Origin of the sequence: Pseudolysinimonas kribbensis (assembly GCF_030161895.1) — a bacterium.
GTDB classification, from domain to species: domain Bacteria; phylum Actinomycetota; class Actinomycetes; order Actinomycetales; family Microbacteriaceae; genus Pseudolysinimonas; species Pseudolysinimonas kribbensis.
Genome location: NZ_BSVB01000001.1, coordinates 840992 through 896967, shown reverse-complemented (window position 1 = coordinate 896967; position 55976 = coordinate 840992). Strand labels below are relative to the sequence as shown.

Below are 55976 nucleotides of genomic sequence, written 5' to 3'. Positions count from 1 at the left end.
CGCGTGCCCCGGGACGAGCTGCGGGAGCGCCGGGCGACGGCGCGCGACCGCGAAGCGGCGGCCGCCGGACCCGAGCTCGTGCGCGCCTCCTTCCTCTCCGGCGGCCTCGCCGTGACGGCCGTGACCGCGGTCGTGGGCGTCGTCATCTCCTGGCGGCTGCTCGGGCAGAACGCGCTGACGGGCGGCGCCCTCCGGCCGCTCGCCGACGTCGGCACGATGTGGGCGCGCATCGGCTGGGGTCCGCGCCCGGTGGGTGTCGACCTCACCGGCCCCTCCGATCCCTTCAGCGCCGTGCTCGCCCTGCTCGGCAGCCTGACGCCGTGGAACCCGTCGCTCGTGCTCGTGCTGCTCTGGGTCACGGCGCTGCCCCTCGCCGCCCTCGGCGCCTGGTGGGCCGCGACCCGGCTGAGCGCACGTCGCTGGCCCCCGTGCTCGCCGCGGCCCTGTGGGCGCTCGCGCCGCCGCTGCTGGTCGCGCTCGCCGACGGGCGACCCGCAGCGCTGCTCGCTCACCTGCTCCTGCCGTGGCTGGCGCTCGCCGTGATCGACGGGGCCCGATCGTGGAGCGCATCCGCCACCGCCTCGCTGCTGTTCGCCGCGATCGTCGCGGCGGCACCGGTGCTCGCCCCGGCGCTGGTGCTCGCGATCGTCGCATGGGCCGTCGCGCGCCCCCGGGGGTCGTGCGGCTGCTCGGCATCGTCATCCCCGCCGCGGCGCTCTTCGCCCCGCTCGTCGTCGCCCAGCTGCGTCGGGGCACGCCGCTCGCGTTGCTCGCCGACCCGGGGGCGACCGTCGCCTGGCCGGCGCCGACCGGGTGGGAGCTTCTGCTCGGGCACCCGGCAGCGGGCACCGGCTGGCAGGGCATGGTCGCCGGACTCGGCCTGCCCACCGCGCTCGGGCTGCTGCTGCCGGCCGTGCTGCTCGCCCCGGTCGCGGTGCTCGCCCTGCTGGCGCTGTTCCTGCCGGGGTCGCGCCGTGCCATCCCGGCCCTGGTCATCGCGCTCACCGGTCTCGTGACCGCCGTCGTCGCCGTGCATCTGCCCCTCGCCAGCAGCGCCGGCGATGTCGTGACCCCTGGCCGGGTGCCGGCCTCAGCCTGTACTGGCTCGGCCTCGTGGGGGCCGTGGTCGTCGGCGTCGACGCGCTCGGCCGGGCGAGCGTCGGAGTCGGGATCGCGGGGCTGCTCGCCGCGGCGCTCGCGGTCGCACCGCTGGCCGCGGCGCCGCTCGACGGCAGCGCGCCGGTCGCGGGCAGCGACGGCCGGATGCTGCCCGCGCTGGTCGTCGCCGCGACGGGCCCGCATCCGCAGCTCGGCACCCTCGTGCTGACTGCCCGCGCCGACGGGTCGCTCGTGGCCGAGGTCGAACGCGGCGCGGGCACGACGCTCGACGCCGAATCGACCCTGTGGTCGACCCGCACGGGGCTCGGCCGCACCGGCCGAGAGATCGCCGACCTGGCCGGCAATCTGGCGTCCCAGAGCGGCGCCGACGTGTCCACGCCGCTGCAGCGGCTGCAGCTCGAGTTCGTCGTCCTGGCGCCGCCGCCGGCCGCGCCGACGACCGCGCAGCAGGCGTTGCAGCAGCGCGCCTCGGAGTCGCTGGACGGGAATGCGACGCTCACGGCGGTCGGCAGCACCTCGCTCGGCACGCTCTGGCGGTTCGGTGGCCTGCACCTCGCGCACACGTCCTCGCCGGCCCGGACGCCGCTCGGCGTCGCGGTGCTCGTCGCGCAGGGGGTGATCGTGGCGCTCGCGCTGCTGCTGGCCATCCCCACCGGTCGCCGTCGTCGCGTGGTCAACGAGGCGAGCCTGCCCGGGGAGGACCCGGCCGACACGTTCGACGAGGACGATCATGGCTGACGACGAGCAGACCGACCTGTCGGCGGGCGACGCCGGCCGCGAGGCCGCCGCACTCGACGCGGAGGCGACGGCCCGCGATGCCGAGCGCGCGGCGCCCGAGACCGACCGCGCTCGCGGGCGGGCGAGGCGCGCAGCGGTGGTGGGCCTGCGGGTCGTGACCGGCCTGGCCGGGACGGCCGTCGCGCTCGCGGTGATCGTCGCGACCGGGCTGCTGCCGCTGCCGAGCAGGAGCGACGCCGCGCCGACCACGACGGTGACGCCCGCGGCCGCCCCCAGCTGCGGGTCTGCCCCGGCGCGCTCCTGCACCTCGGCGACACGCAGGGCCGCAACGCCGGATCGCCGTCCTCGCTGGGTGCGCCCCGCCGTCGCGACGGCGCGACCGACGCGCAGGTGAGTGCCAGCGCACTCGGGCGCAGCGACGCCGACACCGGAGGGACCGCGAGCGCGCCCGCCCGGTTGGAGATCGCCGGCGGGGGCGGACTCCTCGCGGGCGCTCAGTCGCAGTCGGCGAGCACCGACGACATCTCGGGCTTCGCGGCGGCCGCGTGCGTGGAGCCGACCGGATCGTCGTGGCTGGTCGGCGGCGCGACGACCACCGGGCGCACCACCCTGCTCACCCTCGCGAATCCCACGGCGGTCGACGCGACGGTCGCGCTCGAGCTCTACGGCGAGAAGGGGCCCGTCACCGCGCCGGGGCTCTCGGGGATCACCGTCGCCGCCGGGTCGCAGCGCGTGCTCTCGCTCGCGGGGTTCGCGCCCGACCTCGCCTCGCCGGTCGTGCACGTGACGGCGCGCGGCGGCCGCGTCGTCGCGTCGTTGCAGCAGAGCACGGTCCGAGGTCTCGACCCGGGCGGCGTGGACCTGATCGGCGCGGCCGCCGACCCGGCGCGGCAACTGCGCATCCCCGGGGTGCGCGTGCTCGGGGCGGATGCGGTGGCCCAGGCACTCGGACGGGAGGACTGGAGCGACGCGATCCCCACGATCCGGGTCGCCAACCCCGGACGGGCCGCCGCGAAGGTGCAGGTCAGCCTGCAGCCGGAGTCGTCGGACGGCACCGGCACCTCGTTCGACCTCGACGTCGCCGCCGGGCACGTGCGGGAGGTCGGACTCGACTCCGGCGTCGACGTCGACACGGGCGCGCTCGCGATCCCGGACGGCGAGTACACGGTCGTCGTCACCTCCGACCAGCCCGTGGTCGCCGCGGCGCGCATCTCGACGGCGGGGAAGGCTCCTGCGGCGGGCGTCGATGCCGCGCCGGCGAGCGACTTCGCGTGGGATGCCGCGGCTCCCGTGCTCCGCGGACCGACCCTCGTGAGCATCGCGCCGGGCGACGACCCGCGCATCGCGTTCGCGGGTGCAACGGGCGGCACCGTCACGCTGCACGGGATCGGGGGCGCCGCCGACATCCGGATCACGGTGCCCGCGGGCGGGCAGGCGTCGGCCGCCGTGACGGCGGGCGCGAGCTACGACATCGAGGGCGCCGACGGGATGACGGCCTCGGTCGGCTACGCGGGAGCCGCCGCGCTCTCCGGCTTCACGATCGCGCCGGCGCGCCCGGTGTCCGGGCCGCTCACGATCCATCCCTGAGCGCCGCAGCGCCGGTGCGCGGTCAGAAGTGCCGGTAGCGCTCCGGCGCGATGTCCCACGGGTCCTTGCCGAGCAGCTCGGCGACCGCCCGGAACACGCAGCTCTCGATGTAGGAGCGCCGATGCCACTCGTCGTCGCGGTGCAGGTGCGCCATCCGCTCGATCGGAAGCCGGTAGAGCACGACGGTGCGCGCCTTGCGGCTGACCCGCCAGCGGTCGACCCCGTCGGCGCCCGGCTCGCCCGTGGGCACGGCTGCGACCTCGAAGCGCACCCGCTCGAGCTCATCGGGCCAGAGGTCGCGCAGGTAGTCGACGGCGCTGGCGATGCAGGCGTCGAAGAAGTCGACCCGCGTGCGCAGCGGGGCGAGATGCGGACCGACGACCGACGAGCGGATGCCGCGCCCGTGCCGATCACGGGCCGCCGCCCGCGGCGGCATCCGACGGGTCGAGCGCGCCATGCGCCCAGTGTAGAAGGGCGCGTGCGCGTCGTGCCGACGATGTCGTCGCCCGGCGGTACGGTGACGACACGGACGAGGAGTCAGGATGAACGGCCGGCTGTGCAGCAAGGTCGCCTGCGGCGATGAGGCCGTGGCGACCCTGACCTACGACTACGCCGACGCGCTCGCCGTGCTCGGCCCCTGAGCATCCGGCACGAGCCGCACAGCTACGACCTGTGCGCGCGGCACGCGGAGCGGCTCTCGGCGCCGCAGGGCTGGCAGGTCGTGCGGCACGTCGTCGTCGACGAGCTGGGTCTGGGCGCCTAGCGCGGCGACGGCCGAGCGCCGTCACACGACGGCGCATACAGGTCGTCGCTGCGACAATGGAGCCGTGAGCACTCTCGAATCCGGCACCGACACGGCCCTCCCCTTCAAGGTCGCCGACCTCTCCTCGCCGAGGCGGGCCGCCATCAGCTCCGGCTCGCCGAGAACGAGATGCCCGGTCTCATGTCGCTGCGCGAGGAGTTCGGGCCGCTCCAGCCGCTGAAGGGCGCCCGGATCGCGGGATCCCTGCACATGACCGTGCAGACCGCCGTGCTCATCGAGACCCTCGTCGCGCTCGGCGCGCAGGTGCGCTGGGCCAGCTGCAACATCTTCTCGACCCAGGACGAGGCGGCCGCCGCCGTCGCCGTCGGGCCGACGGGCAGCGTGCAGGCCCCGGCCGGCGTCCCCGTGTTCGCCTGGAAGGGCGAGTCGCTGCAGGAGTACTGGTGGGCGGCGGAGCGCATCTTCGACTGGTCGGCCGAGGGCTTCGACGGCCCCAACATGATCCTCGACGACGGCGGCGACGCGACCCTGCTCGTGCACATGGGGGTGCGCTACGAGGCGGAGGGCGCGGTGCCCGCTCCGGATGCCGACGCCAACGAGGAGTGGACGATCATCCTCGACGTGCTCCGGCGCTCGCTCGAGCGCGACCCGCAGTACTGGACGCGGATGGCGTCCGGCATCCGGGGCGTGACCGAGGAGACCACGACCGGCGTGCACCGGCTGTACGAGCTCGCGGCCGAGGGGCGGCTGCTCTTCCCGGCGATCAACGTCAACGACTCGGTCACGAAGTCCAAGTTCGACAACAAGTACGGCATCCGGCACTCGCTGCCCGACGGGCTCGACCGGGCGACCGACGTCCTGATCGGCGGCAAGGTCGCGTTCGTGGCCGGCTACGGGGATGTCGGCAAGGGCGCCGCCGAGGCCCTCCGCGGTCAGGGCGCGCGGGTCATCGTGAGCGAGATCGACCCCATCAACGCGTTGCAGGCCGCGATGGACGGATTCCAGGTCGCGAAGCTGTCGAGCGTCGTCGACCAGGTCGACATCCTCATCACGGGCACCGGCAACAAGGGCGTCGTCACGGTCGAGAACCTGCTCGGCCTCAAGCACCTCGCGGTCGTCGGCAACGTCGGGCACTTCGACGACGAGATCGACATGGCGGCGCTCGCCGCGCTGCCGGGCGTCGAGAAGGTCGAGATCAAGCCCCAGGTGCACGAGTGGCGGCTGCCGAACGGGCGCAGCATCCTGGTGATGAGCGAGGGGCGGCTCATGAACCTCGGCAACGCGACCGGGCATCCGTCGTTCGTCATGAGCAACTCGTTCTCGAACCAGGTGCTCGCTCAGCTGGAGCTGTACACGAAGCCCGAGGAGTACCCGGTCGGCGTCTACCGGCTGCCGAAGGTGCTCGACGAGAAGGTGGCCCGGCTGCACCTCGCCGCGCTCGGGGTGGAGCTCACCGAGCTGACGCCCGAGCAGGCGTCGTACATCGGCGTGCCGGTCGAGGGGCCGTACAAGCCCGAGCACTACCGGTACTGACTCCCGAGCGGGTCGAGGAGGGCGCGCATCGAGACCTCACCCCTCGACGCGGCGTCGGCTCCTACCGCGAGGGGAACCCGTGCGGCACCCCCTCGAGCACCGGCCCGAGCCGCCGCAACCGGTCGGCCTCCAGCGCGAGCGCCCGTGCCTCGCGGTCGCGGCGGACGGCGGCGACGGCGGTGAGCAGCACCTCCGGCGGGACGTCGGGCAGCGGCGCCACATAGGGCACCACCTCGCGGGCGAGTTCGTCGGCGATCCCGGCCCGGCGTCCCGGCTCGTACTGGGTCGCCTCGTGCAGGAACTGCGCCACCCGCCGGGCGAGGCCCTCGGGCAGCCGCGCGACGTCGGCGACCCGGGCCCAGCCGTCGAGCCCCCACGGCAGCAAGGGCGGGGACAGCGGTCGACGCGACACACGCTCGTACTGGGAGTAGGTACCGGCCATGAGGTCGCCGAGGCGCTTCGCCCGCGGCGTGAGCAGCCCGAGGAGGATGGCGAGCCCGCCGAGCGTGCCCCAGATCTCGATGACGCCGGAGAGCCCGCGGATGAGCGCGTGGCGCAGGCCGATGGCGCCGCCGTCGTCGCGCACGATGCGCGCGCCGACCGCGACCTTGCCGACGGAGCGGCCGCGGGTGATCGTCTCCACCGTGATCGGCGCGATGACCAGCCCCACGAGGACCGTGACGAGGAACACGGTCGCGTACACGGCGCTCTCGATCTCGGGCGCCCCGATGAGGGCGAACGAGACGGCGATGATCAGAAGGTACGTGGCGGCGAAGTAGACGAGCATGTCGATGGCGGCACCCCGGCGCGCAGCGCGAAGCCCGCGGGTCGCAGGTCGAGCGCGACCGCCTCACCCGTGACGACCTCGTCGTCCGCGGTGTCGTCGGCGTCGGTCTCATGCTGCGGCGGCAGCGGCACGACGTCGGAACGCGAGGTCATGTCGGTATCCTGACAGTCCATGGACCTCGACGCCTACGCCGCCGCGAACGCGGCCGAATGGGAGCGGCTCGACCTGCTGTCGCGCGGCGCCCTGGACGGCGAGCGCGCCGACGAGCTCATCGAGCACTATCAGGCCGGGGCGGCGCAGCTCTCCGCGATCCGCACGAGCGTGGGGGAGTCGGTGCCGGGCGACCGGCTGGGGCTGACCCTGGCCCGGGCCCGACTGCGCTTCACCGGGACGCCCGGCAACCTGCTGCGCGGTCTGTCGGCCTACGCCGTGCTGCAGCTGCCCGCGGCCCTCTACCGGGTGCGCTGGCTCACGCTCGTCGTCGCGGCGCTCACCCTCCTGCTCGCCGGGATCTACGGATTCTGGATGTCGAGCGACCCCCGCCTCGTGGCCTCGCTCGGCTCGCATGCCGCGCTCCGGCGCTACGCGGAGCACGACTTCGTCTCGTACTACTCCGACAACTCGACGGGCGGCTTCTTCGGGCAGGTGTGGACCAACAACGCCTTCGTCGCGGCGAAGTGCGTCGCGCTGGGCATCACGCTGCTCGGGGTGCCCGTGGTGCTCTTCCAGAACGCACAGGATCTCGGCCAGTCCGCAGCGGTCATGAACGAGTTCGGCCGGCTGCCGGACTTCTTCCTCTACATCTCCCCGCACGGCCAGCTCGAGCTGTACTCGATCTTCACGGCGGCGGCCGCCGGGCTCATGATCGGCTGGTCGTGGATCGCGCCGGGCCCGATGACCCGCGCCCGGGCGCTCGCCGCCGCCGGGCGCTCGCTCTTCACGATCGTCGGCGGGGTCGTGGTCTCGCTGCTGGTCTCCGGGCTCATCGAGGGCTTCGTCACCCGGCAGCCCTGGCCGTGGCCCGTGAAGATCGGGATCGGCACCGTGGCCCTCGCGGCCTTCCTCACCTACCAGTGGGTCGTCGGCCGGCGCGCGGCCCGCGCGGGGCAGACGGGCGACGCGGGGGAGTTCGAGTCGGGAGCGCGGCAACTCGTCGCCGCCTGAACGACGGCGGCCCCCGGTTCGCGCCGGGGGCCGCCGTGATCCGCTGTCGTACCGCTACGCCGTGCGGCGTCCGGCGAAGAGGAACTTCCAGGTGACGCCCGCGATGAGGCCGCCGACCAGGGGCGCGACGAAGAACACCCAGAGCTGGATGAGCGGGGTCGACCCCCGAGGATCGCGGTCGCGAGCGAACGCGCCGGGTTCACCGACGAGTTGTCGACCGGGATCATCACGAGGTGCACGAGCGTCAGCGCGAGGCCGATCGCGAGCGGCGCGAATCCGGCGGTCACGTGGGCGCCCGGCGCCGTCACGCCCAGGATGATGTAAACGAACAGCGCGGTCGCGACGATCTCGGCGATGACGACGGAACCGAGGTTGAGCCCCATCGGCGACGCCCCGCCGAAGCCGTTGGAGACGGCGGCGAAGTCGGCGGTCTTGCCGCTGACGACCACGAACAGCCCGAGCGTCAGGGTCGCGAGGATGCCGCCGATGAGCTGGGCGATGATGTACGGCACGAGGTCGCGCCACGGCATCCGGCCGGCGGCGGCGGCGCCGATCGACACGGCCGGGTTGAAGTGCCCGCCCGAGATGTGGCCGACGGCGTAGGCAGCGGTCAGCACCGCGAGGCCGACCGCGAGCGCGATGACCAGCGGTCCGCCGTCCTTGGCGAAGAACAGCGCGGCGCCGATGACGCCGAACACGAGCAGGTACGTGCCGAACAGCTCGGCGAGCAGACGGGAGACGAGGGTGTAAGGCGCCGGAGCGCTGGCTTGGGCCATGACCATCCAATCCTGAGAATTCCGTGGACGGACGCAGGCTATCCCCGCGACGCCTGCTCGCGGCTGCCGACCCGCCGCTGTGCGCCGCCGCCCCCTCGGCCCTCCCGCCCGTGTCCCCGCGTCCCGGTGTGCCGTGTGCCGTGTGCCCGTGCCCCTGCCTCCGTCAAAAGTGGAGGAACACGGCGGCGATCCGGTCCGGTCGTGCACCGCACGCGCGACGTGCGCCTGAAGTTTCGACGGGGGAGCGGCAGGATGCGGACTCCGTACCGCCCCGAGCGGCCCCCGTCACAGGCGACCCGCCGCCCCGCTCTCAGAGGCGGCCGGCGGCTTTGAGGGCGAGGTAGGCGTCGGCGACGGCGGGCGGGAGGTCGGCGGGGAGCCCGTGACGACCTCCGCGCCCAACTGCCGGATGGCGCCGGCGACCCGCGTCGCATCCAGCGCCGCCCGTTCGGCGGCGGCCGCGCGGTACACCTGGGCTCGGTCGCCGCGCTGGCGCGCCGCCTCCAGCACGTCGGGATCGGCGACCGAAGCGACCAGCACCGTGTGGTCGCGGGCGAGCTCCGGCAGCGTCGTGAGCAGCGAGCGCGACGACCCGGGCGTCTGCGCCGAGGTCAGCAGCAGCACGAGCGCGCGTTGCGACGTCGCCTGCCGCACGAGCGCCGGCACGGCCGCCCAGTCGGTCTCGAGCAGCTCCGGCTCGATCGGCGCCATCGCGTCGACCATCTTCGCGAGCAGGTCGGCACCGGTCGCCCCCTGCACCCGGCCGCGCACCCGGCGGTCGTAGACGATGAGGTCGACGCGATCGCCGGCGCGGGTCGCGAGCGCGGCGAGCAGCAGGCTCGCCTCGAACGCCGTGTCGAGCCGGGGCTCGTCGGCGATCCGCGCCGCCGAGGTGCGCCCGGAGTCGACGACGATGACGACCCGGCGGTCGCGCTCCGGCCGCCAGGTGCGCACGACGAGGGTCGCCCCGCCCGTGGCGGGATCCCGGCGCCGCGCCGTGGCGCGCCAGTCGATCGAGCGCACGTCGTCGCCGCGCACGTACTCGCGCAGGCTGTCGAACTCGGTGCCCTGCCCGCGCACCATGACGCTCGTGCGGCCGTCGAGCTCCCGCAGCCGGGCGAGCCGCGACGGCAGGTGGCGGCGCGACGAGAACGGCGGCAGCACGCGCACGGATCCCGGCACCCGGATGCTCGCCTGCCGCGCCGCGAGCCGCAACGGCCCGAAGGCGCGCACCGTCACGTGCGCCGCCGTGCGCTCGCCGCGGCGCACCGGCGTCAGGCTCGCCCGCAGCACGCGGCGCTCGCCGGGAGACAGCGAGATCCGGCGCCGCGACGGCCGGATGCCGGCCGAGGGCTGCCACGCGTCGCGCAGCACGCCGCGCACGGTGCGCTCGCCGGTGTTCTCGATGAGCAGCACGGCCTCCTCGGTCTCGCCCAGCCGCATGCGCGCCGGGGTGCGCCGCGCGAACCGCAGCTTGCGCGGGGATCCGGCCAGAGCCAGATCCCCGGCGGCCAGCAGCACGACGACGCCGAGCCAGGCGATCAGCCCGTACCACCCGTCGAGCACCACGACGGGCACCGCGCCGACCGCGATCAGCGCGACGAACCACCCCGACAGTGCCATCAGTCGACCTGCGCCATGGCTAGATCGGCACCTGCACCTGCTGCACGATCGAGCGCAGCACGGCGTCCGCGCCGACGCCCTCGAGCTCCGCCTCCGGCCGCAGCTGGATGCGGTGCTGCAGCACCGGGATCGCCATCGTCTGCACGTGGTCGGGCGTCACCCCCGTCGAGCCGCTGAGCCACGCCCAGGCCCGCGACGCCGCGAGCAGGGCGGTCGCCCCGCGCGGGCTCACGCCGAGGCGCACCGACGGGCTCTGCCGGGTGCCGCGCGCGAGGTCGACGATGTAGCCGAGCACGTCGGGGCTGACGGTGACCTCCGCGACCGCGTTCTGCGCCTGCGCGAGCGTCGCCGCGTCGAGCACGGGCGCGACGCCGGCGGCCTCGAGATCACGCGGATCGAAGCCACCCGCATGCCGGGTGACGACCTCGACCTCCGCGTCGCGCGCCGGCAGGTCGAGCACCAGCTTCATGAGGAAGCGGTCGAGCTGCGCCTCGGGCAGCGAGTAGGTGCCCTCGTACTCGATCGGATTCTGGGTCGCCGCGACGAGGAACGGCACGGGCAGCTTGCGCGTCACGCCCTCGGCCGAGACCTGCCGTTCCTCCATGGCCTCCAGCAGGGACGACTGGGTCTTCGGCGGCGTGCGGTTGATCTCGTCGGCGAGCAGCAGGTTGGTGAACACGGGTCCCTCCCGGAACACGAGCTCGCCGGCGGTCGGGTCGTAGACGACCGATCCGGTGATGTCGCCCGGCATGAGGTCGGGCGTGAACTGCACGCGCTTGGTCTCGAGCTGCAGGGTGCGCGACAGCGTCCGGATGAGCAGCGTCTTCGCGACGCCGGGCACCCTCCAGCAGCACGTGCCCGCCGGCGAGCAGGGCGATGAGCAGCCCGGTGACGGCGCCGTCCTGGCCGACCACGGCCTTGCCGACCTCCCCGCGCACGCGCAGGAAGGCCTCTCTCAGATCGTCGGTCATCAGGGGAACCTCCTGGGTGGGGACGGCGGGTCGGGTGGCGGTGGGGTCGGTCACGGGCGCACCGCCGCGGCGGTGTCGTCCTCGAGCTTCTGCAGCGCGTCGGAGAGCGCCACGAGCCGCGCGTCGGACTCGGGCAGCGCGTCGACGAGGATCGCGGCGACCTCGGGGCGCGGTCGTCCGGTGACGGCGGCCGCGGCATCCGCGATCTCGTGCACGGTCGCGGTGCGCGGCATCCCGAGCAGGCGGCCCAGCCGGGCCGTGGTGCCGATCCGGATCGCGTCCAGCGCGTGCACGCGGGCGCCGGCGCGCTCGTACAGGCGCGCCCGCCCCTCCATGGTCTCGCTCGCGCGCACCGTCACGGGCAGGTTCTCGACGACGACCCGGCCGAGGCGGCGTCCACGCCAGAGCGCGGCGGCCAGCGCCGTGACGAGCAGCAGCAGCATGAGCGGGGTGACCCACGGCGGCGTGAGGTCGGCCAGGCTCGCGGGCGGCCCGCCGCCGCCCAGGTCGTCGAAGCCGGGCAGGTACCAGATCAGGGCATGGTGCCCGCCGAGCAGGTTGAGGGCGAGGGCGGCGTTGCCGTCGTGGACGACCGTGCCGTTCTGCAGGGCCGCGCCGACACCGAGGACCGTCGTGCGCACGCCGTGCGCCTCCAGCTGCACGATCCCGGCTCCGCCCTTCGCGCGCAGGCACGACGTGGCGCCGTCCGCGTGCCGTGCGTCGTAGAGCCGACCGCCGCCGCTCACCGTGCCGGCCGTGCGCACCGCCGGCAGGTCGCAGTCGGCGTGCAGCGTCGCCGTCGTCCGGCCGGCGGCGTCGACACCGGGCACGAGATCGCCGAGGGTCGCGAAGCCGGGCTCCACGAGCACGAGGTCGCCGGCGGCGGCGCGCAGGCGGCGATGCTGGGCGGCGCTGAGAAGCTCCTGGGGGTCGTAGACGACCACCGTCGTGTCGAGCGGGTCGCGCACGGCGCCCTCGGTGAGGTCGAGGAGCGCGTGATCGTCACGTGCACGCCGTGCTGCTCGAGCACCTGCACGACCGCCTCGGCGCCGTTCGGGCCCGGGTTGTCGGCGGCGAGGTCGTCGGTGCTCGACTGCGGCTGCAACGCGACCGCGAACAGCACGCCGGTGACCACGACGGCCACGAGCACCAGCGCGATCCAGGGCCCGACCCGCCGGCCGGTGCGGCGCAGCGTGGGGGTCTCGATCACCACGGGGCCGGAGGCCGACGCCGTGCTCATCGCACCGTCTCCGCGAGTTCCTGGAGCGACTCGGCGTGCTCGGGCCGCGCGTCGCGCAAATCGGCCTCGAGCATCCGGATGCGCTCCCACTGCTCGACGGTGCCGGCCGCGCCGAGGTAGCGCACGCTCTCGAAATCGCTCGCGCCGACGCCCAGCCGCCCGGCCGCGACCGGGAACGCCTCGCCCGCGCCGCGCGCGAAACCGCGGGCGGTGGTCCCGGGGAAGCTCGAGACGACGGCGCGCTCGTCCAGCCTCCGGGCGAGAGCGCGGAACATGTCGGCGATCGCCGTGGCGTAGTCGCCCGCGGCGGCGGCGCGCGCGGCATCGCGGCGCAGCGCGTCGGCATCCCGATCGTCGTCCTCGCCGAAGAGCTCGCCGCCGGCCCTGCTGCGCCGGTTGAGGCGCGGCGCGCCGTACTTCACGAACACGATGACGAGGATGGCGGCGAGCGCGGCGATCCCGAGGACCGACACCAGCCCGCTGACGTCGGGGAACCCGCGCGGTCCCGACGTCGGGACGATGCTCTGCAGCCAGTCGAGGAACGACCGCAGGATCTGCTCGAACAGCCCGGGCCTGCCGGCCTGGTACTGCGCCTTCGACAGCTCCTGCTCGAGCCAATACTGCGCGACCGGGGCGCTCGGGTCGACCGGCACGTCGATCCGCACCCACGGGGCGATCATGCGCGCTCCGGCCGGCGGAAGGGGTCGGGAAGACCCGCCCGCGAGCCCGGGGGTGCTCGACGTAGCGCGCGAGCTCGAGGTCGAGCCCCTCGCGGCGCATCCGGAGGTCGACGTACAGCAGCGCGGTCGTCGCGGTCGTGAGCACGACGCCGACCGCCGTGATGAAGGCCCCGACCAGCTGGCTCACGAGGGTCGTCACGATGAGCGCCGTGCGCTCGGACTCCTCGGTGAGACCGTTGGGCAGCAGCAGCGGGATCGCGAACTGGATGAGGAGGTTCAGCGGGAGCATCAACAGTCCCTGCGCGAAGCCGACCATGACCGAGACGAGCAACCGGATGCCGAGCACCCGCCAGAAGCCCCCGCGCGTGAGCCGCCAGGCGCGCGTCACGGCCGACCGCATCCGGAGCCGCTCGACGACGAGCGTCGCGGGCACGAAGGCGAGCCGGGTCGTCAGCCAGAACCAGAGCACGAGACCGCCGGGGATCGCGAGCACCGTCAGCAGGACGGCCACGGCCGCGCCGACGCCGCCCCCGCGACGCCGATGCCGATGATGACCCCCGTGACCCCTCCGACCGCGACGACGGTGGCCGCGGCGATCAGGAGCGCCCACCCCAGCACGGCTCCGCGTCGACCCGTCGTGCGGCGCCAGATCGCCCCGCCGCGTCGGCGTTCGCCGACCGTGGCGCCCGCGACGGCGAGCGACACGACGGCGAGCACGAGCTGCGTCGCCGCCAGGTTGAGCACGCTGCCGCCGGCGAAGCCCACGACCGCGCTGCCGAGCCCGTCGAAGAGCGCGCCGGCGGACGCCGTGTCGTCGGACCCGACCGCGAACACGGTGGACAGGAGGAGAGCGTGCCGAGCGCCTGCACGACGGCGACGGCGAGCGAGACGAGCAGCGCGGGACCGTAGACGGCGAGGGCGTTGCGGCGCAGGATGCCGAACGCGCCCCCGATGACGGCGCCGAGCGTCAGCGGTCGCAGCGGCACGAGCCCCGGGCGCGGCGGCGGCGTCCAGCCGAGGGCCGGCGGTCCGGGCGGCGCGAGCAGGGGTGCGGGGGCGGCGGCGGAGCGGGCGGGCTCGCGGAGGCGACCGGGGGCTCCCACTGCCGGTCGTCGGTCACTGCGCTCCTGCCGTTGACTTCCCCTCACGAGGCGGGCATGGCTCACGTTACCCTGGTGCGAAAGATCGGCGAGGTGGATGAACGCACGGATCCTGGTGGTGGACGACGACCCCTCGATCGCGGAGATGATCGGCATCGTGCTCCGCGGTGAGGAGCTCGAGCCCGAGTTCGCCGACGACGGCGCGAGCGCCCTCGTCGCCTTCCGCGAGCGGCGGCCCGATCTCGTGCTGCTCGACGTCATGCTGCCGGGCATGGACGGCATCGAGGTGTGCCGCCAGATCCGCGCCGAGAGCGGCGTGCCGGTCATCATGCTGACCGCGCGCGGCGACACCGCCGACGTCGTCAAGGGGCTCGAATCCGGGGCCGACGACTACGTCGTGAAGCCCTTCAACCCCAAGGAGCTCGTGGCCCGGGTGCGCGCGCGGTTGCGCCCCGCACTGCCCGAGACCCCCGAGTCGATCCGGATCGGCGACCTCTCCATCGACGTCGCCGGCCACGAGGTGCGCCGCGGCGCGACGCGCATCAACCTCACGCCGCTCGAGTTCCAGCTGCTCCTCGCGCTGGCCGCGAAGCCGCAGCAGGTGTTCACCCGCGAGATGCTCCTCGAGCAGGTCTGGGGCTACCACTACAAGGCCGACACCCGGCTCGTGAACGTGCACGTGCAGCGGCTCCGGGCCAAGGTGGAGGCCGACGCCGACGACCCTCAGATCGTCACCACCGTCCGCGGGGTCGGGTACCGCGCCGGCGTCGCGACCTGACGCGCGCCGCCGCCTGCCGGCGTGCTGGCCCGGGGCTCGGCTTGCTGGCCTAAGGTCTGGGCATGCGATTCGACTGGCGGGGATGGCTGGAGCGCCTCGTGCGCGTCTGGCGCCGGTCGCTGCGCGTGCGCGCGGTCGCCGTCACGCTCCTCCTCTCCACGGTCGCGAGTCTCGCGATCGGGGTCTACATCGCCGTGAGCGTGCGCGGCAACCTCTTCGATCAGCGCCGCGAGCAGATCGTGGCCGAGGCCGGTCGCGCGACAACTGCGGCGCAGAGCGTCTTCACCCAGTCCTCCGCGTCCGACGACCCCACCGACATCGACGACGCGGGGGATCGGGCGATCGACGTGATCGTGCAGGGCGTCTCGACGCACCCGCTCATCGCGCTGCAGCGGGCGCCCGGGCTGGGCGGCATCCCGGCGCTCGAGGATCGACAGAGCCCGGCGTTCTCCGACGGCATGGTGAGCGACGCGCTGCGGGCGGCCGTGCGCACGGGCGGCCTCGACAAGGTGTCGTGGCAGTCGATCGGGCTCGTGGACCCGAAGACCGGCGCCACCTCGCCGGGGGTCACCACCGGGTCGCTCGTCGACATCCCGGGCGCCGGACGCTACGAGCTGTTCCTCGTCTACGACCTCGGCGACGTGCAGAACACGCTGAACTTCGTGCAGGGCACCCTCGCCCTCGGCGGGATGGCACTCGTCATCCTGATCGGCGCGGTGGCGTACATCATCGTGCGGCTCATCGTGGGTCCGGTGCGCGAGGCCGCCGACACGAGCGAGAAGCTCGCCGCCGGCCAGCTCGAGGAGCGGTTGCCCGAGCGCGGCGACGACGAGCTCGCGACGCTCGCCCGGTCCTTCAACCGGATGGCTGACAGCCTGCAGCACCAGATCTCGCAGCTGGCCGACCTGTCGCGGCTGCAGCAGCGGTTCGTCTCCGACGTCTCGCACGAGCTGCGCACGCCGCTCACGACCATCCGGCTCGCGGGCGACGTGCTGTACGACCACCGCGAGGAGTTCCCGCCGGCGACCAAGCGCACGGCCGAGCTGCTGCACGCGCAGACCCAGCGCTTCGAGGTGCTCCTCGGCGACCTGCTCGAGATGAGCAGGTACGACGCCGGCGCCGTGCAGCTCGACATCGAGCCGACCAACCTCGTGCGCCTCGTCGAGGACGCGGTCGAGTCGGTGCAGCCGGTCGCCCAGGAACGCGGGACGGCGGTACGCGTCATCGCCCCGGGCGGCTACTTCGAGGCCGAGGTCGACGCGCGTCGCATCCGCCGCATCCTGCAGAACCTGCTCGGCAACGCGATCGACCACGGCGAGGGGCGGCCGATCGACGTGCACGTCGACAGCGACGCGGACGCCGTCGCGATCGCGGTGCGCGATCACGGCATCGGGATGTCGGCCACCGAGACCCAGCGCGTGTTCGACCGGTTCTGGCGGGCCGACCCCTCGCGCCAGCGCACGATGGGCGGCACCGGCCTGGGTCTCGCGATCGCGCAGGAGGATGCGACGGTGCACGGCGGTCTTCTCGAGGTCTGGTCGGCGCCCGAGCAGGGCTCGTGCTTCCGTCTCACCCTGCCGCGGCGTCGCGGCGATGTGGTGCACGGATCGCCCATCGAGCTGCCGCCCGCCGAGCCCGCCGACACGATCGAGGCCGCGTCGTGAGGCGCCGGATCGCGGGGCCGGCGACCGGGCTCGTCGCCGCGCTCGTCGCGCTCGTCGCCCTCGCCGGCTGCGTCACGATTCCCACCGGGGGCGGCGTGAGCACCCAGCGCATCGAGCAGGACCAGGGCGGGGACGGCACCATCCGGGCGGTGAGCGGGCCGGACAAGGGGATGACACCGAGCGAGATCGTCGCCGGCTTCGTGCGCGCCGGTGGCGGACCGCAGGGCGGCTATCAGGTCGCCAAGGAGTACCTCACGAGCTCCCTCCAGTCGACGTGGAAGCCGGGGGCGTGGACCCTCATCAGCGACACCCCAGTAGCGCCGGAGGCCGACCTGTCTCCGACCGCCGCCGCCGCCGACTTCTCGGTCGGGCTCGAGGTGGTCGGTCTGATCGACGCGACCGGGGTGTACACGGCGCAGAGCGCGGCTCAGCGGGAGCTGTCATTCCATCTCGTGAAGCAGAAGGGGCAGTGGCGCATCGACCGGGCGCCCGACGGCACGGTGCTGCGCACCCGCGACCTCGGCTCGATCGCCCGGCCGTACGACCTCTACTTCTTCGACCCGGGCTACGACTACCTCGTGCCCGACCTCCGCTGGTTCGCCGACCTGGGCGGCGACGGCAACCTGCAGCGGATCGTCGGGGCTCTGCTGGCGGGACCGGCCAAGTGGCTCGCCTCGCCCGTCGTCGTGTCGGCGTTCCCCTCCGGCACCCAGCTCGGCGGCCCGCCCATCGCGGACTCGGGTGAGATCACCGTCGACCTCAGCTCGGGAGTGGCCGATGCCGGCGCCCTCCAGCAGGCCCGGATGCTGCAACAGCTCACCTGGAGCCTGCGCGCCCTCGACGTGCACGCGGTCTCGATGACCGCGAACGGGCTCGCCGTGCCCGCGACGGAGGGCTCGTCCGCCAACGGGTCGCCGAGCGTCACCTACGAGGCCATCGGATCCGATGGCAAGGTCTTCGGCGCCGTCGGTGCGACCGGCGTCAACGCGCTGCCCTCGATCGGCGCAGATGTGCAGTCGCTCGCGCCGACGGCGGTGACGCTCGGCCATGACCGCACCACGGCGGCCGTGCTCGGCACAGGCGGGGTGAGCCTGGTGACGCCGGACGCGCATCCGGTCGTCGACGCACGCAGCGGCCTGCTGGCTCCCGCGCTGGATCCCGAAGGGTACGTTTGGAGCGCGCAGGCCGATCCCGGATCGCTCATCGCCGTCCGCGGCGACGGCCGACAGCACGCCGTCCCCCTCACGGTCGACGGGCGCCTGGTCTCGATCGCGGTCTCGCGCGACGGCACCCGCCTGCTGGCCGGTCTCGCCACCGACACCGGGTCGCGGCTCATCGTGCTCGGCATCCAGCGCGACAAGGATGGGGCGCCCACCGGATTCGGCACCCCGCTCGAGGTGGCCGTCGACTCCTCGCGCCCGATCATCGACGCCGCCTGGGTCGACGCCGGCTCCGTCGCCGTGATCTCCGGCGAGCCGTCGGGACTGGACGAGATCACCGAGTACGAGCTCGGCGGGCTGGCCACGCCGCACGGTGTCGTGCGCGCGGCGCGCTCGCTCGCGGCGGGGGCGACCGGATCGGGCTTCGACGCGGTGCGCGTGCTGCTCGCGTCCGGTCAACTCGATCAGCCGAGCCTGGGCGACGACTGGCAGGCGACCGGCGCCAAGCTCACCCTCCTCGGCACGCAGCAGTAGCAGGGCATCCACCGATCTCCGCCGGCGTCCCCGCGGTGCCCGCCGGGTCGGCCAGAGTCCCGCCATGCCCGAGACACCGCTGCGCGCCGCGCTCCTCGACGCCGCCGCGCTGCTCCTGCCGGTCGTATGCGCGGGATGCGGTGCCGACGATCGCGCCCTGTGCGGCGCGTGCATCGCAGCCCTCGCCCCCGTGCCGCGTCGTCGGGTGCTCGCCGACGGCACCGCGGTGCTCGCCGGGCTGGGGTACGAGGGCATCGCGCGCGAGGTGATCGTCGCGATGAAGAGCGACCGTCCCGGTCTCGCCGGGCGCCTGGCACCGGCGCTGATCGCGGCGGTCGCCGCGGCTCGCGCGGAGGCGGTCGAGGGCGGCGCGGCCGACGGCGTGCTGGAGCTCTGCGCCGTGCCCTCGACGCGGCGTGCTCGCCGTCGTCGCGGATACGACCCGGTGCGCCGCACCCTCGCGGCCGCCGGATTCCGGGTCGCGCCGGTCTTCCGCGCGGCACGGCCGCATCCCGCCCAGAAGACGCTGAGCGCGACCGCGCGGGGCAGCCACCTCGCGGGCGTCTTCGTCGCGCGAGGGCCTCTCGACGGCCGCCGGTTCCTGCTCGTGGACGACGTCGTGACGACCGGCGCCACCCTCATGGCCGCGGCCGACGCCCTCCGCGAGGCGGGCGCGCAGGTGCTCGCCTACGCCGCCATCGCGTCGACGCCGCGGCGTGTCGCCGGGTTCGGAGGCGATGCTGCGACGACTCATCGCAACCCCTCAGGCCCCGCCGGGTGACACGGGGGCCCCGCGGACTAGCGTGGCCCGAAAGGCGTGGAACCGCCTGATCGGCAGTCCCCACGCGAGAGCGCGAGAGCGAAGGAGGCTGCGATGGACATCACGATCACCGGTCGTGGAGTGGGGATCCCGGACCGGTTCGAGGACTACGCCACCGAGAAGGCCGACAAGGTCTCCGCCCTCGCGGAACGGGCGCTCGCCCTCGAGATCCGGGTCTGCCGCCACCACGAGAAGTCGAGCGGCGCGAACGGCGACGACCGCGTCGAGCTGACCCTCATCGGCCCCGGACCGATCGTGCGCGCCGAGGCGGGCGCCGCGGACAAGTACGCCGCATTCGATCTCGCCCTCGAGAAGCTGATCGAGCGCATCCGGCAGGCGAAGGACCGCCGCAAGATCCATCGCGGGCAGCACCGCCCCGCCTCGATGCGGGAGGTGACCGGCAACGGGCGGGTCGCCGACGTCGTCCCGGCGAGCATCGACGTGCTCGAACGCGTCTCCACCGGATCGATCGCCGTGCTCGAGGACGAGCACGAGGACGAGCCGTGGAGCCCGGTCGTCATCCGGCAGAAGGTCTTCCCGGCCGAGCGGATGACGCAGGAGGAGGCCGTCGACCGCATGGAGCTGGTCGGCCACGACTTCTTCCTCTTCGTCGACGCCCGCACCGACCGGCCCAGCGTGGTCTACCGGCGGGTCGGCTGGGACTACGGAGTGATCTCGCTTCAGGAGGAGTGACGCCCCGCCTCAGGTTGCGACCGCTCCTCATTGGTAGAGTCACCATCTGGTAACGGCCGCCTCCTCGGCGTGCCCGGATGTCTGGAGATCCCGTTGGCCAATCCCCTCGAGAGGGTCCTGCGCGTCGGCGAGGGCCGCACCCTGCGTCGCCTGAAGAACTACGCGACGGCGGTCAATCACCTGGAGGAGTCGTTCGAGGAGCTGAGCGACGAGGAGCTCACCGCCGAGACGGTGCAGTTCCGCGAGCGCTACGGCAACGGCGAGTCGCTCGAGGAGCTGCTGCCGGAGGCGTTCGCCGCCGTGCGGGAGGCCTCCAAGCGCACGCTGGGCATGCGTCACTTCGACGTGCAGCTCATGGGCGGCGCGGCCCTGCACCTCGGCAACATCGCCGAGATGAAGACCGGTGAGGGCAAGACGCTGGTCGCGACGACCGCCGCCTACCTCAACGCGATCGCGAGCCGCGGCGTGCACGTCATCACGGTCAACGACTATCTCGCGAGCTACCAGTCGGAGCTCATGGGGCGCGTGTACCGGGCGCTCGGCATGACGACGGGCGTCATCCTCAACAACCAGGACCCGGCGGAGCGCCGTGAGCAGTACGCGGCCGACATCACCTACGGCACGAACAACGAGTTCGGCTTCGACTACCTGCGCGACAACATGGCGTGGTCGGCGAGCGACATGGTGCAGCGCGGCCACCAGTTCGCGATCGTCGACGAGGTCGACTCGATCCTCATCGACGAGGCGCGCACCCCGCTCATCATCTCGGGCCCGGCGTCGGGCGACGCGAACCGCTGGTTCACCGAGTTCGCCTCGATCGCCCGGCGCCTCGTCGACGGCGAGGACTACGAGGTCGACGAGAAGAAGCGCACCGTCGGCGTGCTCGAGCCCGGCATCGAGAAGGTCGAGGACTACCTCGGCATCGAGAATCTGTACGAGTCGGCGAACACCCCGCTCATCTCGTTCCTCAACAACTCGATCAAGGCCCGCGCGCTGTTCAAGCGCGACAAGGACTACGTCGTCATGAACGGCGAGGTGCTCATCGTCGACGAGCACACCGGCCGCATCCTGGTCGGGCGCCGCTACAACGAGGGCATCCACCAGGCGATCGAGGCCAAGGAGGGCGTCGAGGTCAAGGCCGAGAACCAGACCCTCGCGACCGTGACCCTGCAGAACTACTTCCGCCTCTACACGAAGCTTTCCGGCATGACCGGGACCGCCGAGACCGAGGCGGCGGAGTTCATGTCGACCTACAAGCTCGGCGTCGTGCCGATCCCGACGAACAAGCCGATGATCCGCAAGGACCAGTCCGACCTCGTCTACAAGAACGAGACCGCCAAGTTCGATCAGGTCGTCGAGGACATCGTCGGGCGCCACCGCGAGGGCCAGCCGGTGCTGGTCGGCACCACGAGCGTGGAGAAGAGCGAGTACCTCGCCCGGCTGCTGGCCAAGCGCGGGGTCAAGCACGAGGTGCTGAACGCGAAGAACCATGCGCGGGAGGCCGCGATCGTCGCGCAGGCCGGCCGCCTGGGCGCCGTGACGGTCGCGACCAACATGGCCGGCCGCGGCACCGACATCATGCTCGGCGGCAATGCGGAGTTCCTCGCCGTGGCGCAGCTGCACGAGAAGGGCCTCAGCCCCGTCGAGACGCCCGAGGAGTACGAGGCCGAGTGGGACAGCGTGTACGCCACGGTCAAGAAGCAGGTGGAGGTCGAGGCGCAGAAGGTCATCGACGTCGGCGGGCTCTACGTGCTCGGCACCGAGCGGCACGAATCGCGCCGCATCGACAACCAGCTGCGCGGCCGATCCGGGCGTCAGGGCGACCCCGGCGAGAGCCGGTTCTACCTGTCCCTCGAGGACGACCTCATGCGCCTGTTCAACGCGGGCGCGGCGCAGGCCCTCATGGGGCGCGGCAACGTGCCCGACGACCTGGCGATCGAGTCGCGGGTGGTGAGCCGTGCCATCCGGTCCGCCCAGTCGCAGGTCGAGGCGCGCAACGCCGAGATCCGCAAGAACGTGCTCAAGTACGACGACGTGCTCAACCGCCAGCGCGAGGCCATCTACGGCGACCGCCGGCACATCCTCGAGGGCGACGACCTGCACGAGCGCGTGCAGCGCTTCCTCACCGACGTCGTCGACGAGGTCATCGAGGAGCACACCGCCGAGGGTCAGAGCGACGAGTGGGACCTCGACGCGCTCTGGACCGAGCTGCGCACCCTGTACCCGGTGTCGATCACGCCGGACGAGGTCGTCAGCGAGGTCGGCACGAAGGGCCGGTTGAGCGCGAAGGCGCTCAAGGACGAGGTGATCTCCGATGCGAAGCTCGCCTACGCCCGCCGTGAGGAGCAGCTCGGCTCCCCGGCCATGCGCGAGCTGGAGCGGCGCGTCGTGCTCTCGGTGATCGACCGTCGCTGGCGCGACCACCTGTACGAGATGGACTACCTCAAGGACGGCATCGGACTGCGCGCGATGGCGCAGCGCGATCCGCTCGTCGAGTACCAGCGCGAGGGTTTCTCGCTCTACCAGTCGATGATGGGCGCGATCCGCGAGGAGTCGATCGGCTTCCTCTTCAACCTGGATGTCGAGGTCACCGGCCCGGACGGCACGGTCGAGGCCCGCGGCCTCAGTGCCGCCGAGCAGCAGGCGCTGTCGTACTCGGCCCCGTCGGACGACGCGTCCGGTGAGGTGGAGGTGCGCGACCAGAGCGGCCGGCTCGAGCGCGGGGCGACCGAGCGCGCGCAGCGCCAGGCGGCCTCGTTCGAGGACGCGGTCGCGCCGCCGACCGAGGAGCAGGCGCCGCAGGGGGTCAGTCCGGCGGCCAGTCCGGTGGCCAGCGCGCGGGCGGTCAGCAGGCCGGCTCGGGGCGCGGTGCGTTCGGGCAGCGTGCCGGCAACGGCGAGGCGGCGCCCATGAACCGCGCCGAGCGCCGCGCGCAGCAGAAGCGCCGCTGACGCGGGGCCCGAATCCCAGCCGTGAAGCTCCGGCCCCTCGTACGACGGGTCGGAGCCACGTCACTTCTCCGGACGGTTCGCTGTGGGCGGCGCCGATCCGCGCCGCCACGACTACAGCACGGCGCCGATCCGCGCCGCCGCGACTACAGCACGCTGATCGCGGTCGCGCGCCAGCGCCGGTCGAGACCCTCGAGCCGGATGGCGACGGCGCGCGAGCGCGCCCGGTTGTGCACGACGACGACCGCCTCGACGACGCCGTCGCGCGGTTCGCACACGCGCACCGATCCGAGACGGAACGCCGGGCGAGCCACCGGCTGGCCGCGCACCTGGCGGGCGCGGGCCGCGAGCACCACGCGCTTCAGCAGGCTCCGGTAGACGTCGTCGTCGACCCAGCGGGCGATCTGCTCGAGGTCGCGCGCGCCGGCGAGGATCTCGATCACGCAGCGGGTGAGGTTCTCGAGCAGCGGCTGCGGATCGGGCAGCGATCGCGTGGAGGCGGGTTGCTGACCGAAGAAGTCGTCGGTGTCGAGCCGGCCCCGGCTCCTCGGTGCTACCTCGACCCGGATGGGCTGAACGGCCGCCGTGCTCATGTCACCCCCGGTGATCCCGTTTGTCCCCCGACCGGGGTGCCCACACCTAAGCACGACTCACGAAGCGCTGTCGATGGGCAGATCTCCCCTGTGGACAGATCCCTCCCGACCGGCGTTCCGGGTGGCACGGTCGCGGGGTGCGCTGGGACGACCTCTTCGCCGACCTCGAGAGTCAGCTGGAACAGGAGCTCGGCGCCGAGGAGCTCGACGTCGCCGCCGAGGAGGAGCGGCTGCGCCTCGGTCGGCTCACCCTGCGCGACCGGATCGTGGCGTTCTCCGGCCAGCAGATCGTCGTCGAGCTGGTCGAGGGCACGCGTGTGGAGCTGCGGGTCGAGGCGATCGGCCGCGACTGGGTCTCCGGTGCGGCGACCGGCGCGCGGGCGGCGTCGTGCCTCGTGCCCCTCGACGCGATCGCGGGACTGCTGGCGGGCGCGACGCCCGTCGCCGGGGCGCTCGAGCCGACGCCCGAGCGCCCCGACGCCCTCTCCCGGCGCCTCGGCCTGTCGTTCGTGCTGCGCGACCTGTGCCGCCGGCGCTGCCCGGTCGACGTCACGACCGCCTCCCGCGCGCTGCACGGCACCATCGACCGGGTCGGGCGCGACCACGTCGACCTGGCCGAGCACGACCCGGGTGAACCGCGCCGGCCGGGCGCGGTGCGTGCGGTACGGATCCTGCCCTTCGCAGGCATCCGGATGCTGCGGTTCTGAACGCGGTGTCTCAGTCGCGCCCGGCGAACAGCTCCGGCACGTCGGCGAACTCCGCCTGGTGCCAGAGCCCGCGGCGGCGGTTCTCCTCGTACTTGTCGGCGATGTAGTCCTCGAGGCGATCGCGCTCGATGCGCCAGTGCCCGCTGGTGCCGACCTTGATCGCCGGCAGCTCTCCGGAGCGCACCAGCGCATACGCCTGGCTCGCCGAGATGTTCAGGATCTCGGCGGTGTCGGCCAGGGTCAGGAACCGTCCCAGCCCGCGGGGATCGCCGTCGGATGCCGTCATGACAGCGATTATGGGCGCCGGGGAGGCCGGTGACCGGAGTGTGGATAACTCCCGGGATGCCCGCGCTGTGCGGGCGAGCATGGTCGCCATGTCCGCTCCCGCTCCCGCCTCCACGACCCGCCGCCGGCGGTTCGCCGACCCGCGGCTGTTCATCGGGCTCCTGCTCGTCGCGGCCTCGGTCGCCGCCACCGTCGGGATCGTCGCGTCCGTCGACCGGCGCACCGAGGTGTACGCGGCGGCCGGTCCGCTCGAGCCGGGGCAGCGCATCGACGCCTCCGACCTCGTGGCGCGCGGCGTGGCGCTCGACGGCTCGGACGCGCTCTACCTCGGCGTCGGCGACATCCCGCACGGCGGCCTGGTGATCACGCGTCCGGTCGCGCAGGGCGAGCTCGTGCCGGCGTCGTCCGTCGGCCGCCACGCGGACGCCGACGACACCTCGCTCGTGCTGCGGCTCGCGACGCGGGTCAGCGGTGCGGTGAAGGCGGGGGCCCGGGTCGACGTGTGGTCGGCCGCTCCCGTGACGGCGCTCGCCGTGACGACGGACGGCGCCGACCCCGACGGCGACGGCATCGCCCCGCCGTCGGTCATCGTCTCCGACGCCACCGTCGTCCGGGTGCTCGACGGCGATCAGACCCTGACCGCGGACCATGAGGGCAGCGTCGTCGAGGTGCGCCTGCCGCGCTCCCGCGTCGCCCGCGTGCTCGCCGCGATCGCCGCCGGCGACGACCTGGCGATCGTGCCCGCCGGCCTCGGCCTCTCGGACGCGCCGTGAGCGACGTCGCCCTCGCGCTGCCGCTCGCCGAGGAGGAGGCGCTCGCCGCCGACGCGGCGCGGCACGGACACCGGGTCGTCGCGCGCTGCTCGGGCGGCGACGAGCTCGCCGGCCGCCTCGCGACGACGGCGCCCGACCTGGTGGTCTGCGGCGCCGGACCGCAGTACCTGGGGCGCCCGCTGCTCGACGCGTGCGACCGGCTCGGCGTGCGGCTCGTGGTGATCGCGTCGGAGCCCTCGGAGCGGCGACATGCCGCGGGACTGGGGGTGCTCGACGTGATCGAGGGCCCGGCGGGCTGGGAGGCGATCCTGCCGCGCGGGGGCGGGGCGGCATCCGGAGCGGACGACGCCGACGAGGTCGACGAGCGCACCACGCTGCGCCCCCGGGACGGCGCGTGGATCGCGGCACCGTCGTCGCGGTGTGGGGCCCGGTCGGCGCGCCGGGGAGGACGTCCATCGCCGTGGCGCTGGCCGCGGAGCTCGCCGCCGGCGGCGGGGCCGTCGCGCTCGCCGACGCCGATACCCATGGCGCGTCCGTGGCGCCTGCGCTCGGGCTCCTGGACGAGGCGCCCGGCTTCGCGGCCGCCTGCCGCCTCGCGCCGACCGGCGGCCTGACCGGCGCGGAGCTCGACCGCATCGCGCAACCGCACGGCGCCGGTGCGCTCCGGGTGCTCACCGGCATCGGCCGCGCGAGCCGCTGGCCCGAGCTCGGCGGCGACCGCGTCGAGGGGGTGCTCACGGCGCTGCGGGCGTGGGCGCCGATGACGATCGTCGACACGGCGGCGAGCCTCGAGCAGGACGAGGAGCTCTCCAGCGACCTCGCCGCGCCGCGACGCAATGCGGCGACGATCGCCGCGCTGCGGGCCGCCGATCGGGTGGTCGCGGTCGCGGCGGCCGACCCGGTCGGCCTCGCCCGCTATCTCCGCGTGCACGCCGACCTGCTCGAGCTGGTCGACCCGGATCGCGTGGTCACCGTGGTCAACAAGGTGCGCGCCGGCGCGATCGGGCTGGGTCCTGGGGCACAGGTGCGGCAGACCCTCGCCCGCTTCGGCGGTGTGCGCGACCCGCTGCTGGTGCCCTGGGATCCGGCCGCGTTCGACGCCGCATTGCTGAGCGGGCGTCCGCTGCCGGATGCCGCACCCCGGTCGCCGGCGACGGCCGCCATCCGCGAGCTGGCGGCGCGCGTCCGGCCCGAGGGCGACGGCGGTGTCCGGCCCTCACCGGGGCGCCGGCGCCGACCGTGGGCCCGGCCGTCGGAGTCGAGACGCACGGCTTAGTCTTTTCAGCATGTCGACCCTGTCCGAACTCGCCGTCGCGCAGGGTCGATCGGAGGCGGACGTCGAGTGGCTGCACCTGCTCGTCGCCGATGCCCAGCTCATCGCCGACCTCGCGTTCGCCGACATCGTGCTGTGGCTGCCGACCTCCGACGGCGGCTTCATCGCCGCGGCGCACTCGCGCCCGTCGTCCGCCGCGACCCTCTTCTACCGCGACTTCGTGGGTCAGCCGATCAAGCCGGAGTGGCGTCAGCAGGTGTCCGATGCGTTCGCGACGGGCGGGATCATCGACACCGCCGCGCCCGACTGGTACGAGGAGACGCCGACGCGGGTGCGGGCCGTGCCGGTCGTCCGCCGGGCGTCCGGCGGCGGCGCTGCCGCGCAGCACACGCCGATCGCCGTGCTCACGCGGCACAGCAACCTCAGCGAGGCGCGCACGCCGAGCCGGCAGGAGCTGACCTTCAACCAGTGCGCCAACGATCTGTTCGCGATGATCGCGTCGGGCGACTTCCCCGACCCGGGCGCGCCATCCGGACCCCGGCGCGGCGCGCCCGCGCCGCGGACGGCCTCATCCGGCTTGACCTCGACGGTGTCGTCACGTTCGCGAGCCCCAACGGACTCTCGGCCTTCAACCGGATGGGCTTCCAGGGCGAGCTCGAGGGCGAGTCCCTCGCCGAGGTGACCACCCAGCTGCTCGAGGGACGGCTCATCGTCGACGAGTCGTTGCCGCTCGTGGTCACCGGCCGCGCGCCGTGGCGCACCGACATCGAGGCGCGCGGCGTGACGGTCACCCTGCGCACCATCCCGATCCGGCACCACGAGGAGCGGATCGGCGCGATCGTGCTCGTGCGCGACGTCACCGAGGTCCGGCATCAGGAGCAGGAGCTGATCACCAAGGACGCGACGATCCGCGAGATCCACCACCGCGTCAAGAACAACCTGCAGACGGTCGCGTCGCTGCTGCGCATCCAGAGCCGGCGCGCGCACAGCGACACCGCGCGGGAGGCGCTCACCCAGGCCATGAGGCGGGTCGCCGCGATCGCGGTGGTGCACGACACCCTGAGCGAGGGGCTCAGCCAGAACGTCGACTTCGACGATGTATTCGACCGCGTGCTGCTGCTCATCGCCGAGGTCGCGTCGACCCACAACACGACCGTGCATCCCACGAAGAAGGGGAGCTTCGGCGTGCTGCCGAGCGAGTACGCGACGCCGCTGGCGCTCGCGCTCACGGAGCTCGTGACCAACGCCGTGGAGCACGGCCTCGCCGGCCGGGATGGCACGGTCGAGATCTCGGCCAAGCGCAAGGATCGCCAGCTCATCGTCAAGGTGCGTGACGACGGCGTCGGCCTGCCCGAGGGTCAGGTCGGCTCGGGGCTCGGCACCCAGATCGTGCGGACGCTCATCCAGGGCGAGCTCGGCGGGACGATCGACTGGCACACCCTCGAGGGGAGGGCACCGAGGTCACGATCGAGGTGCCGACCCTGTGGCTGCAGAAGCCCTGACGCGCCGGGTGCGGCGTCGCGCCTTCCGCCGCGGGGAACCGATCATCCGTTTGCCATCCGATCGCACCCGCGCGGGCGACACCGGATGGCAAAAAGGCGATCGGTTGTGCGAGCGGCGCGCTAGCTGGCGCGGCGCGCGCGAGCGGCGCGACGCTTGAGGGCACGGCGCTCGTCTTCGCTCAGGCCGCCCCAGACGCCCGAGTCCTGGTTGGTCTCGAGCGCGTACTGCAGGCACTGCTCCGTCACGGAGCACCGCGCGCACACCGACTTCGCCTGGTCGATCTGGTCGACCGCCGGCCCCGTGTTGCCGACCGGGAAGAACAGCTCGGGGTCCGCAGTGAGGCACGCGGCCTTGTCACGCCAATCCATGGTGGGGTGCTCCTCTTGTTGCTCTGACGCGAGCGCGAGGCACCGGATTCTGGTTGCTGCCGCGCGCAGCTGATAGGGAATCCGTAGAGGTGGGGGAATGATCTGCGGACTCACCTACCGCGTTGTAGGCGTCACATCAACCGCAGACAGCGTTACATACTTGAAACACCGAATCAATAGTTTCGAATAGGACAACTCTGTGAATGCCCCGCAACGACCGGCGCTGCTCTGGGTGCTGGCGGGACTCCTGACGCTCGAGTTCCTGCTCGTGGCCGTGCTCGCGGTGCTGTCGATCGTGTCCGTCGGCACCGGCGATGCGGGCGGAGTCGGCAGCGGGATCGCGCTGGCCGTCATCGTGGTCATCGCCGCGGTCTGGCTGGGCGCGATGGTGATCGGAACGCTGCGTCGTCAGGCCTGGATCCGCGCCGCCGCCATCGTGTGGCAGATCATCCAGATCGCGGTCGGCATCGGCGTGCTCGTCGGACCGGATGCGCAGCCGCTGCTCGGCTGGCCGCTGGTCGTCGTCGCCATCGTGGCGTTCATCCTGCTGTTCACGCCGACGATCGTGAACGCGACACGACGCCGCGGCGACACCGCGATCTGACCCACCGGCTGCGCGGCGAGCCCGAGCTTCTTGCGCAGGGCCGCGACGTGGCCGGTCGCCTTGACGTTGTACAGCGCCAGCTCGATGCGTCCCTCCTCGTCGATGACGAACGTCGAGCGCAGCACCCCGGTGACCGTCTTGCCGTACATCGACTTCTCGCCCCAGACCGCGTACGCCTCGTGCACGGCGCGGTCCGGGTCGCTCAGCAGCGGGAATGTGAGGTGGTCGTTCTCGGCGAACCTCTTGTTCTTCGCCGGCAGGTCGCGCGAGACGCCGATCACGGCGTAGCCCGCCGCGGCGAGCGGGTTGAGGCTGTCGCGGAAGTCGCACGACTCGGTCGTGCAGCCCGGCGTCATGGCCTCCGGGTAGAAGTAGAGGATCACCTTGCGGCCGCGGAGACCGGCCAGCGCGAGGGGGAGCCGTCCTGGTCGTCGAGGGTGAAATCCGGGGCGGCGTCGCCCGGCTCGAGCCGTGATGCGGCCATGTTCTCCTCCTGTTATTGTGGATCCCTGGCCCAGTCAATCAGGGTCGCGCACCTCTAGCTCAATTGGCAGAGCAACTGACTCTTAATCAGTGGGTTCCGGGTTCAAGTCCCGGGGGTGTACCACTTCTCCTCCGGCGCATGGCTACACTCGCGCCGTGAAGCCGACCGTCGTGCGATTGATCACGCCCGCCGCGGGAGCGGTCCTGATGCTGATCGGGGCCGCGATCCTCCTGGTCCGCCCGGGCGGCGCGCCCGCAGACCACGGCTGGGCCGCGTATGCGCCGCTCAGCCGCACCGTGTTCGTGCCGAGCCTCGTGCCGTATGTTCCGGTCGCGATGGCTCTCGTGCTGATCGGGTTCTGCGCCGTCGCCGGGTGGGTCGGTTTCGAGCTGGGACGTGCGCACCGGGACAACGCGCAGAGCGGGCCCGATTCCGCCCCGTAGGCTCGGAACATGAAGCGAGTTCCCCTGGGTCGAAGCGGCGGGGACGCCGTGAACGTCGTCGCCGGCATGATGCGCATCCCCGACAAGACCGACGACGAGATCCGGACCCTCTACACGGCCGCGCGGGATGCCGGCATCGACTTCTTCGATCACGCCGACGTCTACGGCGGCGAGCTGCACAAGTGCGAGACCCGGTTCGCCCAGGCGCTGAAGCTCAGCCCCGCCGAGCGCGAGCAGATCGTCCTCCAGACCAAGACCGGCATCGTGCCGGAGGGCCCGTACTTCGACTTCTCCTACGAGCGGATCATCGCCGAGGCGGAGGGATCGCTGAAGGCGCTCGGTACCGACTACATCGACGTGCTGCTGCTGCACCGTCCCGACGCCCTGGTCGAGCCCGAGGAGGTCGCGCGTGCGTTCGACGAGCTCGAGAAGGCGGGCAAGGTGCGCGCGTTCGGCGTCTCGAACCACACCCCGCGCCAGATCGACCTGCTGAAGACCGCGGTGACGCAGGACATCGTCGCCAACCAGATCCAGATCTCGATCACCCACGCCCCGTCGATCGCGCAGGGCGTCGCCATGAACATGGACGCGCTCGAGCAGTCCGTGACCCTCGACGGCGGCGGCATCGTCGACTACTGCCGCATCAACGGGATCACCCTGCAGGCGTGGTCGCCGTTCCAGGCGAAGTTCTTCACGGGGGTCTTCCTCGGCAACGACGACTACCCGGAGCTCAACGCCGCCATCGACCGGCTCGCGGCGCACTACGACGTGCCGCCGATCGCCATCGCCGTGGCGTGGCTGACGCGGCATCCCTCGAAGATGCAGGTCGTGCTCGGCACGACGACGCCGCAGCGGGTCTCGGATGCCGCCCTCGGCTCGGACCTGCCGCTCACCCGGGCGGAGTGGTACGAGCTGTTCCGCGCCGCCGGCTACACGGTGCCCTGAGCCGCCCGGCACCCTAGGGCGCGGCGGCATCGTCGCGCCCCACTGTGTCGCCGGATGACGCCCCCGGCGACGCATTTCGCAACGGATCTCAACGTTGCGAAACAGCATTTCGCGTGCGGTGGGCGGCGCGGCCAAGGTGGGGTTCGTCATCCCCCCACCGAGGAGTCAGGCCGCCATGTCCAGTACGTCAGATGCCCCCACCTCCCGCAGCGCTCCACACGCCGCGGTCCCCTGATCGCGATCGTCGCGGTCGCGATCGTCGTCGTCATCGCCGTGGTCGTCGCGATCATCGTGAACATCGCCAAGCCGGCCGACGCCGCCGGCGCCTCGCGCTCGGCGGGCACGCCGACCACGGTGTCGATCGGGGTGAGCGACGCGTCGCAGCCCTACTGGCAGGTCTACTCCGCGCTCGCGAAGAAGAAGCTCGGCGTCACCGTCAAGCTCGTGAACTTCAGCGACTACAGCCAGCCCAACCCGGCGCTGGCGCAGAAGCAGACCGACCTCAACTCCTTCCAGCACGTCGAGTTCCTCGCCGTCTACAACGTCACCAACCACCAGGACCTGCAGCCGATCGGTGCGACGGTCACCGTGCCGTTGCCGCTGTACTCGCTCAGGTACTCGAGCGTGTCCGCCCTGCCCGCGAACGCGAAGATCGCGATCCCCAATGACCAGGTGAACCAGGCGCGCGGCCTGCTCGTGCTGCAGTCCGCCGGTCTGGTGACGCTCAGGGACGGCGGCACGGCGTTCTCGACGATCAACGACGTCGTGTCGAAGAAGGTCGAGATCTCGACCGTCGACGCCGCCCAGACGGCCGGCGCGCTGCAGTCGGGTTCCGTCGACGCGGCCATCATCAACAACAACTTCGCGACGGCGGCCAAGCTGCCCACCGGCGACCGGATCGCCAAGGACGATCCGTCGAGCTCCGCGGCCCGTAACTACGTCAACTTCTTCGCGGCCCGCAAGGCCGACGCGAAGAACCCGCTGTACCTGAAGCTCGCGGCGCTCTACCACGACCCGTCGGTCGAGAAGGCGGTGCAGGAGGCGGACGGCGGTGTCGCCGTGTTCAGCGACGCCACAGCGGCGCAGCTGCAGGCGCAGCTGAAGAAGACCGAGGCCGACGCGCGGGCGGCGGGGGTCGGCAAGTAGTGGGCGACCTCGTTCGGCTGCGCCACGTCAGCAAGACGTACGCGACCCCGAACGGCGTCGTGACCGCCGTCGAGGACCTCTCCCTGGAGGTGCGCCAGGGGAGATCCTCGGCGTGATCGGCTACTCGGGCGCCGGCAAGTCGACGCTCGTGCGGCTCATCAACGCGCTCGAGCGGCCGACCTCGGGCACGGTGCTCGTGGGCGACGACGAGCTCACAGCGCTGCCCGAGCGACGGGTGCGGGCCGTGCGGCGCGAGATCGGGATGATCTTCCAGCAGTTCAACCTGTTCTCCTCGCGCACGGTCGCCGGCAACGTCGCCTATCCGCTCAAGCTCGCCGGGGTCGGGCAGCCGGAACGCGATCGCAAGGTGGCGCAGCTGCTCGACTTCGTGGGCCTGCTCGAGAAGGCCCACGCGCATCCGGAACAGCTCTCGGGCGGGCAGAAGCAGCGCGTCGGGATCGCCCGCGCGCTCGCGACCGATCCGAAGCTGCTGCTCGCCGACGAGGCGACGAGCGCGCTCGACCCGGAGACGACGGCCGACGTGCTCGCGCTGCTCAAGCGGGTGAACCGCGAGCTCGGCGTCACGATCGTGGTCATCACCCACGAGATGGAGGCGATCCGCTCGATCGCCGACCGGGTGGCGGTGATGGATGCCGGCCGCATCGTCGAGCTCGGCGACGTGTACGACGTGTTCGCGCATCCGTCGACCCCGACCGTGGCGCGGTTCGTCGCCACGGTGCTGCACGACCGGCCGTCTCCGGAGACCGTGCAGCGCCTGCGCGCCGCTCACCCCGGCCGGCTGGTCACCATCGCCGTGCTCGACCAGAAGGGCTTCACCGGGCTGCTGTCCCGGGTGTTCGCCGAGCACGGCGTCGAGAACCAGATCGTGTTCGGCGGCATCAGCGAGCTGCAGGAGCGCACGATCGGCGCCCTCACGTACGAGCTGACCGGCGAGCCCGCCCGCATCGACGCCGCGCTCGCCGCGCTCGCGGCGCAGGGCATCGCCCACGACGAGGAGGCGGCGGCGTGAACGACTTCCTGAACGACCTGCCGCTGTTCGTGCAGTCGATCGGCGAGACGCTCCTGACGGTGCTCATCTCGCTGGTCGTGTCGGGTGCCCTCGGCCTGGTGCTGGGCGTCGTGCTCTACGTCACGCGCCGCGACGGCCTGCTGCAGAACCGGGCCGTCAACATCATCGTCAACGTGCTGGTCAACATCGTGCGGCCGATCCCGTTCGTGATCTTCGTCATCGCGATCTTCCCGCTCACCGTCGCCGTGCTCGGCACCTACATCGGCGTGCCCGGCGCGATCTTCGCCATCTCGCTGAGCGCGGCCTTCGCCGTCGCCCGCATCGTCGAGCAGAACCTCGTCGCGGTCGACCCCGGCGTCATCGAGGCAGCGCGCGCCATGGGCGCCTCACCGCTCCGGATCATCGTGACGGTGCTGATCCCGGAAGGTCTCGGCCCGCTCATCCTGGGCTTCACGTTCGTCTATGTCGGCCTCATCGACATGTCCGCCCAGGCGGGCGTGATCGGCGGCGGCGGACTCGGCTCGTTCGCGCTGAGCTACGGCCTGCAGCGCTACAACTACACGATCATCTACATCACCGTCGCCGTGATCATCGTGATCGTGCAGCTGGGGCAGTTCTTCGGCAACTGGCTCGCGCGCAAGGCGCTGCGCCGTTAGCGCGCGGCGCGGCGCTCGAGGAGCTCCTGACCCACCCGGCCATCGGCACCACGCCGTTGAGTTCGTAGTCGCCGAGCTGCTGCGCCCTGTGGATCGCCGGGTTGTGGCTCGCCAAGGTGCGCGCGTTGCGCCAGTGCCGGTCGAGCGCCGCGTCGACGCCGGTCGCGGATGCGCCGCCGACCTCGAACAGCTCGGTCGCCGCGGCGAGCACGAGCGGTAGCACGACCTGCTGCGCACGGAACGCCGCGAGCTGAGCCGCCGTGTGCAGCTCCGGATCGTCGTCGCCCGCCGCGAGCGCGTTGTCGAGCGCGTCGAACCGTTCCGCGACCGCGAGCACGATGCTCTCGACGGCGAACGCGGTCGAGGTCAGCCGGCCCACGAGCGCCTGGACGAGCGGGTCCTCGCGCGGGCTCGAGGCGCCGGGGATGCCGAAGGTGCGGGTGCGCGGACGCACGAACGCCACGGCATCCCGCAGCACGGCACGCGCGATGCCGGCGAGCGCCGACAGCAGCACTGTCTGGAACAGGCCGGTGACGCTCGCGTGCGCGACCGCCTCCTCGTCGCCGAGCCGTAGCACGTGCTCCGGGCGCACCGGCACCTCGTCGAAGACGGTCGTACCCGACCCGGTCATGCGCTGCCCGAAGCCGTCCCAGTCATCGAGGGCCTCGACCCCGGGGCCGCCGAGCTCGACGAGCACCGAGACGTGGTCGCCGTCGAGCGTCGCGCTCGTGATGGTCCAGTCGGAGAAGATCGTGCCGGTCGAGTAGTACTTGCGGCCGGTGAGCCGGTAGCCGTCGCCGTCGGGCCGCAGCTCGGCGGTCGTGCCGGTCGTGGCGCCGCGCTCGGCCTGCGAATTGCCGACGAGCACACCAGTCGTGATGAGCCGGAACCACTCGTCGCGCGACGCCGCCGCCGCGGTGCGCCGCCGCCCCTCGACGAAGGCGAGGTGGCCGCGGAGCGCCTGGGGCAGGTTGGAGTCGGCGGTGCCGAGAGCGATCATCTGCCGCACGGTCTGCGTCATGGTGGCGCCAAGACCGCCGTGCGACTCCGGCACGCGAAGCAGTCCCCAGCCGGCGTCGCGCAGCAAGCCGATCTCGCGCACCGGCATCCGGCGCTCCCGCTCTCGTTCGACGGCGCCCGCCTCGATCTCGGCGAAGACGGAGGCGAACCGCGCGTCGAGGTCGGCGTCGGAGGTCATGTGGGGTGGCTTTCGGACGTGCGGTCTCGATACGCGCGCGCTACTCGACCGGCTCGTCGAGGTGGGCGCCGCCGCGGTAGCGGGCGCCGGGGTGCCGGTCGAACAGGCGGGTGTTGCCGGCGCCGTAGAGGCGCTCGCGGAACGTCGACTCGGCGTACTCGGTGCGGTACAGGCCGCGTCGCTGCAGCTCGGGCACGAGGTACTCGACGAAGTCCTCGGCGGTGCCGGGCGTCAGGAACTGCCGCAGGTTGAACCCGTCGAGGTCGGTGTCGCGCACCCAGCCCTCGATCGCGTCGGCGACCTGCACGGCGTTGCCCTGCGCGAAGAAGGGGCCGCGGTCGAACGCGGTGACCGCGTCGAGCGCCTGGCCGACGGTGGTGTCGTCGTCGTAGTGCCGGCGGCCGGACTGGGCGTTGTCGCGGCCCGCCTTGTTCTCGGCACGCAGGATGTCCATGACCTTCGCCTCGCGCGGGTACGCCGCGAGGTCGATGCCCCGCCGCCGGCGTGGGCGAGGTAGCCCTCGGCGCTCGAGAGCCGGCGGAACTCGTCGGCCTTGCGCGCCGCATCGTCCTCGTCCTTGCCGAGCACGATGACGGCGCTGGCGTAGGTCTTGATGTCGGAACCCTGGCGGCCCCAGGCCTTGGCGCGTCGCCGGATGTCGGCGACGTTCTCGCGATACACCTGCAGGTCGCGCCCGCCCACGAACACGCCCTCCGCGTGCTTGCCCGCGAATTCGCGCCCGCGGTCGGAGCTCCCGGCCTGGAACAGCACCGGCGTGCGCTGGATGCTCGGCTCGGTCAGGTGCGGCCCCGCGACCGTGTAGAACGGGCCGGCGTGGTCGATCGCGCGCACCTTCGACGGGTCGGTGTAGACGCGGTGCTCGCGGTCCTGCACGACGGCGTCGTCATCCCAGGACCCCTCCCACAGCTTGTAGAGCACATCGAGATACTCGTCCGCGATCGCGTACCGATCGTCGTGGCCGACCTCGTCGGCCAGGCCGAAGTTGCGCGCGGCGTTGGGGAGGTACGACGTGACGATGTTCCAGCCGAAGCGGCCCTTCGTCAGGTGGTCGAGGGTGGATGCCCGGCGCGCGAACGCGAACGGCGGCTCGTAGGTGGTCGAGAACGTCGCGGCGAACGCGAGGTGCTTCGTCGCGGCGGCCATCGCCGGGATCACCAGCAGCGGGTCGTTGGACGGGATCTGCACCGCCTCGCGCAGCGCCGTCTCCGGGCCGCCGCGGTAGCCGTCGTACGCGCCGATGACGTCGGCGAGGAAGACGGCGTCGAACAGTCCCGCCTCGAGCAGCTTCGCCTCCTCGATCCAGAAGTCGAGGTCGTTGAAGCGGTGCCGGGTGTTGGCCGGATGCACCCACAGCCCGTGCGAGATGTGCCCGACGGTGTTCATCTCGAACAGGTTGAAGCCGATCTGCTTGCTCATCCCTCCGATGATCCGCGACCGGGGTGACGCCCGCGAATCGGGACGTCACGTCTCGTCATGTGCGCGGCGGACGGGGTGCGCGGGTGCGAGGGGCGACGGGTGTCGTGGTCGTGCGGGTGCGGGGCGCCCGGGCCGGTGCGGCATCCGGAGCCGGAGCCGGAGCCGGATCCGGAGTCGGTGCGGCCGGAGCGGTCGGCGCCGGAGAAGGTGCAGGTGCAGGTGCGGTCGGAGTGCCGACCTCGCGGTGCCGCGCGACGTAGAGCTCGGCGGCCGTCGTGCCGACGATGAGGAAACGCACCAGCAGGATCAGGAACGCCACGAGGGCGACGAGCAGCAGCGTCGCGACGATCATGCCGAAGACGACGCCCAGGCCGCCGAGGATCGCGGCGCCGACGTGCGACGGGCCCCCGCCGAACGGACCGGGACCGGGGAAGGGCCACCACATCATCAGTACCGCTCCTCCAGCTCGTCGAGCTCGGCCTGTCGTGACTTCTCGAGAACCGTGCCCACCGCGAGCGCGACCGAGATGCCCCAGCTCACCCACATGAGCACGACCCGCCAGTCGCGCGAGCCCCCTTGGTGGCCCGGGCGATCCCGATCACCGGGAACAGCGACGACCAGATGCCCGGACTGAGCAGGAACTTGCGCACGGCGTCCACGCTAGCGGGGCGGTCGCTGCGGGCGCACCCGCGTTCAGGAGGGCCTCAGGCGCGGCTCAGGCCCGCTTCGACTCGCGGCGCGCGGCCCGGCGCTCGGCGCGCGCCTTCATCATGTGCGACGGCCCGCTCTCCAGCGGCTCGCGCTCGGCGTGCTCCTGGCCGACGTATTTCTTGGCGAAGGCGACCGTCTCGATCAGCACGTCGAGCTTGGGCTGCTGCTCCTTCTCCTTGCGGGTGATCACCTCGGCGACGACGTTGCCCGACCAGTGGTTCTCGGCGAGCCAGGTCAGCGTCTCGGCGACCGGCTGGGTGCCCCGGCCCGGGGGCAGGTGCTCGTCGAGGATCTGGCCCTCGTCGGCCGATCGGGTGCCGTCGCAGAGGTGCACGTGCTTGAGCCGATCGCCCATGTCCATCGCCATCTGCAGCGAGTCGCGTCCCGCGAGCGAAGCGTGCGAGAAGTCCAGCGTCATCGCCTCGACGTCCATGTCGAGCGGGTCGGAGCTCGGCTTGTAGGCCTTGATCCCGCGGCCGCCGACCTTCCACGGGAACATGTTCTCCACGCAGATGTCGACCCCGTTCGCCTCCGACGTCTCGCCGACGATGCGCTCGAACTCGTCGGCGTAGTCCGATTGCCACCGGAACGGCGGGTGCACCACGACGCTGCCCGCTCCGAGCCGCGCCGCGTGCTCCGCCGACTTCTCCAGCTTGACGCGGGGGTCGCGGCCGTAGACGAAGGTCGTCAGCAGCAGCACGGGAGCGTGCACCGAGAGGATCGGCATCGAGTACCGCTCGCTCAGACGCAGCAGGGCGTCGGCGTCCTGCGTCGTCGGGTCGTTGGTGATCATGACCTCCACCCCGTCATAGCCGGCGAGGCGAGCGAGGCGGAACGCCTGCTCCATTCCCAGCGGGTAGACGCAGGAGGTGCTCATCCCGATCGAAATCATCAGGGCATCAACTTAGCTTGTCGATGCGGGGGCGAAACGACAGTCTCAGCAACCCCTTCGGGTTCGGCGCGGGCGAGGATGCCCGGGTGAGGATGCCAGGGTGAGCACCTTCCGCAAAGAGCGACCGGATGCCCCGGCCGGCTCGTTCGAAGCCGAGGCCGCCGGCCTCCGCTGGCTTGCCGAGGCGGCGGCGCAGGGCGGCGCCGACGTGGTCCTCGTGCACGGGGCGGGGCCGGCCTGGATCGCGCTGGATCGCCTGGCCCCGGTCCGCCCGACGGCAGACGCGGCGCGGGCGTTCGGCGCCGCACTCGCCCGCACTCACGCGGCCGGCGCGCCCGCGTTCGGCTGGGCGCCCGGCACCGGGCCGTGGTACATCGGCCGGCAGGAGCTCGCGTGCACCCCGAGCGACAGCTGGGGCGCCTTCTACGCCGAGCAGCGCGTTCTGCCCTACGCGCGACGCGCGCGCGATCGCGGCCACCTCGGCGCCGATGGTCTCGCCGTCGTCGAGCTCGCCTGCGCCCGGGTGGCATCCGGCGCCCTCGACGACGACGAGCCGCCCGCGCGGCTGCACGGCGATCTCTGGAACGGCAACGTCGTGTGGACCCGCACCGGCGTGGTGCTCATCGACCCCGCCGCGCACGGTGGCCATCGCGAGACGGACCTCGCCATGCTCCAGCTGTTCGGTCTGCCGGAGCTCGATCAGGTGCTCGCCGGGTACGAGGCCGAGGCTCCGTTGCGACCCGGATGGCGTCGACGGGTGCCGCTGCATCAGCTCCACCCGCTTGCGGTGCATGCCGCATCGCACGGCGCCTCGTACGGGGCACCGCTCGTCGCCGCGGCACAGAGCACCCTCGACCTCGGCTGATACCGTCGAATAATGGTCGACGAGAGCTACGCCTTCGTCGTCGTCAGCAACCGCCTCCCGGTCGATCGCGTCGTCGACGACGACGGGACCGAACGCTGGAACCAGGGCCCGGGCGGACTCGTCACCGCGCTCGAGCCGATCATGCGCGAGGCGGACGGGGCCTGGGTGGGGTGGGCGGGCGCGCCCGATCTCGAGCACGAGCCGTTCGATCGCGACGGCATCCGGATCGTGCCGCTGACGCTCAGTCAGGACGACATCGAGCGCTACTACGAGGGCTTCAGCAACGACACGCTGTGGCCGCTGTACCACGACGTGATCGCCCCGCCGAGCTACCACCGCATCTGGTGGGACAGCTACGTGAGCGTCAACCAGCGCTTCGCGAACGCGGTCGCCGGCATCACGGCGCACGGCGGCACCGTGTGGGTGCAGGACTATCAGCTGCAGCTGGTGCCCCGGATGCTGCGCCAGCTGCGGCCGGACCTCACGATCGGCTTCTTCAACCACATCCCCTTCCCGGCATACGGCATCTTCAGTCAGCTGCCCTGGCGCACCCAGATCGTCGAGGGGCTCATGGGCGCCGACGTGATCGGGTTCCAGCGGGTCGCGGATGCCGGCAACTTCTCGCGCGCCGTGCGGCGGCTGCTGGGCTACACCACCAAGAGCCCGTACATCGACATCCCGGCACGCGGCGAGCACCCCTCCCGCCGGGTCGTCGCCAAGGCGTTCCCCATCTCCATCGACGCCCAGGCCTTCGAGCAGCTGGCGCGCCGACCCGAGGTGCAGGCCCGCGCCGCGCAGATCCGGCAGGACCTCGGCAACCCGACGACGATCATGCTCGGGGTCGACCGGCTCGACTACACGAAGGGCATCGGCCACCGGCTCAAGGCCTATCACGAGCTGCTCGGAGACGGCAGGCTCGTGGCCGAGGACGTCATGCTCGTGCAGGTCGCGAGCCCCAGTCGCGAGCGGGTCGAGACCTACCGGCAGCTCCGCGACGAGATCGAGCTGACGGTCGGCCGCATCAACGGCGACTTCGGGGTGCTGGGCCACGAGCCGGTGAGCTACCTGCACCACGGCTTCCCGCGCGAGGAGATGGCGGCGCTCTACCTCGCCGCCGACGTGATGCTGGTCACCGCGCTGCGCGACGGCATGAACCTGGTCGCGAAGGAGTACGTGGCCGCCCGGTTCGACGACGACGGCGTGCTCGTGCTCTCCGAGTTCACGGGGGCCTCGGACGAGCTGCGGCAGGCGGTGCTGATCAATCCGCACGACATCGACGGGATGAAGGACGCGATCGTGCGCGCCATCGAGATGCCGCGGCCCGAGCGCCGACGCCGGATGCGCGCCCTGCGCAAGCGGGTGCGCGAGAACGACGTCGCGCACTGGTCGCGGGAGTTCCTGCGCACCCTCGCCCGGCACTCCGACGGCCCGTCGGAGGGCCTCGGCGAGCTCGAGTGGACCCTCGAGCGCCGACCACGGAGCTGAGCGGGATGACCGGGCTGCCCGATCCGCTCGTCGACGCGCTGCGCGCCTTCGCGGCGGCGCCGCGGATCCTCGTCGCGCTCGACTTCGACGGCACCCTCGCACCGGTGGTCGACGATCCCGCGCGCGCCCGGGCCGTTCCCGAGGCGCAGGATGCCGTGCTCCGGCTGGCCGGGATGCCCGGCGTGCGCGTCGCGCTCGTCAGCGGTCGCTCGCTCTCGAGTCTCATCGAGGTCGCCGAGGTGCCCGACCGCGTGCTGCTCGTGGGTTCGCACGGGATCGAGCTGCGCCTCGACGAACCGGGTGATGCCGTCGCGCTCGACGCCGCCGAGCTCGAACGGGTCGAGGTGCTGCGGGAGGTTCTGGAGGACGTCGCGTCGGGCATCGACCGGGTCTGGCTCGAGCAGAAGCCGGCCGGCTTCGCGCTGCACACCCGTCTCGCGAGCCAGGCGGACTCGCGCCGCGCGCATCTCGTGGCGATGGAGGAGACCCGGGCCGAGCTCGAGGGGCTCACGGTGCGCCACGGCAAGAACGTGCTGGAGTTCGCGGTGCGCTCCACCACCAAGGGCGAGGCGATCGAGCACCTCCGCCGCTACACACGAGCCGACCGCGTCCTGTACGCGGGCGACGACGTGACCGATGAGGACGCATTCGCGGCGCTGCTGCCCGGAGACGTCGGGGTCAAGAGCGGCGCGGGCCCCACGGTCGCGGCGTTCCGAGTGGCGGGCCCGGAGGAGGTCGCGCACGCGATCGCCCGGCTGGCCGAACTGCGGACCGACGCGCACGAGCACTGATCCGCCCGCACGCGCGCATCGCTCCGGACCCACCTCTTTTCTCCGGAGTTGTCGAAGCGGCATCCCGCGATCACGGGCGTTCGACGGGCCGGCGAGGCGAGAACTCCGGAGAAACGACAGGGAGGATCGATCCCGCCGCCCGGGTCGATGCCGCGGGCACGGAGGGCCCTCCGGGCGCAGTAACCTCGTTGCATGCCGGATGCAGAACGCGCCGAGAGCGCGCCCGACTGGAAGCCCCGCAGCCGGACGGTCACCGACGGCATCGAGGCCATGACCTCCCGCGGCATGCTCCGTGCCGTCGGCATGGGCGACGAGGACTGGTCCAAGCCGCAGATCGGCATCGCCAGCTCGTGGAACGAGATCACCCCCTGCAACCTCAGCCTCGCGCGGCTCGCGCAGGCCGCGAAGGAGGGCGTGCACTCCGGCGGCGGCTACCCGCTGCAGTTCGGCACCGTCTCCGTCTCCGACGGCATCTCGATGGGTCACGAGGGCATGCACTTCTCGCTCGTGAGCCGCGAGGTCATCGCCGACTCGGTCGAGACCGTCATGCAGGCCGAACGCCTCGACGGCTCGGTGCTGCTCGCCGGCTGCGACAAGTCCATCCCCGGCATGCTCATGGCCGCGGCCCGGCTCGACCTCGCCTCGGTCTTCCTCTACGCCGGGTCGATCGCCCCCGGCTGGGTGCGGCTGTCGGACGGCAGCGAGCAGGACATCACGATCATCGACTCGTTCGCCGCGGTCGGAGCCGTGCAGGCCGGCCTCATGAGCGAGGAGGACGCCCACGCGATCGAGTGCGCGTTCGCCCCCGGCATGGGCGCCTGCGGCGGCATGTACACGGCCAACACGATGGCGTCGGTCGCCGAGGCGCTCGGACTCAGCCTGCCGGGCAGCGCGAGCCCCGCGGCCGCGGACGGTCGCCGCGACTACTACGCCCACCGCTCGGGCGAGGCGGTCGTGGGCATGCTCAAGAAGGGCATCACGGCGCGCCAGATCCTGACCAAGGAGGCGTTCGAGAACGCCATCGCGGTCGGCATGGCGCTCGGCGGCTCGACCAACATCGTGCTGCACCTGTTGGCGATCGCGCACGAGGCGGGCGTCGAGCTCGACCTCGACGACTTCAACCGGATCGGTTCGAAGGTGCCGCACATCGGCGACCTCAAGCCGTTCGGCCGGTACGTGATGAACGACGTCGACCGGCGCGGCGGCATCCCGGTGCTCATGAAGGCGCTGCTGGATGCCGGACTGCTGCACGGCGACTGCCTCACCGTGACCGGCAAGACGATGGCCGAGAACCTCGCCGACATCAACCCGCCGAAGCTCGACGGCACGGTGCTGCACACCCTCGAGGACCCGATCCACGCGACCGGCGGCCTCACGATCCTGAAGGGCTCGATGGCGCCGGAGGGCGCGGTCGTCAAGACCGCCGGCTTCGACGCCGCGACGTTCGAGGGCCCGCGCACGTCTTCGAGCGCGAGCGGGAGGCGCTCGACGCCCTTGCGGCCGGCGAGATCACGCACGGCGAGGTGGTGGTGATCCGGTACGAGGGCCCGAAGGGCGGACCCGGGATGCGCGAGATGCTCGCCATCACCGCGGCGATCAAGGGCGCGGGGCTCGGCAAGGACGTGCTGCTGCTGACCGACGGCCGGTTCTCGGGCGGGACGACCGGCCTCTGCATCGGCCACATCGCCCCCGAGGCGGTGGACGCCGGCCCGATCGCGTTCGTGCGCGACGGCGACCGGATCCGGGTCGACATCGCGGCCCGGACGATCGACCTGCTGGTCGACGAGTCCGAGCTGGAGAGCCGCCGCTCCGGATGGGCACCCCTGCCTCCGCGCTACACCCGCGGCGTTCTCGCGAAGTACTCCAAGCTCGTGCGCTCCGCCGCGGAGGGCGCCGTCACGGGCTGACGCGGAACGCTCGTGCTACGCGTGCTACGGTGTGCGCGTGGCCCAGGTGATCAGCCAGCGCGAGATGCGCAACCGCAGCGGCGAGGTGCTGCGCGCCGTCGCCGCCGGTGAGTCGTTCATCATCACGAACGACGGGGTCGAGGTCGCGGAGCTGATCCCGCGGAACGCGCCGCGGCCGAAGCCGGCTCCCGACCGACCGGCGACCGTGCCGAAGGGCACACCGATGCCGTTCCGGCACAACTCTCCCGACGGTCCGAGCTCGCAGGAGGTCCTCGACGAGCTCCGCGCGGAGAGGTTTTAGCGTTGACGCGCCGGGTCTATTTCGACACGTCCGCCGCCATGAAGCTGCTGCACCCGGAAGCGCACAGCGCAGATGTCGCCCGGTGGGTGGACGACCCGCAGATCGAGGCCGTCAGCTCGTCCCTTCTCGAGACCGAACTCCGCCGCGGGGCGGCCAGGTGGGAGATCCGGCAGGAGGACGCCACGCAGGTCATTGATCGGTTCGCTCTCTACGAGCATCCGGGCTGGGAGTTCAAGGCGGCCGGTCTCCTTCCGGACCGGGCCGCGCGCTCTCTCGACGCGATCCACGTCGCCGCCGCGCTCCGCGTCGAAGCCCACGCGCTCGTCACGTACGACGCCCGGATGATCGCCGCCGCGTCCGCCATGGGGCTTCCCGTCATCCGGCCCGGCATCGACGCCGACGCGTCGGTCGCCCCCGCCGGCATCGGATAGCATGGGCGGACGATAGACACCCGGGTGGCACAACCAGTCCTGGCGTGGGCGACGCTCGCATCACAGTGAGCGTCGGCATTCTGATCAGGATGACGACGTCATTCGCGCGGCTCTCCTCCTGATTCCCACCGACGGTCACACCCTAGGAATCACTATGTCCATCACCGACACCCCGCCCGCCCGCAACGCCGCTGCGCCCATCCTCACGGGATCCGGCGCCATCCTGGCGAGCCTCGAGAAGCTGGGCGTCACCGACGTCTTCGGCATCCCGGGCGGCGCCATCATGCCGTTCTACGACGAGCTCATGTCGTCGACGGCGATCCGCCACATCCTCACCCGGCACGAGCAGGGCGCCGGCCACGCGGCCGAGGGCTATGCCGTCGCGTCCGGCCGGGTCGGCGTGTGCATCGCGACCTCCGGGCCCGGCGCGACGAACCTCGTCACCGCGATCGCCGACGCCTACATGGACTCCGTGCCGCTCATCGCGATCACCGGGCAGGTGTTCTCGACGGTCATGGGCACCGACGCGTTCCAGGAGGTCGACATCGTGGGCATCACGATGCCGATCACGAAGCACTCGATCCTCGTCAAGACACCCGAGGAGGTGCCGGCCGCGATCGCCGAGGCCTACCAGATCGCGACCACGGGACGACCGGGGCCGGTGCTCGTCGACGTCACGAAGGACGCGCAGCAGAACTCGGCCCCGTTCATCTGGCCGCCGAAGACCGACCTGCCCGGCTACCGCCCGGTGACGAAGGCGCACGGCAAGCAGATCATCGCCGCGGCCGAGCTCCTCTCGACCTCGAGCCGTCCGGTGCTCTACGTGGGCGGCGGCGTGCTGCGTGCGGAGGCGCAGGACGAGCTCGCGCGGCTCGTCGACCTGACCGGCGCGCCGGTCGTGACGACGCTCATGGCGCGCGGCGTCTTCCCGGACTCACGTCGCGAGCACCTCGGGATGCCCGGCATGCACGGGTCGGTGCCCGCCGTCCTCGCGCTGCAGGAGAGCGATCTCATCGTGGCGATCGGCGCCCGGTTCGACGACCGCGTGACCGGCCGCGTCGCCGACTTCGCGCCGCACGCGAAGATCGTGCACATCGACATCGACCCCGCCGAGATCGGCAAGATCCGCCAGGCCGACGTGCCGATCGTGGGGGATGCCAAGGAGGTGCTCGTCGAGCTGCTCGATGCGACGACCGGCCTCGGCAAGCCCGACCTAGCAGAGTGGTGGACCAGGCTCGACGGCCTGCGCGGCGACTATCCGCTGGGCTACACCGAGCCCGACGATGGCCTGCTCGCGCCCCAGGGGTCATCCAGCGGATCGGCGAGCTCACCGGACCGGAGGGCGTGTACGTCGCGGGCGTGGGCCAGCACCAGATGTGGGCGGCGCAGTTCATCGACTACGAGCGGCCGCACGCCTGGCTCAACTCGGGCGGCGCGGGCACGATGGGCTATTCCGTGCCCGCCGCCATGGGGGCGAAGGTCGCCCAGCCGGACCGCGTGGTCTGGGCGATCGACGGCGACGGATGCTTCCAGATGACCAATCAGGAGCTCGCCACCTGCACGATCAACGACATCCCGATCAAGGTCGCGATCATCAACAACTCGTCGCTCGGCATGGTGCGGCAGTGGCAGACCCTGTTCTACGACGGGCGTCACTCGTTCACCGACCTGAACACGGGGCACGACACCGTGCGCATCCCCGACTTCGTGAAGCTGGCCGAGGCGTACGGCGCCCTCGGCATCCGGGTCACGGAGAAGGAGGAGGTCGACGCGGCGATTAAGCTCGCGCTCGAGACCAACGACCGCCCGGTCGTGATCGACTTCGTCGTCAGCCGCGACGCCATGGTGTGGCCGATGGTGCCGCAGGGCGTCGGCAACTCCTCGGTGCAGTACGCACGGGACCACGCCCCCGCCTGGGAAGAGGAGTAGGGACAGCCGATGAGTCAGCATGTGCTCTCGCTCCTCGTCGAGGACAAGCCGGGTCTGCTCACCCGCGTCGCGGGGCTGTTCGCGCGTCGCGGCTTCAACATCACGTCGCTCGCGGTCGGGCCGACCGAGGTCGGCGGTCTCTCGCGCATCACCGTCGTGGTCGACGTCGAGGACCAGCCCCTCGAGCAGGTGACCAAGCAGCTGAACAAGCTCATCAACGTGATCAAGATCGTCGAGCTCGAGCCGGGCCAGGCCGTGCAGCGCGAGCACCTGCTCGTCAAGGTCAGGGTCGACAACCCGACCCGCTCGCAGGTGCTCGAGGCCGTGACCCTGTTCCGCGCCCGCGTCGTCGACGTCGCCACCGACGCCCTCGTCATCGAGGTGACGGGCGACAGCGGCAAGGTGCAGGCGTTCCTGCGCGTGCTCGAGCCCTACGGCATCCGGGAACTGGCCCAGTCGGGCCTGCTCGCGATCGGGCGCGGCTCGAAGAGCATCACCGAGCGCATCTTCAAGAACTGACCGGAATCCCCTACACAGAAGGAAGCAGCATGCCCACCGAGATCTTCTACGACAAGGACGCCGACCTGTCGCTCATCCAGGGCCGCAAGGTCGCCGTGATCGGCTACGGCTCGCAGGGCCACGCCCACGCCCTGAACCTGCGCGACTCGGGCGTCGAGGTCAAGATCGGCCTGAAGCCCGACTCGAAGTCGGTCGCCAAAGCCCAGGAGGCGGGCTTCGAGGTGCTCACCGCCGCCGAGGCCGCGAAGTGGGGCGACGTCATCGTCATCCTCGCGCCCGACCAGCACCAGCGCGGGCTGTTCGCCGCCGACATCAAGGACAACCTGGAGCCCGGCAACGCGATCCTGTTCGGCCACGGCTTCAACATCCGGTTCGGCTACATCGAGGCGCCCGAGGGCGTCGACGTGATCATGGTCGCCCCGAAGGGCCCCGGCCACACCGTGCGCCGCGAGTACGAGGCCGGCCGCGGCGTGCCGATCATCGCGGCGGTCGAGAAGGACGCGACCGGCCACGCGTGGGACCTCGCCTGGTCGTACGCGAAGGGCATCGGCGGCCTGCGGGCCGGCGGCATCAAGACGACCTTCACCGAGGAGACCGAGACCGACCTGTTCGGCGAGCAGGCCGTGCTGTGCGGCGGCATGAGCCACCTCGTGCAGGCCGGCTTCGAGACCCTCGTCGAGGCGGGCTACCAGCCGCAGATCGCCTACTTCGAGGTGCTGCACGAGCTGAAGCTCATCGTCGACCTCATGTGGGAGGGCGGCATCGCCAAGCAGCGCTGGTCGATCTCCGACACGGCCGAGTACGGCGACTACGTCTCCGGCCCGCGCATCGTCGACTCGGCGGTCAAGAACCACATGAAGGACGTGCTCTCCGACATCCAGGACGGCACCTTCGCGAAGCGGTTCATCGCTGACCAGGACAACGGCGGGAAGGAGTTCCTCGAGCTCCGCGAGAAGGAGGCCGCGCACCCGATCGAGGCCACCGGCCGCGAGCTGCGGGCCCTCTTCGCCTGGAAGCAGTCGGACGCCGACTACACGGAGGGCTCGGCCGCGCGCTGATCCCGGAGCGGGTCGAGACGCGCCGTCGGCGCTACTCGACCCGCTCGTCCGGACGCGGCATCGTCAGGGTCCGGATGCCGCGGACGTCGACTGTGACCCCGTCGTCGGCGCTCACCACCCGCAGCAGGATCGCCGCGCAGGTCGGGCAATGCGCGACAGGTCCCGGGCCGTCGAAGGTGACCATCGTCTCCGCGATGATCGAGACGGTGCCGCAGTGCGCGCATCCCACCCGCATCGTCGTGACGTCGGCGCCGAGCGCGTCCGCCATGACCCCGGCGAGGGCGTTGCCGTCCACGTGACTCATCAGGTGCCTCCGAATCGCTCGGTGCGGATGTCGGCGGCGGCGTGCCCGAGCTCCTGGAGCCAGACGGCCACCTGCTCGACGAAGCCGGTCGAGCCGCAGATGAAGACCCGCGGGCGGCGCTGGGCGGGCTCGACCGACTCGGTGAGCGTCTCGCGGGTCAGCCGGCCGGCCGGACGTGTCGCGCCGGGCGGAGAGGTGCGGGTGTAGACGAGGTCGAGCTCCAGCGGGGAGCCGTCGGCGGCCTGCTGCAGCTCATTGCGATAGAAGACGTCGTCCGGCGTGCGCACGGAGTACAGCAGCCGGAAGGGCGTGGGATCGCCGGAGCCGGCGTGAGCGCGCACCATCGCGAGCAGCGGCACGACCCCCGACCCTCCGGCGATGAGCTGGACGGGCCGCTCCGGCTCCGAGCCCGGTCGCCACACGAAGTAGCCGCCGAGCGGGCCGTGCACCTCGAGCTGATCGCCGACCGCGAGCTCGTCGACGAGGAACGGCGACACCTCGCCGTCGGGGAGCCGATCGACCGCGAGCTCGACCCGGGTCGAGGGCCCGGCGGAGGCGATCGAGTACGACCGGCTGGCCTGGTATCCGTCGGGCGCCGTCAACCGCACGTCGAGGTGCTGTCCCGCGTCGTTGCCCGGCCACCCCGGCACCTCGAGCTCGATCCGGCGCGCCGACGCCGTCTCGGGGCGTGCGGCCACGACGGTGGCCACATGCCACGCGGCCGTCACGAATAGCGCTCCTCGCGCCACGGGTCGCCGTGCAGGTGATAGCCGTTCTGCTCCCAGAATCCGGGACCGTCGTCGGGCATGGCGCGCAGCCCCGCGATCCATTTCGCGCTCTTCCAGAAGTACAGGTGCGGCACCAGCAGCCGGGCCGGTCCGCCGTGCTCGGGGGACAGGGGCTCGCCGTCGGCCTCGATCGCGATCCAGGACTGCCCGTCGAGCAGCTCGTCCAGGGGCACGTTGGTCGTGTATCCGCCGAAGCTCTGCGCCATGACGTAGTCGTACTGCGTCTCGACCTCGGCGAAGATCGCGTCGAGCGGCACGCCGCGCCAGGCCATGCCGAGCTTCGACCAGTGGGTGACGCAGTGGATGTCGACGGTCACGTCCTCGACGCCGAGGGCGAGGAACTCGTCCCAGCCCCATGTCCTGCTGCCCGTCTCCGTCGCGACCGTGAACGACCAGTCGGCCGTGTCGATCCGCGGGGTCGGCCCCGCCGACAGGACGGGCCAATCGGCGACGAGGGTCTGGCCCGGGGGAGGTCGGGATCGGGTTCGCGCCGATGGCCTCCGAACCCGCGTGTGACGAGAGCCATGGCCGTCAGCCTACGTCCGCGGGAGCCGGGGCCACCAGGCCGGCACGGCTGGGTAGAGTCGCGAACATGGACGATCGGGGAGTTGCCGTGCGCACCGCCGCCGAGCTCGAGGAGATCGTGGGAACGCCGATCCCGCGGGTCGCCGAGAAGGTGCGCGAGCGCCTGCACGATCTGGACCGCGAGTGGATCGGCGCCTCGCCGCTCGTGTTCATCGCCACCCGGGGTGCCGACGGCGGCGTCGACGTGTCGCCGAAGGGCGACCCGGCCGGGTTCGTCCGGGTGCTCGACGAGCGCACCGTCGCGATCCCCGAGCGTCCCGGCAACCGGCGTGCCGACGGCTTCCACAATCTGCTGGCCGACCCCCACATCGGCCTGATCTTCGTCATCCCGGGCCGGGGCGACACGCTCCGGGTCAACGGCACGGCGACGGTCGTGCGCGATGCGCCGTTCCTGTCCGACATGGAGGTGCGCGGCCACGTTCCGCGGCTGGCGACCCTGGTCGAGATCGACGAGGTGTTCTTCCACTGCTCGAAGGCGCTGCTGCGGTCGGAGGCCTGGCATCCGGAATCGTGGCAACCGCAGGCCGCCGCCCGCCGCGCCGTCATCGCGCAGGCGCTCGAGCGTCCCGGCGAGGCGCTGGAGGCGCTCGACGAGTACTACGGCGCCGCCTACGCGGAGGGCCTCTACCGCGGGTGACGTCCCGCCCGGGTCGGACCGCTCGCGTGTGACGACCGTGTTTCCTCCTGCTCGCACGGGCCGTCGACCTCGGTGATCACCTCGTGACGGCGCGGTGACGGCTTCGCCGATCGATGGAAACACGGCTCTCCTAGCGTCGGTCGTGACGACGCGCCGCGTCGTCCGCACGAGTGAGGAGCCTCGGGATGACGACGACGGAAGCCACGCCGGCACCGCCCCCGGCCGAGAGGATTCCACCCCGGGACGCCGACGCCGCGGGGCTCGTGCATCGGCCGGGGCGGTGGATCGACGGTTGGCGCGCCGAGGACCCCGCGCAGTGGGCTGCCGGGGGCCGTACGATCGCCCGTCGCAACCTCGCGTGGTCGATCTTCGCCGAGTTCCTCGGCTTCATCGTCTGGCAGCTGTGGAGCATCGTCGTGGTGCAGCTGCCGGCGGCGGGCTTCGCGTTCGACGCCGGTCAGGTCTTCTGGCTGATCTCGATGCCGAGCCTCGTCGGGGCGACGCTGCGGCTGCCGTACACGTTCCTGGTGCCCCGGATCGGCGGCCGCAACTGGACGATGATCTCGGCGGCGCTCCTGCTGATCCCGACGGTCGCGCTGGCGGTGTGCGTCTCGAGTCCGGCGACGCCGTTCGGCGTCATGCTGTTCGTCGCAGCGCTCTCCGGCTTCGGCGGCGGCAACTTCGCCAGCTCGATGGCCAACATCACCTTCTTCTTCCCGCAGAAGGAGAAGGGCTTCGCGCTCGGCCTCAACGCCGCGGGCGGCAACGTGGGGGCGTCGGCGGCGCAGTTCGTGGTGCCCGTGGCCGTCACGATCGGCGCCGGCACCGCTGTGAATCTGCCGCTCGCCGGATGGATCTGGGTGCCGCTGATCGTCGTCGCCGTGGTCGGCGCCTGGCGCTTCATGGACAATCTCTCGCACACCAGAGCGGACCTCGCGGCCTCGTTGCGCGCCGTGCGCGAGCCGCACCTCTGGGTGCTGGCACTGCTCTACATCGGCACGTTCGGCTCCTTCATCGGGTTCGCCGGCGTCTTCCCGAAACTCATCGTCGACCAGTTCCCGCGGTTCTCGAGCATCGAGGTCGGCAGCACGGCGATCTCACTCGCCTTCCTCGGCGCGCTGGTCGGCTCGGTCGCGCGGCCGTTCGGGGCCGCCTCGCGGACCGGTTCGGGGGCGCGCTCATCACGGTGATCGCGTTCGCGATCATGGCACTCGGCGCCGGCGGCCTCATCCTCGTGCTCGGCCGCGGGACCTTCGGGGAGTTCCTCGGCTGCTTCCTGCTGCTGTTCGTCGCGACCGGGATCGGCAACGGCTCCGTGTACCGGATGATCCCGACCGTGTTCGCGGCGCGGGCCGGCGTGGAGGACGCGAGTCACCGATCCGGCGATGTCGGCACCCAGCGCCGGACCGCGGCGGCGCTCGGGATCATCTCCGCGGTCGGTGCCTACGGCGGCTTCGTCATCCCGCAGCTGCTCGGCCTGTCCACGACCGCCACCGGGGGATATGCGACCGCGATCGCCGGCATCGGCATCGCCTACCTGGTGCTCATGATCGCCACGGCCGCGTTGTACCTGCGCAGCGGGCGGGCATGAGAGCCCCGGTTCCGGCCGGCGACGTCCCGGGAGGTGCGATGCCGGCAGCCGCGACGCACTGCCCCTACTGCGCGTTCCAGTGCGCCATGTCGCTCGAGCCCCGGGCCGCGCCGGCGGCGCCCGTGGTCGTCGGGCGCGACTTCCCCACCAATCGCGGAGGGCTGTGCAAGAAGGGCTGGACCTCCGCCGAGCTCCTCGTCGCGCGCGACCGCGTCGTCGAGCCCCTCATGCGCGACGAGAGCGGGCGTCTGGTTCCGACCGACTGGGACACCGCCCTCGACCGGATCGCCGGATGCCTGGCGGCGTCGCGGCGTGAGCACGGGGCCGACTCGGTCGCGGTCTTCGGCGGGGGAGGCCTGACCAACGAGAAGGCGTACCTGCTCGGTAAGTTCGCCCGGCTCGCCCTCGGCACCAGCCGCATCGACTACAACGGCAGGTTCTGCATGTCGTCCGCCGCGGCGGCCGGCAATCGCGCCTTCGGCGTCGACCGCGGGCTGCCGTTCCCGGTGACGGATCTCGACGACGCGGAGACGATCCTCCTGCTCGGCAGCAACGTGGCCGAGACCATGCCGCCCTTCGTCGCGCACCTCGCGCACACCCGCGCGGCCGGGGGACTCGTCGTGGTCGATCCGCGGCGTTCGGCGACCGCCCGGCTCACGGCCGACGGGTGCGGCATCCACCTGCAGCCTGTGCCGGGCACCGACCTCGTCCTGCTGCTCGGGCTGCTGCACGTCGTGATCCAGGAGGGCTTGGCCGACGAGGGTTATCTGCGCGACCGCACGACCGGCTTCGAGGAGGTCCGGCGCAGCGTGAACGCGTGGTGGCCGGAGGCCGTGCAGGCCCGCACCGGCGTTCCGGCTGACGATATCCGCCGAGTCGCCCGGCGGCTCGCGGGCGGACGCACCTACATCCTCACGGGCCGCGGTGTCGAGCAGCACGTCGACGGCACCGACACGGCGACCGCCGCGATCAACCTGGCGCTCGCTCTCGGGCTGGTCGGGTCGCCGGCGAGCGGCTACGGGACGCTGACCGGGCAGGGCAACGGGCAGGGCGGCCGGGAGCACGGCCAGAAGGCCGATCAGCTGCCCGGCTACCGCTCCATCTCCGATCCGGTCGCGCGAGCGATGGTCGCCGAGGTGTGGGGGTGGACCCCGGGTCCATCCCGGGCCCCGGCGTGCCCGCGGTGCAGCTGCTCGACGAGATCGGGCGGCCCGGCCGGGTGCGCTGCCTGCTCGTGCACGGCTCGAACGTCGTGGTCTCGGCCCCGGATGCCGGGCGCGTCCGCGCCGCCCTCGAGCGCCTCGAGCTGCTGGTGGTGTGCGACTTCTTCCTCTCCGAGACGGCCGAGCTCGCCGATGTCGTGCTGCCCGTGCCGCAATGGGCCGAGGAGGAGGGCACCATGACCTCGCTCGAGGGCCGTGTCATCCGGCGCCGAGCGGCGCTCGCCCCGCCCCCGCTCGTGCGCAGTGAACTCTGGATCCTGGCCGAGCTGGCCCGGCGCCTGGGCTCGCCGTCGGAGTTCCCCGTCGACCCGGCCGTGGTGTTCGACGAGCTGGCCCGCGCCTCCCGGGGAGGGCCGGCCGACTACTCCGGTCTCAGCCACGAGCTCCTCGACACGGAGGTGGCCGCCTACTGGCCCTTCCCGGTCGGCTCGGCGGGCACACCGCGGATGTTCCTGGACCGGTTCGCCCACTCCGACGGACGGGCTCGCCTGGTCGTCGTGCGGCCGCGCGCTGCCGAGCCGGTCGCCGACGGCACGATCGCCCTCGTCACCGGTCGACTACTCGAGCACTACCAGTCGGGCACGCAGTCGCGGCGGGTACCGGAGCTGCGGGCGGCGGCGCCCGGGGCGCGGCTCGAGGTGCATCCCGCCACCGCCGCCCGGCTCGGGCTCGTCGACGGCGGCCTGGCATCCGTGCGCGGCGCTCTGGCGGCGGTGGTCTGCCGCGTGAACGTGACCGCCGACATCCGGCTCGACACCGTGTTCCTGCCCTTCCACTTCCCGCACGACGAGAGCGCGAACCTCGTGACGGTCGCCGCGACCGACCCGCTCTCCGGCATGCCGGAGCTCAAGCGCACCACCGTGCGGGTGGAACCGGTGAGCGTTTCATGAGCGGGGCGATGCGGGTGGTGGTCGTCGGTGCGGGCCCGGTCGGGGCGCGCTTCGCCGAGGGCATGCTCCCGGCGGTCGGTGCCGGCCGGGTGGTGCTGACCCTCGTGGGCGCCGAGCCGCACGCCGCCTACAACCGGGTGCTCGTCGCCGAGTACGCCGTCGGACGCACCGAGCGCGAGCGCCTCGACCTGCCGGATGCCGCCTCGGCCCGGGAGCACGGGGCCGACGTCCGGCTGGGGGCGGCGGCGGTCGCCGTCGACCGCCGCCGGCAGATCGTGCTGCTGGAGGGCGGCGCCGAGGTCGGCTACGACCGGCTGGTGCTCGCCACCGGAGCGAGGGCGAACGTGCCCACGCTCGCCGGCCTGGAGCGGGCACGCCGGCCCCGCGGCGCCGCGGTCGCGCGCGCCGCCGAGCTGGACCGCGCGGAGGGCGATGCCGCCCGGCGTCGCGGTGCTGCGCGACCTGCGCGACGCGGAGCTCGTGCGCGACGCGGTGGAGGCCGGGCGTCGCATCGTGGTGCTCGGCGCGGGGGTGCTCGGCATGGAGTTCGCCCTCGCCGCGCGGGAGGAGGGCGCGTCGGTCGACGTCGTCTATCACGCGGCCGTGCCCATGGAGCGCAACCTCGATGCCGGGGCCGGGCGGGTGCTCGCCGCGGCCGCTCGCACCGCGGGCGTCCACATGCACGCGCACCGCCGCGCCGAGTCCCTGCTGCTCTCCTCGGACGACGAGCGGCGCTTCGAGGCGCTGGTCTGCGCCGACGGGTCGCAGCTGGACGGCGATCTCCTGGTGCTCTCCTGCGGCGTGACGGCGCGCTCGGAGCTCGCAATCGCGGCCGGGCTGCCGGTCTCGGGCGGCATCCTCGTCGACGAGGAACTGCGCAGCTGGGCCGACCCCGACATCCACGCGATCGGCGACTGCGCGCAGCTCGCGTCCCGCCCGGCCGATGCCACGGATCGGACCGTGCCCGGTGCGCCGTCCGGCCTCATCGGGCCCGGATGGCGGCAGGCCGACTGGCTCGCCGCGACACTCGCGGCGGAGGCGACCGGAGCTCCTCGCGCCGGGCTCCTGCCCCGCGAATCCCGCGCCGTCGTGATGCTCAAGGCCGAGGGCGTGAACGTGAGCGGAGCCGGCGAGGTGGGCCCGGAGGCGTGGGAGCACGACGACGTCGACGTCGCGACGTGGTCGGACCCGGCCCGTCGCGCCTACGCGAAGCTCGTGATCCGCGGCGACGTGCTGACCGGGTTCGTGTGCGCCGGCCTGCCGCGGCTCGGCGCGGAACTGTCGCTGCTGTTCGAGCGCGGCGGGGCGCTCGCCGCCACCCCCTCAGCCTCCTCGCGCTCGAGGCGCAGGGGGCACCGACCGTGTCGACGGCGCCGTCGGCCGACGAGCGGGTCTGCACCTGCAACGGCGTGACCGGCGGCGCGATCCTCGACGCGGCGGCCGACGGAGCGGACACGATCCAGGCCGTCGGTGCCCGGACGCGGGCCGGCACGGGATGCGGCACCTGCCACGACCGGATCCAGTCGCTGCTCGATGCGGCGGGGGATGACCTCGAGAGGATCCCGGCGACGTCAGACGGCGAGGCGATACCCGCGCTTGACCACGGTGGCCACGAGCTCCGGAGCCCCGAGGGTCGCCCGCAGCCGGCTCAGCGCCACCTCGACGGCATGGTCGTCCGGATCGCCCGGCAGCGCCGCCGCCAGCTGCGTGCGAGTGACCACCGCGCCGGGCGCCCGCACGAGCTCTCGCAGCAGGGCGAGCAGCGTGGGCGCTAGCCGATGGGTGCGACCGGCGAGCGTCACCGCCTGTCCGCGCAGCTCCAGCTCGCCCGCCCCGGTGCTGACGCGCACGATCCGCGCCGTTTCGAGGTGCTCGCAGACCTGCCGGATGAGGGCCCCCATCCGGAACCGTTCGGGCTGGAGCGGCCGGATCCCTGCCGCGAGGAGCGGTGCGGCGGTCACCGGTCCCACAGCGGCGGCGAGAACGTCGCCGCGCAGGGCGGCGAGCACGGGATCCAGCGCGCCGAGACCCTCCGCCGCAGACAGGAAGCCGTCGACGGCGGGAGCGCTCGTGAACGTGATCGCGTCCAGCTGCCGGGTCGCGACCGCCTCGACGATGCGCTGCACGCGCTCGTCCGACCTCCCGATCGTCGCCCAGCGGTACGGCGCGACCGTCAGCAGCCGGAATCGCTTGCGCAGTCGGTCGAGCTGCGCCTCATCGGTGTAGCCGTGCACCTGGTACGCCACCGTGAGGCCGGCCGGATGCTCGGCGAGCGCCTTGTCGACCAGCGACTCGGTCGTCTCGATCTCGCTCATCCCGCTGTCGTCGAGCCCGGCCGCCCGGATGCCGCCGCGCGCCTTCGGGCCGCGCACGAGCACCGCCGCATCGGCAAGCGCACCGACGAGGGCGTCGCCGAGCCCGGCGGCGTCCGCGACCTCGAACCAGCGCCGGACGCCGTAGCCCGTGCTGGCCAGCAGCAGCTCGGGCTCCGCCTCGATGATCGCCCGGGTGTCGTCGATGATCGGACCGTCCTCCTCCGCATTGGCGATGCGCAGGGTCGGCGCGTGCTGGACGATCGCGCCCCGCCGCTCGAAGGCGTCGATGAGGTCGTGTGAGCGCCGGTCGGAGGTCACGCCGATCCGGAACCCGACCAGCTGGTCGGCGCGGAAGGCGGTTACGGGGCCCTCGACGGGATCCGTCATCCCGACGCCGCCATGGCGCGGATCAGGTCGAGGTGCTCGTCGTGCGCGTCGGGTGCGACGTGCATGAGCCGCACGACCTCGCCGATGACGATCACGGCCGGTGAGCGGACGCCGGCGACGGCCGCGGTCACCACGATCGTCGCGAGCGTGCCCGCCGTGACGCGGCGGTCCGGCCGGTAGCCGCGCTCCAGGATCGCGATCGGCAGCGCGGGAGGGGCGCCCTGGCGTAGCAGGCCGTACACCG

49 protein-coding genes, 1 tRNA gene and 14 pseudogenes (2 of these 64 running past the window's edge) are annotated in these 55976 nt (G+C 72.5%); 40 read left to right on the top strand and 24 right to left on the bottom strand.

Translation table 11 applies throughout. The annotated features are described in order from the left end of the window. The 5 genes from QQK35_RS04965 to QQK35_RS04945 all read left to right on the top strand — a co-directional run. Window positions 1-543, top strand: the 3' portion of a protein-coding gene (locus tag QQK35_RS04965; protein WP_284253199.1) for a glycosyltransferase family 2 protein. The gene continues 948 nt to the left of window position 1, outside the view; the window shows 543 of its 1491 coding nt (coding positions 949-1491); its start codon lies beyond the left edge, outside the window; it ends in the stop codon at window positions 541-543. 109 nt (window positions 544-652) lie between these two features. Beyond that, the gene (locus QQK35_RS04960; RefSeq protein WP_284253198.1) at window positions 653-1327 is read left to right on the top strand and encodes a hypothetical protein; all 675 of its coding nucleotides are present in this window, start codon (window positions 653-655) and stop codon (window positions 1325-1327) included. Beyond that, window positions 1264-1857, top strand: a complete 594-nt coding sequence (locus tag QQK35_RS04955; protein WP_284253197.1) for a hypothetical protein — start codon at window positions 1264-1266, stop codon at window positions 1855-1857. Before QQK35_RS04960 ends, QQK35_RS04955 begins: the two co-directional genes overlap by 64 nt. Beyond that, window positions 1850-2251 (top strand): hypothetical protein, encoded by a 402-nt coding sequence (locus QQK35_RS04950; protein ID WP_284253196.1) that lies wholly within the window; start codon window positions 1850-1852, stop codon window positions 2249-2251. Before QQK35_RS04955 ends, QQK35_RS04950 begins: the two co-directional genes overlap by 8 nt. After that, window positions 2248-3444 (top strand): DUF5719 family protein, encoded by a 1197-nt coding sequence (locus QQK35_RS04945; RefSeq protein WP_284253195.1) that lies wholly within the window; start codon window positions 2248-2250, stop codon window positions 3442-3444. The genes QQK35_RS04950 and QQK35_RS04945 overlap by 4 nt, the downstream gene beginning before the upstream one ends. Window positions 3445-3466: 22 nt before the next feature. On the opposite strand, the gene QQK35_RS04940 is transcribed toward QQK35_RS04945, so the two are convergent. Beyond that, window positions 3467-3901 carry a metallopeptidase family protein gene (locus QQK35_RS04940; protein WP_284253194.1) on the bottom strand — a complete coding sequence of 145 codons (435 nt, stop codon included), beginning with the start codon at window positions 3899-3901 and terminating at the stop codon, window positions 3467-3469. Window positions 3902-3986: 85 nt separating this feature from the next. On the opposite strand from QQK35_RS04940, the pseudogene QQK35_RS04935 reads away from it, so the two are divergent. Both QQK35_RS04935 and ahcY read left to right on the top strand, forming a co-directional pair. Further along, window positions 3987-4207: pseudogene (locus QQK35_RS04935) on the top strand (DUF3499 family protein). A gap of 64 nt (window positions 4208-4271) precedes the next feature. After that, window positions 4272-5740: pseudogene (gene ahcY, locus QQK35_RS04930) on the top strand (adenosylhomocysteinase). A 61-nt stretch (window positions 5741-5801) separates the two neighbouring features. Here ahcY and QQK35_RS04925 read toward each other — a convergent pair. Both QQK35_RS04925 and QQK35_RS19625 read right to left on the bottom strand, forming a co-directional pair. Continuing rightward, a complete protein-coding gene (locus QQK35_RS04925; protein WP_348534886.1) occupies window positions 5802-6527 on the bottom strand; it encodes an RDD family protein in 726 nt (241 codons plus the stop codon). Continuing rightward, window positions 6494-6679 carry a hypothetical protein gene (locus QQK35_RS19625; protein ID WP_348534885.1) on the bottom strand — a complete coding sequence of 62 codons (186 nt, stop codon included), beginning with the start codon at window positions 6677-6679 and terminating at the stop codon, window positions 6494-6496. The genes QQK35_RS04925 and QQK35_RS19625 overlap by 34 nt, the downstream gene beginning before the upstream one ends. Before the next feature lie 19 nt (window positions 6680-6698). Here QQK35_RS19625 and QQK35_RS04920 point away from each other — a divergent pair, with 19 nt between their 5' ends. Next, entirely contained in the window at window positions 6699-7691 is a 993-nt protein-coding gene (locus QQK35_RS04920; protein WP_284253193.1) for a stage II sporulation protein M, read from the top strand. On the opposite strand, the gene QQK35_RS04915 is transcribed toward QQK35_RS04920, so the two are convergent. The 7 genes and pseudogenes from QQK35_RS04915 to QQK35_RS04885 all read right to left on the bottom strand — a co-directional run bounded on the left by QQK35_RS04915 (window position 7595) and on the right by QQK35_RS04885 (window position 13815). Further along, complete coding sequence (locus tag QQK35_RS04915) at window positions 7595-8467, bottom strand: aquaporin (RefSeq protein ID WP_284253192.1); 873 nt, start codon at window positions 8465-8467, stop codon at window positions 7595-7597. The two genes, QQK35_RS04920 and QQK35_RS04915, sit on opposite strands and share 97 nt — an antisense overlap. Window positions 8468-8777: 310 nt before the next feature. Next, window positions 8778-10090 (bottom strand): annotated as a pseudogene (locus QQK35_RS04910) (DUF58 domain-containing protein). Between the two features lie 19 nt (window positions 10091-10109). Beyond that, window positions 10110-11061, bottom strand: a pseudogene (locus QQK35_RS04905) (AAA family ATPase). 50 nt (window positions 11062-11111) lie between these two features. Beyond that, the gene (locus QQK35_RS04900) at window positions 11112-12029 is read right to left on the bottom strand and encodes a DUF4350 domain-containing protein (protein ID WP_284253191.1); all 918 of its coding nucleotides are present in this window, start codon (window positions 12027-12029) and stop codon (window positions 11112-11114) included. A gap of 268 nt (window positions 12030-12297) precedes the next feature. Beyond that, a complete protein-coding gene (locus tag QQK35_RS04895) occupies window positions 12298-12981 on the bottom strand; it encodes a DUF4129 domain-containing protein (protein ID WP_284253190.1) in 684 nt (227 codons plus the stop codon). Between the two features lie 148 nt (window positions 12982-13129). Beyond that, window positions 13130-13414: pseudogene (locus QQK35_RS20245) on the bottom strand (hypothetical protein); the annotation flags it as partial. 62 nt (window positions 13415-13476) lie between these two features. After that, window positions 13477-13815 (bottom strand): hypothetical protein, encoded by a 339-nt coding sequence (locus tag QQK35_RS04885; protein ID WP_284253188.1) that lies wholly within the window; start codon window positions 13813-13815, stop codon window positions 13477-13479. A 363-nt stretch (window positions 13816-14178) separates the two neighbouring features. Between QQK35_RS04885 and mtrA the strand changes: the two genes are divergently transcribed. The 6 genes from mtrA (at window position 14179) to secA (ending at window position 22643) form a co-directional block, all read left to right on the top strand. Then, entirely contained in the window at window positions 14179-14859 is a 681-nt protein-coding gene (mtrA, locus tag QQK35_RS04880) for an MtrAB system response regulator MtrA (protein ID WP_284253187.1), read from the top strand. Between the two features lie 62 nt (window positions 14860-14921). Beyond that, the gene (mtrB, locus tag QQK35_RS04875; protein WP_284253186.1) at window positions 14922-16523 is read left to right on the top strand and encodes an MtrAB system histidine kinase MtrB; all 1602 of its coding nucleotides are present in this window, start codon (window positions 14922-14924) and stop codon (window positions 16521-16523) included. Next, window positions 16520-18217, top strand: a complete 1698-nt coding sequence (locus QQK35_RS04870) for an LpqB family beta-propeller domain-containing protein (RefSeq protein ID WP_284253185.1) — start codon at window positions 16520-16522, stop codon at window positions 18215-18217. Before mtrB ends, QQK35_RS04870 begins: the two co-directional genes overlap by 4 nt. A gap of 64 nt (window positions 18218-18281) precedes the next feature. Further along, a complete protein-coding gene (locus QQK35_RS04865; RefSeq protein WP_284253184.1) occupies window positions 18282-18998 on the top strand; it encodes a ComF family protein in 717 nt (238 codons plus the stop codon). A 93-nt stretch (window positions 18999-19091) separates the two neighbouring features. Beyond that, entirely contained in the window at window positions 19092-19730 is a 639-nt protein-coding gene (gene hpf, locus QQK35_RS04860; protein ID WP_284253183.1) for a ribosome hibernation-promoting factor, HPF/YfiA family, read from the top strand. A 93-nt stretch (window positions 19731-19823) separates the two neighbouring features. Next, window positions 19824-22643, top strand: coding sequence for a preprotein translocase subunit SecA (gene secA / locus QQK35_RS04855; RefSeq protein ID WP_284255602.1), 2820 nt, complete (start codon window positions 19824-19826; stop codon window positions 22641-22643). Between the two features lie 181 nt (window positions 22644-22824). Here the strand turns inward: secA and QQK35_RS04850 are convergent, their stop codons facing one another. Further along, complete coding sequence (locus QQK35_RS04850) at window positions 22825-23271, bottom strand: Rv3235 family protein (RefSeq protein WP_284253182.1); 447 nt, start codon at window positions 23269-23271, stop codon at window positions 22825-22827. A gap of 137 nt (window positions 23272-23408) precedes the next feature. On the opposite strand from QQK35_RS04850, the gene QQK35_RS04845 reads away from it, so the two are divergent. After that, window positions 23409-23978 carry a hypothetical protein gene (locus QQK35_RS04845; protein WP_284253181.1) on the top strand — a complete coding sequence of 190 codons (570 nt, stop codon included), beginning with the start codon at window positions 23409-23411 and terminating at the stop codon, window positions 23976-23978. A gap of 10 nt (window positions 23979-23988) precedes the next feature. Here the strand turns inward: QQK35_RS04845 and QQK35_RS04840 are convergent, their stop codons facing one another. Continuing rightward, entirely contained in the window at window positions 23989-24264 is a 276-nt protein-coding gene (locus QQK35_RS04840) for a helix-turn-helix domain-containing protein (protein ID WP_284253180.1), read from the bottom strand. 88 nt (window positions 24265-24352) lie between these two features. Between QQK35_RS04840 and QQK35_RS04835 the strand changes: the two genes are divergently transcribed. The 4 genes and pseudogenes from QQK35_RS04835 (at window position 24353) to QQK35_RS04820 (ending at window position 27811) form a co-directional block, all read left to right on the top strand. After that, entirely contained in the window at window positions 24353-25036 is a 684-nt protein-coding gene (locus QQK35_RS04835; protein WP_284253178.1) for a hypothetical protein, read from the top strand. Continuing rightward, window positions 25033-25650, top strand: coding sequence for a hypothetical protein (locus tag QQK35_RS04830; RefSeq protein WP_284253177.1), 618 nt, complete (start codon window positions 25033-25035; stop codon window positions 25648-25650). Before QQK35_RS04835 ends, QQK35_RS04830 begins: the two co-directional genes overlap by 4 nt. Next, window positions 25572-26312 (top strand): MinD/ParA family ATP-binding protein, encoded by a 741-nt coding sequence (locus tag QQK35_RS04825; RefSeq protein ID WP_284253176.1) that lies wholly within the window; start codon window positions 25572-25574, stop codon window positions 26310-26312. Before QQK35_RS04830 ends, QQK35_RS04825 begins: the two co-directional genes overlap by 79 nt. Before the next feature lie 10 nt (window positions 26313-26322). Beyond that, window positions 26323-27811 (top strand): annotated as a pseudogene (locus tag QQK35_RS04820) (sensor histidine kinase). A 120-nt stretch (window positions 27812-27931) separates the two neighbouring features. On the opposite strand, the gene QQK35_RS04815 reads toward QQK35_RS04820, so the two are convergent. Together QQK35_RS04815 and bcp are read right to left on the bottom strand one after the other, a co-directional pair. Further along, window positions 27932-28180: a WhiB family transcriptional regulator gene (locus tag QQK35_RS04815; protein ID WP_284253175.1), complete on the bottom strand. Its 249-nt coding sequence runs from the start codon at window positions 28178-28180 to the stop codon at window positions 27932-27934. A 618-nt stretch (window positions 28181-28798) separates the two neighbouring features. After that, a pseudogene (gene bcp, locus QQK35_RS04810) lies at window positions 28799-29268 on the bottom strand (thioredoxin-dependent thiol peroxidase); the annotation flags it as partial. Window positions 29269-29316: 48 nt separating this feature from the next. Here bcp and QQK35_RS04805 point away from each other — a divergent pair. The 6 genes and pseudogenes from QQK35_RS04805 (at window position 29317) to QQK35_RS04780 (ending at window position 33488) form a co-directional block, all read left to right on the top strand. Next, window positions 29317-29391, top strand: a tRNA-Lys gene (locus QQK35_RS04805). A 32-nt stretch (window positions 29392-29423) separates the two neighbouring features. After that, window positions 29424-29711: a hypothetical protein gene (locus QQK35_RS04800; protein WP_284253174.1), complete on the top strand. Its 288-nt coding sequence runs from the start codon at window positions 29424-29426 to the stop codon at window positions 29709-29711. Between the two features lie 9 nt (window positions 29712-29720). Beyond that, window positions 29721-30656 carry an aldo/keto reductase gene (locus QQK35_RS04795; protein WP_284253173.1) on the top strand — a complete coding sequence of 312 codons (936 nt, stop codon included), beginning with the start codon at window positions 29721-29723 and terminating at the stop codon, window positions 30654-30656. A gap of 273 nt (window positions 30657-30929) precedes the next feature. After that, complete coding sequence (locus tag QQK35_RS04790; protein WP_284253172.1) at window positions 30930-31802, top strand: MetQ/NlpA family ABC transporter substrate-binding protein; 873 nt, start codon at window positions 30930-30932, stop codon at window positions 31800-31802. Further along, window positions 31802-32832, top strand: a pseudogene (locus QQK35_RS04785) (methionine ABC transporter ATP-binding protein). The gene QQK35_RS04790 and the pseudogene QQK35_RS04785 overlap by 1 nt, the downstream one beginning before the upstream one ends. After that, window positions 32829-33488, top strand: a complete 660-nt coding sequence (locus QQK35_RS04780; RefSeq protein ID WP_284253171.1) for a methionine ABC transporter permease — start codon at window positions 32829-32831, stop codon at window positions 33486-33488. Before QQK35_RS04785 ends, QQK35_RS04780 begins: the two are co-directional and overlap by 4 nt. Here the strand turns inward: QQK35_RS04780 and QQK35_RS04775 are convergent. The 5 genes from QQK35_RS04775 to QQK35_RS04755 form a co-directional block, all read right to left on the bottom strand. Next, entirely contained in the window at window positions 33421-34686 is a 1266-nt protein-coding gene (locus tag QQK35_RS04775) for an acyl-CoA dehydrogenase family protein (protein WP_284253170.1), read from the bottom strand. The two genes, QQK35_RS04780 and QQK35_RS04775, sit on opposite strands and share 68 nt — an antisense overlap. Window positions 34687-34726: 40 nt before the next feature. Then, window positions 34727-34963 (bottom strand): hypothetical protein, encoded by a 237-nt coding sequence (locus QQK35_RS04770; RefSeq protein WP_284253168.1) that lies wholly within the window; start codon window positions 34961-34963, stop codon window positions 34727-34729. Further along, window positions 34918-36123 (bottom strand): NtaA/DmoA family FMN-dependent monooxygenase, encoded by a 1206-nt coding sequence (locus tag QQK35_RS04765; protein WP_284253167.1) that lies wholly within the window; start codon window positions 36121-36123, stop codon window positions 34918-34920. The genes QQK35_RS04770 and QQK35_RS04765 overlap by 46 nt, the downstream gene beginning before the upstream one ends. Before the next feature lie 55 nt (window positions 36124-36178). Next, entirely contained in the window at window positions 36179-36571 is a 393-nt protein-coding gene (locus QQK35_RS04760) for a hypothetical protein (protein WP_284253166.1), read from the bottom strand. 267 nt (window positions 36572-36838) lie between these two features. Next, window positions 36839-37711, bottom strand: coding sequence for a sugar phosphate isomerase/epimerase family protein (locus tag QQK35_RS04755; protein ID WP_284253165.1), 873 nt, complete (start codon window positions 37709-37711; stop codon window positions 36839-36841). Window positions 37712-37826: 115 nt separating this feature from the next. On the opposite strand from QQK35_RS04755, the gene QQK35_RS04750 reads away from it, so the two are divergent. The 9 genes and pseudogenes from QQK35_RS04750 (at window position 37827) to ilvC (ending at window position 47012) form a co-directional block, all read left to right on the top strand. After that, a complete protein-coding gene (locus tag QQK35_RS04750) occupies window positions 37827-38591 on the top strand; it encodes a fructosamine kinase family protein (RefSeq protein WP_284253164.1) in 765 nt (254 codons plus the stop codon). A gap of 12 nt (window positions 38592-38603) precedes the next feature. After that, the gene (gene otsA / locus QQK35_RS04745) at window positions 38604-40076 is read left to right on the top strand and encodes an alpha,alpha-trehalose-phosphate synthase (UDP-forming) (protein WP_284253163.1); all 1473 of its coding nucleotides are present in this window, start codon (window positions 38604-38606) and stop codon (window positions 40074-40076) included. A gap of 5 nt (window positions 40077-40081) precedes the next feature. Beyond that, a complete protein-coding gene (otsB, locus tag QQK35_RS04740; RefSeq protein WP_284253162.1) occupies window positions 40082-40867 on the top strand; it encodes a trehalose-phosphatase in 786 nt (261 codons plus the stop codon). 192 nt (window positions 40868-41059) lie between these two features. Beyond that, window positions 41060-42774: pseudogene (gene ilvD, locus QQK35_RS04735) on the top strand (dihydroxy-acid dehydratase). A gap of 37 nt (window positions 42775-42811) precedes the next feature. Next, on the top strand, window positions 42812-43075 hold the full coding sequence (locus QQK35_RS04730; protein WP_284253161.1) for a type II toxin-antitoxin system Phd/YefM family antitoxin: 264 nt from the start codon (window positions 42812-42814) through the stop codon (window positions 43073-43075). 2 nt (window positions 43076-43077) lie between these two features. Beyond that, the gene (locus tag QQK35_RS04725) at window positions 43078-43506 is read left to right on the top strand and encodes a type II toxin-antitoxin system VapC family toxin (RefSeq protein ID WP_284253160.1); all 429 of its coding nucleotides are present in this window, start codon (window positions 43078-43080) and stop codon (window positions 43504-43506) included. Window positions 43507-43660: 154 nt separating this feature from the next. After that, window positions 43661-45435: pseudogene (locus QQK35_RS04720) on the top strand (acetolactate synthase large subunit). A gap of 9 nt (window positions 45436-45444) precedes the next feature. Then, the gene (ilvN, locus tag QQK35_RS04715; RefSeq protein ID WP_284253159.1) at window positions 45445-45954 is read left to right on the top strand and encodes an acetolactate synthase small subunit; all 510 of its coding nucleotides are present in this window, start codon (window positions 45445-45447) and stop codon (window positions 45952-45954) included. Window positions 45955-45983: 29 nt separating this feature from the next. Continuing rightward, entirely contained in the window at window positions 45984-47012 is a 1029-nt protein-coding gene (ilvC, locus tag QQK35_RS04710; RefSeq protein ID WP_284253158.1) for a ketol-acid reductoisomerase, read from the top strand. A gap of 31 nt (window positions 47013-47043) precedes the next feature. Here ilvC and QQK35_RS04705 read toward each other — a convergent pair whose 3' ends face one another. From QQK35_RS04705 to QQK35_RS04695, 3 genes are read right to left on the bottom strand one after another with little or no spacing between them, the layout of a single operon-like run. Further along, window positions 47044-47316, bottom strand: coding sequence for a DUF6510 family protein (locus tag QQK35_RS04705; protein WP_284253157.1), 273 nt, complete (start codon window positions 47314-47316; stop codon window positions 47044-47046). Next, window positions 47316-48044 carry a ferredoxin reductase gene (locus tag QQK35_RS04700; protein ID WP_284253156.1) on the bottom strand — a complete coding sequence of 243 codons (729 nt, stop codon included), beginning with the start codon at window positions 48042-48044 and terminating at the stop codon, window positions 47316-47318. The genes QQK35_RS04705 and QQK35_RS04700 overlap by 1 nt, the downstream gene beginning before the upstream one ends. Then, entirely contained in the window at window positions 48041-48514 is a 474-nt protein-coding gene (locus QQK35_RS04695) for a molybdopterin-dependent oxidoreductase (protein WP_431311835.1), read from the bottom strand. Before QQK35_RS04695 ends, QQK35_RS04700 begins: the two co-directional genes overlap by 4 nt. 182 nt (window positions 48515-48696) lie before the next feature. Here QQK35_RS04695 and QQK35_RS04690 point away from each other — a divergent pair, with 182 nt between their 5' ends. The 6 genes and pseudogenes from QQK35_RS04690 to QQK35_RS04665 form a co-directional block, all read left to right on the top strand. Beyond that, window positions 48697-49326 carry a pyridoxamine 5'-phosphate oxidase family protein gene (locus QQK35_RS04690; RefSeq protein ID WP_284253155.1) on the top strand — a complete coding sequence of 210 codons (630 nt, stop codon included), beginning with the start codon at window positions 48697-48699 and terminating at the stop codon, window positions 49324-49326. A gap of 185 nt (window positions 49327-49511) precedes the next feature. Then, a pseudogene (locus QQK35_RS04685) lies at window positions 49512-50917 on the top strand (MFS transporter). A 38-nt stretch (window positions 50918-50955) separates the two neighbouring features. After that, a pseudogene (locus QQK35_RS04680) lies at window positions 50956-53030 on the top strand (molybdopterin oxidoreductase family protein). Further along, window positions 53027-53392, top strand: a pseudogene (locus QQK35_RS04675) (FAD-dependent oxidoreductase); the annotation flags it as partial. The pseudogenes QQK35_RS04680 and QQK35_RS04675, both read left to right, overlap by 4 nt. A 70-nt stretch (window positions 53393-53462) precedes the next feature. Continuing rightward, window positions 53463-54443: an FAD-dependent oxidoreductase gene (locus tag QQK35_RS04670; protein ID WP_284253154.1), complete on the top strand. Its 981-nt coding sequence runs from the start codon at window positions 53463-53465 to the stop codon at window positions 54441-54443. Continuing rightward, a pseudogene (locus QQK35_RS04665) lies at window positions 54392-54505 on the top strand ((2Fe-2S)-binding protein); the annotation flags it as partial. The gene QQK35_RS04670 and the pseudogene QQK35_RS04665, both read left to right, overlap by 52 nt. Before the next feature lie 96 nt (window positions 54506-54601). Here QQK35_RS04665 and QQK35_RS04660 read toward each other — a convergent pair. Together QQK35_RS04660 and cobA are read right to left on the bottom strand one after the other, a co-directional pair. Further along, window positions 54602-55732 (bottom strand): uroporphyrinogen-III synthase, encoded by a 1131-nt coding sequence (locus tag QQK35_RS04660; protein WP_284253153.1) that lies wholly within the window; start codon window positions 55730-55732, stop codon window positions 54602-54604. Next, on the bottom strand, window positions 55729-55976 hold the final stretch of the coding sequence (gene cobA / locus QQK35_RS04655) for a uroporphyrinogen-III C-methyltransferase (protein WP_284253152.1). It continues 535 nt past the right edge of the window; only the last 248 of its 783 coding nucleotides appear in the window; the start codon falls outside the window, past its right edge; it ends in the stop codon at window positions 55729-55731. Before cobA ends, QQK35_RS04660 begins: the two co-directional genes overlap by 4 nt.

What these genes read in the sequence shown, in the direction of transcription:
- QQK35_RS04670 (WP_284253154.1), top strand. Translation starts at nt 53,463, where the DNA reads ATGCCGCCCGGCGTCGCGGTGCTGCGCGACCTGCGCGACGCGGAGCTC.
- QQK35_RS04955 (WP_284253197.1), top strand. Translation starts at nt 1,264, where the DNA reads ATGCTGCCCGCGCTGGTCGTCGCCGCGACGGGCCCGCATCCGCAGCTC.
- QQK35_RS04755 (WP_284253165.1), bottom strand. Translation starts at nt 37,711, where the DNA reads ATGAGCACCTCCTGCGTCTACCCGCTGGGAATGGAGCAGGCGTTCCGC.
- ilvC (WP_284253158.1), top strand. Translation starts at nt 45,984, where the DNA reads ATGCCCACCGAGATCTTCTACGACAAGGACGCCGACCTGTCGCTCATC.
- QQK35_RS04940 (WP_284253194.1), bottom strand. Translation starts at nt 3,901, where the DNA reads ATGGCGCGCTCGACCCGTCGGATGCCGCCGCGGGCGGCGGCCCGTGAT.
- QQK35_RS04950 (WP_284253196.1), top strand. Translation starts at nt 1,850, where the DNA reads ATGGCTGACGACGAGCAGACCGACCTGTCGGCGGGCGACGCCGGCCGC.
- QQK35_RS04895 (WP_284253190.1), bottom strand. Translation starts at nt 12,981, where the DNA reads ATGATCGCCCCGTGGGTGCGGATCGACGTGCCGGTCGACCCGAGCGCC.
- QQK35_RS04835 (WP_284253178.1), top strand. Translation starts at nt 24,353, where the DNA reads ATGTCCGCTCCCGCTCCCGCCTCCACGACCCGCCGCCGGCGGTTCGCC.
- QQK35_RS04660 (WP_284253153.1), bottom strand. Translation starts at nt 55,732, where the DNA reads ATGACGGATCCCGTCGAGGGCCCCGTAACCGCCTTCCGCGCCGACCAG.
- mtrB (WP_284253186.1), top strand. Translation starts at nt 14,922, where the DNA reads ATGCGATTCGACTGGCGGGGATGGCTGGAGCGCCTCGTGCGCGTCTGG.
- ilvN (WP_284253159.1), top strand. Translation starts at nt 45,445, where the DNA reads ATGAGTCAGCATGTGCTCTCGCTCCTCGTCGAGGACAAGCCGGGTCTG.
- QQK35_RS04915 (WP_284253192.1), bottom strand. Translation starts at nt 8,467, where the DNA reads ATGGCCCAAGCCAGCGCTCCGGCGCCTTACACCCTCGTCTCCCGTCTG.
- QQK35_RS04705 (WP_284253157.1), bottom strand. Translation starts at nt 47,316, where the DNA reads ATGAGTCACGTGGACGGCAACGCCCTCGCCGGGGTCATGGCGGACGCG.
- QQK35_RS19625 (WP_348534885.1), bottom strand. Translation starts at nt 6,679, where the DNA reads ATGACCTCGCGTTCCGACGTCGTGCCGCTGCCGCCGCAGCATGAGACC.
- QQK35_RS04920 (WP_284253193.1), top strand. Translation starts at nt 6,699, where the DNA reads ATGGACCTCGACGCCTACGCCGCCGCGAACGCGGCCGAATGGGAGCGG.
- otsB (WP_284253162.1), top strand. Translation starts at nt 40,082, where the DNA reads ATGACCGGGCTGCCCGATCCGCTCGTCGACGCGCTGCGCGCCTTCGCG.
- mtrA (WP_284253187.1), top strand. Translation starts at nt 14,179, where the DNA reads ATGAACGCACGGATCCTGGTGGTGGACGACGACCCCTCGATCGCGGAG.
- QQK35_RS04795 (WP_284253173.1), top strand. Translation starts at nt 29,721, where the DNA reads ATGAAGCGAGTTCCCCTGGGTCGAAGCGGCGGGGACGCCGTGAACGTC.
- QQK35_RS04865 (WP_284253184.1), top strand. Translation starts at nt 18,282, where the DNA reads ATGCCCGAGACACCGCTGCGCGCCGCGCTCCTCGACGCCGCCGCGCTG.
- QQK35_RS04850 (WP_284253182.1), bottom strand. Translation starts at nt 23,271, where the DNA reads ATGAGCACGGCGGCCGTTCAGCCCATCCGGGTCGAGGTAGCACCGAGG.
- QQK35_RS04690 (WP_284253155.1), top strand. Translation starts at nt 48,697, where the DNA reads ATGGACGATCGGGGAGTTGCCGTGCGCACCGCCGCCGAGCTCGAGGAG.
- QQK35_RS04815 (WP_284253175.1), bottom strand. Translation starts at nt 28,180, where the DNA reads ATGGATTGGCGTGACAAGGCCGCGTGCCTCACTGCGGACCCCGAGCTG.
- otsA (WP_284253163.1), top strand. Translation starts at nt 38,604, where the DNA reads ATGGTCGACGAGAGCTACGCCTTCGTCGTCGTCAGCAACCGCCTCCCG.
- QQK35_RS04760 (WP_284253166.1), bottom strand. Translation starts at nt 36,571, where the DNA reads ATGATGTGGTGGCCCTTCCCCGGTCCCGGTCCGTTCGGCGGGGGCCCG.
- QQK35_RS04765 (WP_284253167.1), bottom strand. Translation starts at nt 36,123, where the DNA reads ATGAGCAAGCAGATCGGCTTCAACCTGTTCGAGATGAACACCGTCGGG.
- hpf (WP_284253183.1), top strand. Translation starts at nt 19,092, where the DNA reads ATGGACATCACGATCACCGGTCGTGGAGTGGGGATCCCGGACCGGTTC.
- QQK35_RS04775 (WP_284253170.1), bottom strand. Translation starts at nt 34,686, where the DNA reads ATGACCTCCGACGCCGACCTCGACGCGCGGTTCGCCTCCGTCTTCGCC.
- QQK35_RS04960 (WP_284253198.1), top strand. Translation starts at nt 653, where the DNA reads ATGGGCCGTCGCGCGCCCCCGGGGGTCGTGCGGCTGCTCGGCATCGTC.
- QQK35_RS04925 (WP_348534886.1), bottom strand. Translation starts at nt 6,527, where the DNA reads ATGCTCGTCTACTTCGCCGCCACGTACCTTCTGATCATCGCCGTCTCG.
- QQK35_RS04840 (WP_284253180.1), bottom strand. Translation starts at nt 24,264, where the DNA reads ATGACGGCATCCGACGGCGATCCCCGCGGGCTGGGACGGTTCCTGACC.